Below are 57,671 nucleotides of genomic sequence, written 5' to 3' on the forward strand. Positions count from 1 at the left end.
CCAAAAAGCTTGTCCTGCAACTGGTGGAAGATTAGGGCAACTGGGATAGGCGTAGTATAGACCACGTCCCAGAGTCAATATATCACTAGACTGCAAAACTTTATAACTTAAATCACTATTTATACGACTTTATTTTAAATTCCATTAACTAAAAGTGCAATTATTTGTTCTAATTAAATGGAATTTATTGACATTGATTCATAAAAATGTAAGTTGTATAATTAAATAAAAAAGAGGTGATTTTATGTTGTTAGAACAACCAAAAGAGATAGTGAAAGTATCTAAGAATATGAAGTTTGGTGACTTGACAACGCAGTGGTGTTATGGATTGGCTCCCGATAGGGTTTGGAAGTGCACGTGTGGCTGTGGAAGTGTATGCTATGTAAAAGAAGCGGCACTACAACAAAATATTGTAGAAAATTGCGGGAATGCTATACATAGGAAAAAAACATCAAGTATTCAACCGGCTAAACGAAAATATATCGTATGTGGTGGAATAGAAAGACATGTGTGCTTATTATGTAATGCCGATATGCCTTACGATTCTCGAAAAGTTTATTGCGAGAAATGCAGACAATTAAAAAAGTTAAAATAAATAAAATTTCAGGCGATCTATAGTGGATCGCCTGAAAGTTATGTGAGGGCAGTATTATATATTACTCTACCGTGTACAGGGAACACCCTGGCAAAGCTGGCCAACGGTATAACCGACACCCCTGTCCTCATGGCTGCAAAAGCCCATTTGAGAAACTCCAAGCCCCTGGTTATCTCGATTTCCACCAACGACGCTTTGGGAATTAATTTTAAAAATATCGGCCAGCTTTTTAATATTAAAAACATTTATTTCGTGCCATTCGGCCAGGATAACGCGATTAAAAAGCCCAATTCCATGATTGCCAGGACGGATCAGATTGTCAGAACCCTGGAAGAAGCGCTGGAAGGAAAACAGATTCAGCCGGTTATTTTATAAAAGGATTTTCTGGATGAAGGATACGCCTGAGAGAGAGGGGGAGTGGAGGCGGGGGTAGGGGAGGAACACGCGGGCGGATGCAGGGGCGCTACAGCTCAAGTGCTCTCGGTGGGCCGGACTAAGCCAAAAGCCCCACCGGAACAGGGGTACCGCGCAAATTCCAGGGATGCCCTGAAGGTCCTCCCCTCCATGTGCACTCGACTCCGGGCCCGGAAAGCCCTCCGTCGCCCCCTGTTCCGGCGAGCCTTTTGGCTAAGTCCGTCCGAACCTCGATCAAGTCGCAGTAGTGCCCCTGCATCCGCCCGCGTGTTCCTCCCCTACCCCCGCCTCCACTCCCCCTCTCTCTCAGGCTGTGTTTTTCATTCTGTAGGGAGATAGGTTTCGTCCGCCAGGCGTCCCCCTGCCACCTCCCTGCCGTCCGTTCCGCGCTGCTCCCCTCTCCCGCTTCTTCCTCTGCCGGCGTCCCTCCCGCCAAAAAACTAACTTTGCCTAAATCCCCATTTGGCAGCGGCTGCCAGAAATAAAGGCTGAACTGTTGCGGGCCATTCCGGCTGCACCGCCATTTTTTCTATGCAAAATAAATCGGACATGCTATAATGAACGGATGAAAACAGAGGCGGGGTATGTGTCAGGAGGTAACGGGGTATGCTGAAAATTGCTGTAGTGGACGATGAAAAAGTGTATATTGACCAGATTCAGGAATATATCAGGCAGTATAGTGCGGAGAAGAAACGGGAGATTCAGACAGAGACCTTCTGCGACGGAAGTGCGCTGCTGGAGAATTACAGCACGCGCTTTGATATCATTCTGCTGGACATAGAGATGGGAAAAATGAATGGAATGGAGACGGCACGGGAAATACGAAAAAAAGATCAGGATGTAGTTCTGGTTTTTATTACCAATATGGCCCAGTATGCGATTAACGGTTACGATGTGGGAGCGCTGGATTACGTGCTGAAGCCGATTAACTATTACACTTTCTCCGTGCGTCTCGACCGCGCCGTCTCAAGGGTGAAAAAACGTCAGCCGGAGGAAATCCTCTTAAATCTTCCGGATGGGATCAAACGGCTCAAGGTGGACCGGATTCACTACGTGGAGGTGCAGAACCGTATGCTGCATTACCACACGGAGGACGGTATTTTCGTGGTGAGAGGAACGCTGCAGGGAGCGGAGGAGACGCTGAAGGAGAGCCATTTTGTGCGGTGCAACCACTGGTATCTGGTGAATCTGCAGTACGTTTCGGAGATACGCAAAAATATAGTCATCGTAGCAGGAGATGAACTGGAGATCAGCAGGAGGAATAAGACGGCGTTTCTTTCCGAGCTGACGGATTACATGGGGATGGGGACATGACAAAGATAAATATCACGATATGGACGTATGCGGAACTGGCTGTATCGCTCTGGGCGGCATGCGTGCTTTATATAATTCCGCTGAAACACCGCCCGAATTTCCGGATGAGACTGGGCCTGGCGACGGCGGGGACCTGCGCTGTGGCTGTGGCTGCAGTCTGGTGGAAGACGGCATTTTCGGCAGTGACCGTTCCGGAGGTGGTATCCATGTCGGGCGTTTTTCTGCTGAGCTGCCTGTTTATTTATATCTGCGCGGCCATGCCTCCAGGCGCGGCGGTGTACTGCGCGGCGTGGGCGATCATCAGCCAGCAGATTGCCCATGAGTCCGCATTCATTGTTCTGAGGAGTATGGGGATCGGAGGCCAGCTGTCGGCCATCGGCTACATGGTGGTGATTTACGCAGTGATCTATGGGATGGCCGGCATCACAATCGTCAGATATATGCCGGAAAACGGAGTCTATCAGGTGGGGCCTCGGCAGCTGTCTTCGGCGCTGTTTTTGCTGATTGTTTTTGAAATCCTGTTTGGCTTTTTGAGGTCAGGGGGCGGCATTCCATATCCTGATGTGCGGGTATGGAACATCCTGCTGATTCAGTGCTACTGCGTCCTGATTCTCTACCTTCAGAACACGCTGTTCAAGAAAAGTGCCATGAAACAGGAGCTGGACATCTTAAATCAGCTGTGGCATCAGCAGAAGGAGCAGTATGAGCTGTCCCAGGAGACCATAACCCTGATTAACCGCAAATGCCATGACTTGAAGCATCAGATTGCCGCCATGCGCGCCATCACCAGTCCGGAGGAACGGGACAAATATCTGCGCGAGGTGGAAGATTCCGTGCAGATCTATGACTCCATTGTGAAGACCGGCAATGAAGTGCTGGATACGGTTTTGACGGAGAAGAGCCTGTTCTGCACGGCCAGCAGCATCAAGATCAACTGCATTGCGGATGGCCGCCAGATGGATATCTTTGATCCGGTAGACCTATACACCGTGTTTGGCAATGCCATTGACAATGCGATTGAGAGCGTAAAGCAGCTGGAGAATCAGGAGATGCGGATGATAGACGTGCTGGTGTACGTCCGCAAACAGTTTTTGATCATTAATATCATGAATCCGCTCGGCAGGCGGCTGGAGTTTGACGGCGATCTGCCCGTCAGCACAAAGGCCCGGAACGGGTATCACGGATTCGGATTGAAGAGTATCCGCTATACGGTAGAAAAATATAATGGTTTCATGAAAATTGATACGGAGGAAAATATCTTTTCGTTGAAGATATTGATTCCGATCGCAGGCAAAAAAGCCGCGGACAGGACTGAGAGGAGGTAGTATATTTCCTCTCAGCCCTGATTTTTTTTTGCTGAAAACCACTTGGGTTCTAAAATCGACCACTTATACAAAAATGCTTACACTCCGAAAAAAAAATTGTTATAGTATGGAGGATTAGCACAAAGAAAAGAGAAATGGCATGAGAAAAACAAAGAATTTGAATGACAGGTGGCAGTTTACCGGTCCGGATGGAAGGACCGTGTCAGTGAATCTGCCGCATACCTGGAACAACGTGGATGGGCAGGATGGCGGTAATAATTACTGGCGCGGTTCATGCAGGTATGAACGGGAACTGGACATGCCGGAGTTTCAGAAAGGTGAGGAACGGGTCTATCTGGAATTCCGGGGAGTGAACGCCAGTGCGAGGGTATGCTTCAACGATACCCTGGTGTGCACCCATGACGGCGGCTATTCCACATTCCGTGTGGATGTGACAGATCTGCTGCGGGAGACAAACCGGCTGGCTGTGGAAGCGGACAATGGCGTCAACGACCGTGTGTACCCACAGAAAGCGGATTTCACATTCTACGGGGGAATATACCGTGACGTGAATCTGGTGGTGGTGAACCGGAGACATTTTGCTCTGGCTGACCGCGGCGGGAACGGAATCCGTATTACGCCGCAGGTAAAAGAACTGGACGGATATGTCAGAGTCCAGACCTTTACCGAGATGGATGCAGGGGGAAATAAATCCGATGCAGCGCTGCCGGACGATGATTGTGAGATCCGCATCGTTCTTCTGGATTCAGACGGCGCGGCAGCCGCCTCCGGAACCGGAGCGGACTGCACACTGGTCATCCCTTCCGTGCACTTATGGGATGGCTTGAAGGACCCGTATCTCTATACGGCGGTCGCGCGCCTGGAGTACCACGGGAAAACCGTGGATGAGATCCGCTGCCGGTTTGGCGTCCGCACCTTCCATGTGGACCCGGAAAAAGGATTTTTCTTAAACGGCCGCAGCTATCCCCTGCGCGGCGTATCCCGCCATCAGGACTGGAAGGGACTGGGCAATGCCATCACGAAGGAGCACCATCAAAAGGACATGGAGCTCATCCGTGAGATTGGGGCCAATACGGTCCGCCTCGCCCATTATCAGCACGATCAGTATTTCTACGATCTGTGCGACGAGTCCGGCCTGGTGGTCTGGGCGGAAATCCCTTATATTTCCGAACATATGGCCAATGGAAGAGCGAACACCATAAGCCAGATGAAGGAACTGATTGTCCAGAATTACAACCATCCCTGTATCGTCTGCTGGGGAGTCTCCAACGAGATTACCATCTCCACAAAGAATAAGAAGGATATGCTGGATAATCACCGGGAACTCAACGAGCTCTGTCATGAGATGGATCCGACCAGGCTGACAACGCTGGCCTGCTACGCCATGTGCGGGCCTTTTAACCGGTCTGCGCATATCACCGACCTGGTATCGTGGAATCTGTATCTGGGATGGTACGTTCCGGGGCTGTTCCTGAATGATTGGTGGATGCGGTTTTTCCATTTCCGTTATCCGAAGCGCTGTCTGGGGTATTCGGAATACGGCTGCGAGGCCATGCCGAACCTGCATTCCGGAAAGCCGCGCAGAGGGGATCACTCGGAGGAGTATCAGACCATTTACCACGAGTACATGTTAAAATGCTTTGAACGCAACCCCTATCTGTGGGCGACTCATGTGTGGAACATGTTTGATTTCGCGGCGGATGCCAGAGACCAGGGCGGAGAGGCCGGTATGAACCACAAGGGGCTGGTCACATTTGACCGGAAAATCAAAAAGGACAGCTTCTATCTCTATAAGGCTTACTGGAGTGAAGAACCGTTTGTGCACATTGCGGGACGGCGAAGGGCGGACCGGGAGGAATCTGTCACTACTGTGAAGGTATACACCAATCAGCCAAAGGCTGCGCTGTACGCGGATGGAAAGCTGATGGAGGAACAGACAGGAGACCGTGTTTTCAACTTCCGTGTGCCCTTAAACGGCACGGTAACGCTGGAGGTGAGAGCCGGTGAATGCAGGGATACCGCTGTCTTTCATAAAGTCGCGGTTCCAAACCCGGCATATAAGCTGGTCAGGAAAAAGTCCTCCAGCGCCAATTGGGTGTAATAAAATATACAGTTGAAAAGGAAGGAAAAGTTATGTTTATGAAAAAAAGAGCGCTTTGGCGCGGCTTGACAACTCTGTTTACATTTATTTTTTCACTGACAATTATTATTGGGGTTGTGGCTGAAAGCTACAAGGCGACGATCGATACTGCTCTCGGTACTTTGAGTGAGAAATTCGTCTCCGAAAATACAGAGGATGACCCTTTATATGATAAGTTTCAGCCATCGGCGGAGGTTCTCAATGAAGACGGAACCGGCAATTCCCACGCGCTGATTCAGAAAGCCATTGATTTGAACCGCCAGCAGGCTGCGGAGGGCGCGGTACTGCTTAAGAACAACAACGCAGATGGACAGGGACTTCCGCTGTCCGGCAATTCCCAGGTGACGTTATTTGGAATCCGTTCTCACGTATCGCTGCTGGGTTCCAGCTTCGGTGTCAAGGCCCAGGGACCTTATATCAGTCTGGAGCAGGCGCTTACTCAGAATAAGACTGATTTTAAGAATACCATAGCCTACACGCTGAATAATAACTTTGCCACCGGCGAGGTTACGAGAGGCGCGACGCTAGACTCCTGGAGCGGAGACGAATTTGAGTTCGAGGGCGCAGGCTTTACCGTCAATCCGGTAATGACAGCGATATATGATAAACTGAATGAAACGTATCTTCACTCCGAAAATGAGACTCCTTCCGCGGAGTACGACCCGGGCGAGCCGTCCACAGCGGAGATCAAGGCAGTCAATTCCGATTATGCGGCCAGCTTTGCCGAGTACGGCGATGCGGCGATTGTAGTCATCAGCCGTCCAAGCGCGGAGTCCAAGGACTATCTGCCGGGCGGAGTGGTTGACGGTCTGGGAGCGGAGGAACCGCTGCAGCTGACAGCCAATGAACGCGATACCATCGAGATGGCGAAGAAATGCAGCGACAACGTAATCGTGCTGCTCAACTCCGCCAATGCCGTTGAAATCGGTGACTTAAAGAATGACCCTGAAATAGATTCAATTCTCTGGATTGGATTCCCAGGCTGCTACGGTATGCTGGGGGTGTCAGATATCCTTTGCGGACGCACCAGCCCTTCCGGCGCACTTCCTGATATCTACGCAACCTATAATATGTCGGCTCCCGCCATGCAGAACATGGGTAATTTTCAGTATGAAAACGGGGCGGAAATGCTCACCCGCGGCGCTGGACAGACCGGCGGCACTACAGGCAACTACCTGATCGAGGCCGAAGGCATCTATGTTGGCTACCGCTACTATGAGACCAGATATTACGATTCGGTATTTGGAAACGGCAACGCCGGTTCTCCGGTCGGTGCTTATGCGTCTTCCACGGAGTGGGACTATGACAAAGAGGTAGCCTATGGCTTTGGATATGGTCTTTCTTATACCGATTTTACCCAGGAATTCGAGGGAGAACCGGAGTTTAACGTCTCCACAGATCCGGAAACAGGCGTCTGCGATGCAACCGCCGTATTTCATGTAAAGGTAACAAATACCGGTGACATGGCCGGAAAATCCATCGTCCAGATTTACGGACAGGCTCCTTATACAGAGGGAGGCGTTGAGAAGTCTGCGGTTCAGCTGCTTAATTTCGGGAAGACCGATACCCTGAAGCCAGGCGAATCACAGGTGGTCTCCGTCGAGGTTGATTTACAGTATATTGCCAGCTACGACAACACGTATGATAACGGTGACGGCACCGTTGGTACTTATATCCTGGATCCGGGAACGTATTACTTTGCCATGGGTAACGGCGCACATGATGCCCTGAATCATATGATGGCCCGCCAGGGAGCGGATCCGGAAAGTCTGTCAGGCGAGAGCAACAGCGCTATGGCTTACGAACATAAGATTACAGAAGATTTTATTTCCAGCACCGCTTTCTCTGTTTCGAAAACCGGAGAGAAGATTTCAAACCAGCTGGATTACGCTGACTGGAACTATTTCCAGCCGGGAGAGGTTACTTATTTAAGCCGTACCGACTGGGCCGGCACATATCCGAAGAGCTACACCGGTATGACACTGGTCAATGAAGAACTGATTAACCTGCTTAACGGAAATTATTATACCATTCAGACGGACGACGACACCTCCGGAATCACCTGGGGGAAGGACAGCAATCTGATGTTCTATGAGATGTACGGCACTGATTTTGACGATGTGAAATGGCAGGAGCTGCTTGATAAGATGACGCTCGAGGAAGCGCAGTATCTCGCTACGTTCGGCGGTCCGAGTATCCCCGGAGTCAGCTCCATCGGTACAGTGGAAACGTATATGACCGAGAACGCAGGAAATGGTGTGGCTGTAAACTTAAACGCTTCAAAGGACACGGGGGCTCCCTGGAGCATCTCCGCCAGCGATCCCAACGGAAACTGGCATCCGGAGGTATTTGCCAACGCACCACTCGTAGCTGCTTCCTTTAACCAGGATTTATATAAAGAAGTTGGCTCCTTTATTGGAGAGGAAGCGCTGTTCACAGGAATCCCGATTCTGTGGGGACCTGGTTTAAATACTCACCGCCATGCTTATAATGGCCGTAACGGCGAATACTATTCGGAAGACCCGGTTCTGTCCGGTTCCGCGGCTATGGAATTTGCCATCGGCGCACTGGATTACGGCCTGATTGCAGCACCCAAGCATTTTGCATTCAACGATCAGGAAACAAACCGAAGCGGCGTGGCGCCTTACATGCTGGAGCAGAGGGCCCGTGAGGTCGAGCTGCGTGCTTATCAGATCGCTTTCGAGGCGACCAAGTACGACACGGAGGAAGAGGACGCCGGTATGCGCGGCCTGATGGTTTCCTTCAGCAAGATCGGACCGGTGGAATGCACCGCCAGCTACGAACTGATGACAGAGATTCTGAAAGAGGAGTGGGGCTTCAAGGGATATGCCGTCACCGATATTTATGACGACACCGACATTTACGGAGCGGTACTGGCATCCGGTACGACCTGCTTCGATACCCGCGGTATTTCAGGCTTCTATGGGGCTACGACGCTGGAGAACTGTTCCACCTTTGCCACTCAGGTTGACGGCAGCAAGGTCAGCGCCCAGCTGCTTTCCGGAGATGCGAGGCTGCAGAATGCCGTAAAGGATTCCTGTCACAATATCTTATATGCGTTCAGCCAGAGCAGTCTGATGAACCGTTATAACAGCACGACTCATATCGAGCAGACCATGACATGGTGGCGTATGGCCTATATGGCAGCTATAGCAGCATTTGGAATTCTGCTGCTGGCCAGTGGAGCTCTGTACGTCGTGTCCTCCAAACGCAAAGAAAGAGAGGTATCATAAAATGACAGCTTTTATTAAAAAACAGGGTCCGGCTTTCTATTTCAATATCCTGTCCGCAGCAGCTGGCATCGCGGCGTTCATCGCCATGGTGGTCAGCAGTACCATGAACGAAGCTTATGCGCTCAATTCTTTCCCACTGTTTGTACTGGGGGCAATCGCCGGGATACTTCTGATCTTGATTGCTGTTTACGCCGCTAACCGGTGGGGAAATTACGATTTTGTCGGGACACTGTCCGGTGTGGCTGCCGTTGCTCTTTTTTCAGCAGTCATCGGCGGGATCATCTTGAACCGCGTCCTGCTGATATCCGGATTATTTTCCTGGAATTCCGGCAATACGCCCGGCTGGAACGTATTCTATGCCAGCGTGGTTTCCATTGCCTGCTTTGTGATCTCCATCGTGCTGCTGATTATCGGTTCATTCTTAAAGAGTGTTAAATAAGAAAGCAGGAGGTACCATTTATGAGCAACGAATCAACAACGGCGGCCGGCATGAACCGGGCAAAGCCTTACCAGCTCGTCCTGTTTCCATTTAATAACGGTGCAACCAATGTTTACTATATTCTGACCATCACCTACATTGCCTATTACGGCAATGGGGTGCTGGGACTGGCGCTGATGTTTGCCACGACCATGGTAACAGTTATGCGTCTGTTTGACGCGGTGACGGACCCGATCATCGGCGCTCTGATCGATAAGACCAATGGACGCTTCGGCAAATTCAGGCCTTATATGGTACTGGGAAATGTAATTATGGCGGTCAGTGCGTTTCTGCTGTATTTTGGCACCAGGCTCATCCCCGATACGATGATGTGGCTGCGCTATACGTCCTATGTGGTGATCTATGCGCTCTATGTAATCGGATATACGTTTCAGACCTCCTGCACCCGTTCCGGACAGACAGTGCTGACCAATGACCCGAAGCAGCGGCCCATGTTTACGATTTTCAACATGGTGGCCAGTATGTTGGGAATGGGAGCGATTCAGTTTCTGGCACCCATTTTCCGGGCGAAGTTCGGAGACTATACCACGGCCGCATTTTTCGACATGATGATTCCGATCTCGGTTATTATCTCTGCCTTATTGACGGTGCTTGCAGTAATCGGCATCTGGGAGAAAGACCAGCCGAAGTATTTTGGACTGGGAAGTGAGGAGAAGCAGAAGATCAGGATCTCTGAGTATGTGGCTATCATGAAAGAGAACAAACCGCTCCGGAGGCTGATGGTTGCAGGGGCCGGCTGCAAGCTGGCGCTGGCCATTGCCACCAATGGTACAGTGCTCTGTATGCTCTATGGTTCCATGATGGGCAATTATAACGGGCTGTATCTGCCGATGATGATAGCGGGCTACGTTTTCTCCGCGCCGTTCTTTGTACTGACGGTGCGCACCTCCCAGAAGCACGGGCAGAAGGCGTCCCTCACGCGTTACGTGGGGCTTGCGCTGGTAATGTATGTGGGAGTCTTTGCGCTGCTCATGTTCTGGAAACCGGGCGTGGCGGGAGTGAATCTGTCTCTCAGCAGTTTAAATATTTATACGGTCCTGTTTGTCCTGCTGTTTGGAATCGGATATGGAGCCTACTATGCGACAGCGGATATGCCGATCCCCATGGTTGCAGATTGTTCGGACTATGAGACCTACCGCTCAGGTAAGTATATCCCCGGCGTAATGGGTACACTGTTCTCTCTGGTGGATAAGCTGGTGTCCTCTTTAAGCTCTACGGTGGTGGGAATTGCTATCGCAGCCATTGGACTGTCTACGCTGCCCGGCGGTGATACGCCTTACATGGAAGGCATGAAGGGGATCGTCCTCGTGCTGTTCTGCGTGATTCCGATGATTGCCTGGGCGCTGACCCTGTGGGCCATGAAGGGCTACACACTGACCGGAGAGCGCATGAAGGAAATCCAGGCGGTCAACGCGGTCCGCAAGGAGGCGATTGCCAAAGGAATGAGTACGGAAGAGGCGCTTGCCACCTGGAAGACCATGGATCAGGTGCCGGTGGAGTTCCGGCAGGAATGATGGGGAAGCAGCAGGAATAGGTAAAACAAAGAATAAGTAAAACAAAGAATAAGTAAAACAAAGAGGATGCCCGGAAGAAATGAATTTGACTTCCAGGGCATCCTTTTAATTGGTCTTAACCTATGTACATTACCATGAAAACAACGGCGTCTTCCCATCAATGGCGATCCAGCTGATACTGTGTTTTTTCACGTGAAGAAGGCTGCAAATCAGGTCGATTTGATTATACTTTACGACACTGTTCGAGTGGGTCCCCACCCAGTAGGTCTTTCCGTCGCTTCCCGTCACTTCAACTGACCTTCTCAGATAACCGTAGCCCTCTTCCGCTCTGGCGCGGTCATCCGTGAACCAGTCTGTGCCGTTCGTCAGGATCTCCTTCTCATGGCCGGGATAGTTGTCAAGGACGTACTGTACCGTCTTCACCATGGCATGGGCGGTGCTGTTGACCCGTTCGGCCGGCCCGTTGTTTAATTTGATAAATTTGGCCTTGCCGCCGCCCGGCGCTTTCTGCGCCTGTGTGTCTGGCTCCGCGGATGGCCGCCGGTCTCCGGCAGCAGCTTCACGGTAGCTTACGAGGTCGATCTTCTCGTCATCCTCCAGGCTATTGTTTACGATCTGTGCAAACCTGCTAACGTCTGCCACGTTCCTGGTCAGTAAGTATAGCTCATCCTTTTTAAACGTATTGGAATCCAGAACCGGATAGTTTCCTGACAGCTGTGCCGCAGCGCCGCACAGTTCGGCGAAGAGTTCCATCATGTCTTTTAATTTGTCCCGAATCAGTTCAAAACAGTCTGTGAACTGGGAGTAATCGCTGCGGTATCCATTAAAGAGCTGGACCATATATGTGGTAAAATACCATTTCCCGTTTTGCAGTACAGCTGCCGCTGCCGGATTGTCCGTGATGATTTTCTTTACATTTTTTCCATAAAAATCGGCCACTCTGACTGCAAAATACACCGCGCCATAGTACTTCTCAAAAATCTCCGCTTCCTGTTCATCCTCTGCCTCCAGCCATTCGGGTACGAATATCGTTTTATCCTGAAAACTGTATTCTCCGCCGGTGTCATTTCGGGAACTCAGCAGAACATTGGTGCCCTTGCTGCGGGCGTCCCCCGGGTACCCTGCGCAGGCCTTCCGGGCTCTCGCAAAATCGACGAGGTCGACGGTGCGCCTGGCGATATTTCCTTCCCCGCGCTTCACCAGCCTGAAATACCTTTTGCCGTTCATCTGCTCCCGCTCCAGAAATGCGGCCAGCTTCACCACAAATGGTGATGCGAAGGCGATATCCTCCGCCTTAATGGGCTTCTGCCGGTTTAGGGCCACGCTGATCTCATTTACCTCCCGGGTCGAATCCGCCTCGGACTCGGCGGCCTGCGCGGAGTGTGGAATATGTATGATGCGCAGCAGTACCTTGGCGTTCTTCGACTGCCTGATCTTTTCCTCCAGCTTTGCCGCTTCCTCTGCATCCCCTTTATTTATGCATTCCTTTAAATCATATTCCATCTCATAAAGGCACTGGGCGGATGCGGTGATGGTCTGGGCGCCGTTGATAACAGAGAAATGAAGGTCGCCGTATTCAGATATGTGTTCCAGAAGCACCTCCTCCACACGATCCAGTCTAAAATCGGGCCGTTCTACCAGAATGGTAATACCGTTATTCTTAAACCAGAACTCGCCGGGATTGTTTCTTAACGTATCTTTGATCGCGCGGTCAACGCCCAGCTGTTCATTTAAACCGTACCGGACGTTGCGCTTAAACAGCTTGTCGCCGATTCTGTTATAGATATCAATCAGCTGGTGCAGGTGGACAGAAGTCACATATCCCCGGTTAGAACCTTCTGCCTCGTCCTTATTTTCCCAGTTGATATGGCATTTCATAGGAGGCATCTGGATAAATTCAAACCGGTTTACATTGGTCAGCTTGATGTCCTGCTCATTGTAGCTGTTGTCGAGAATATAGAGAAAATTTACTGTACCTTTCCAGGCTTTCATCTCTTTCCGGATATTTTTCTTCATGGCCTTACCTTCCGCCGAAAGAAAAAGTCTTTCGAGGAAAACCCGGCTTTTCATGTTGTCTACAATGCAGATGACATAGATATTCTTTTCCGCTGATTCCGGCATGTCTGCCAGGCGGCAGGCTTCCTCCTCCAGAGCCGCCAACAGGCTGCCGCTGTCCTCTGTAAATTTCAGAAACAGAAAATTCTCACTGCTGTCAATGCCCATCTGTACAGAACTGCAGATTTCCCATTTTTCTGCCCGGACCAGGAGATTCAGCGCCTTTTGAGCCTCTTCGCTGTCCCACCAGGTCTCGTCGCAGTCGATATCCCGGTTGCTCAAAATATTTCTGATGTACTCTTTATAGTTTTCGATTCTCCTGGCTCTCATCCGATTTTCGCTCATTGTCTTTTGTCCTTTCCATACTGATTAGCAGCTGGCTGCCTGAGAATTTATGAATGCCATGCTGATTTAGCTCTTTGGAAAATTCCAGAATTAACTGGTTGTAACGGTTTACGATAGTATGCAGTTCTTCTTCTGTCAGGTAGTTCTTCTGTATGGCCTCTTCCAGGTTCTGGGTAAAGTCCAGCAGGCCGATCCGGTAGCTGTTAATCATATTTTCCACGTAGACCAGAATCCCGTCTGTATCCAAATCCTTCCGGTTATCCAGGATGTAGTCAAAATAGTAATCCAGCTCCTTCTCCAGCATTCTGACGGCATACTTAAGTTCGTTGCCGCAGCAGAACTTCTCCGTGTTCAGTTTCCGGCTCTTATTGCTGATCTCATCTACCAGATTCACAATCTCCGGATAGATACTCCCGGTATGAATGCCGAAAAATTCCTTCAATTCTTTTCGGATCAGCGGTTTGGCCTCCTTCGGAATCCGGATGCCATACGTCATCCACGCGGGTAAGTCCGCAGCATCGTTGCCCTGGAACAGAATGAAGGCGCCCTGCTGTGCCACGATCCGGTTATTCAGTTTTGTGTGGTCAATAAATTTATGGTTCTTCTCAAAAATAATCTTATCCCGGTGCCACTGCCTGTCCCGGTTAATGATGGCGTCGTAATTGGCATTGGTATTCTCCGCGCTGGGACTGAAGATCTCATCGATGAAAAATACGAACACCATCCCATCCTCGTGATCCAGCGAATCAACATCCTTGCGGTAGTACGGCGTGACCGCAAAATACAGAGCTGTCAGGCAGTTATAGGACACATCCAGAAGCCGGCTGGGAAATTCTCCGTGCTGGGCGTCGATGGCGTTGTCCAGATACCGCTTCTCGCCCGTCAGCCTGTTCTGTCTCATGGCGTCAAAGAGACTCTTCTCAAAGAAAGGATTGCCATCCATGACGCCCCTCCGGAAAATGTTGGCGCGGCAGGAGGTGGTATAAATCTGGGGCTCGCCCCGGTAAACGTAACTGTAATTTTCACCTTTGCGGGATTCCATGTATTCTTTTATCTTGGAAATATAATCGGATACATTTTCAATAGGTTTTTCTGAGATTTCTTTGACTCTTTTATCTTTGGGAAGAACATAAGCGCTGTTTTCGTTCAATTGCTTTCCCTCTCTTTCGATATAGATTCCCCTGCTGGCTGGGCCAGGAAAATCATGATGGCTTTATTATAGCTTATACGGAAGAGGCATTCAACGGGGAATCGGCGTAAGTTTGGTGAAATATGGCATGAAAAAGATGAAAAAAAGCCATAGTAATAGCAGGTGCGTAAGAAAAGTAAAAGCGAAACAGAAAAAGAGGAACGAAAATGAAGAAAAGAATACTTGGTTGTCTTACAATGTTATGTGTAATCTCGGTGATACTAACCGGCTGCAGAAATCAAAGACAAGGAGCCGATGATCTACAGAACCGGGAATCCTCCTCCCTGGCTATGGCGGAGGAAAATGCCATGAACCGGGAAGTGGGGGCGCAGGATTCAGGAGACCCACAGGGGACAGGAGGTTCGCAGGATTCAGAAGACGCGGTCAGAACCGCTGGAAAGGCGGAAGCGGGCAATGTAAGGGCGGAAGATGATTATTACAATTATGTAAACCAAAAAATCCTTGCAGAAAAGCAGATCCCTGCGGATTCTGGAAACTGGAGTTATTTTTACGAATTGGGACAGAAATCTTATGATAATTTAAGTGATCTGCTTAATGATATTATCAATCAGAGAGAGCAGTTTGCCGAAGGATCGCCGGAACAAAAAATAGCCAGTCTATATCTGACGGCAATTGATATGGAAGGGAGAAGAAATGCCGGATTCGGTGCGCTGCAGCCTTACCTTGACAGCATCCGCAATGCGGCTGATATTCAGGAGTATATAGAAGCAATCGGGACTATAAACAATGAACTGGGATTCTCCAGTCTCATTGCTCCGACTTATTATGAGGATATGAAAGATTCCGGGAATTATGGATGCTATCTGGGGAGCGCCGACTTAGGGCCGGGAAAAGAGACGCTGGAAGATGGTACACAGTCGGTTATATTGGAAGCATACAGGAAATATATAAAAAATATAATGGAATCCACAGGAATCAGCGAAAAAGAGGCGGAAAGAGCTGCTTCATCCATTTATAAGTTTCAGACTGATTTAGCGTCTGCAACGCTTCCGCTGTCTGACCAGAATGACCCTGAAAAAACGTATAATCCAAAATCGCTGAAGGAGCTCAGCGCCCTATACTCCAATATTGATATAAAAGCATATTTAAAAGCGGCCGGGGCGGCCGGTTTTAATTCCTGGGTGGTAAATGATCCGGGACAGGCCAAAAAGGTGAACAGTTATCTGACAGAAGGCCATCTGCCGCTGTTAAAGAATTACTCCGTTTTCTGCCTGATTAAAGATTTCAGCCCTTGCCTGACACCGGAAATACGGGACAGCACCATAGCATGGAGTAATGCTCAAAAGGGAATTCAGGGAAAGAAAACAGATAAAAAGCTGGCAGGAGAGCTTGTTCAGAATACATTTGGATTTGAGTTCGGCAGGCTGTATGTAGAAAAGCATTTTTCGGAGGAAGATAAGAAGAATGTCGAAACGCTGGTCCATCAGATTCTGGCCGCCTATGAAGATCGTATAAACGGATTGGATTGGATGGGAGAAGCGACAAAAGAAAAAGCAATTCGAAAACTGGAGCATATGACCCTCAAAATTGGTTATCCGGATCACTGGCCGGACTACTATGAAAACGCAGTCATTCTTCCGGAAGGGCAGGGCAGTCTGGTTGACAATATGGTAAATGTATACCGATCGCTCAGATCCTACGAAAAAGAAGAAATAAAGAAACCGGTTGACCGGACCCAATGGGGAATGACACCTCAGACCGTCAACGCATATTACAATCCTCTGAATAACGAAATTGTCTTTCCTGCCGCGATTCTGCAGCCTCCGTTCTATGATCCAAATGCAGACGATGCTTCAAATTTAGGCGGGATTGGGATGGTGATTGCCCATGAGATCAGCCATGCATTTGATTCCTCCGGCGCCCGCTATGATGAGAATGGAAATTATAATATGTGGTGGACAGAGGACGATTTAAAGAAATTCCAGGACCTGACTCTTAAGGTAGCAAAGTACTATGACGGCCAGGAGGCTGTGAAAGGGCGTTATGTAAATGGCCGCCAGACGTTAAACGAGAATATTGCCGATTTAGGCGCCCTTGCCTGTGTCACCTCGATTGCCGGAGATGATACGGAAGCCCTGAATTCTCTTTTCACGCAGTATGCCCGCATCTGGGCGTCGAAATATACAGAGGAAAGCATGATCCACAGGCTTAATACGGACGTTCATTCTCCGGCAAAAGTGAGAGTAAATGCGGTCTTAAGTTCCACAGAGGCTTTCTATAAGGTCTACCCGGATTTAAAAGAAGGCGACGGCATGTATGTGGCGCCGGAAAAGAGGGTGAAGATCTGGTGATGCGGGCTGGGGAAAGCCAGCCCGTTTGTTGAGTCGTTGAGCGGAATTATCTGATTAATTTGTTGGGGATGCTGGACGACTAGAGCGACTGAAAACGCGGTGGTGAACGAGAGAGCAATTGTTTAGGAATAGGGGGAACGTAAACAATTTGTGTAAAGTAAACAGTTCGTGTAAAGTAAACAATTCGTGTAAAGTAAGCAATTCGTGTAAAGTAAATAATTCGCGTAAAGTAAACAATTTGTATAAAGTAAACGATTAGTTGACAAAACAGACTTATTAAAGACTGAATTTTAAAAGCAGCAGCTATTGAGTGATAAGATGGCCTTTACAATGGCAGCAAAATATGTAGTATAGTATTAATGTATAAAGAAACAGCAACCTCATTTGGAACGGCTTGCTTTTACCCTGTTTTTGTGCTATAGTAGGAAAGCTGATTTTCCCCTGAAAACAGGCAGAAACGGCAAATATATGGTGTGTTCGAGACCTTCCACACCTAAAACAAAACTAAAGGAGAAATGAATATGTTACAAAAATCTTCAAGCAGAACCTATTTTATGGTTTATGCGGCGGCGATTGCTGCCATCTACACCGCACTTACGATGGTATTTGCACCGATCAGTTTCGGTCCTATCCAATTCCGAATTTCGGAAGCGCTCTGTATCCTGCCATTTTTTACACCGGCCGCAGTCCCGGGGCTGTTTATCGGATGCCTGTTGTCCAATTTATTGTGTGGCGCCTCAGCATTGGATATCATTTTTGGGAGTCTGGCTACGCTGGTAGGGGCATTGGGTTCCTGGATGCTCCGCAAAAACAAGTGGGCAGTCTGCCTTCCGCCGATCCTGGCAAACACAATTGTTATTCCATGGGTGTTACGTTTTGCGTATGGCTCGGAAGATATGATTTTGTATGCAATGGTAACTGTAGGTATTGGTGAGATTCTGGCGATCGGTGTTCTGGGAAATCTTTTAATGGGAGTTCTTTATAAATACAGACAGATTATGTTTGGCAAGAAAAACCTTGCGTAATAAATTCTGAAATAGGCCTAAAGATCGAACAAAGAAAAATATTTTGAATTTTCAGAGAATACAAGAGAAAAGCAAGTTAGAAAATAGAATTTAAGAACTTAAATTATGAAATACAGCATACTGGTGGAATACCCTTGCCTGATAAACAGATAAGAGGTAAGGGAGGAAACCAGTAGGCTGTATTTTTAATTAGTTTCTTCTATATAATTGGTATTATAAGAACTGAGTCTCTAAAGTTAAATAATATTTGGATAAGTGTCAAAAAAATGGTGCAGCAAACGCCTGAAAGTTTTAAATAATCGTAATGCGAAAGGCATGGAACAATAATTTCGCTTCTTTAGCGTTCATCACAAGCCTTCATAAATAATTTTAACAGATCCAATGCGTATCTTTTTTTCTTGATGCTGCAATTTCCCAGAATTTCGATGACTGCCTGCTGTTCTACATCCAGGTCTGTGAATTCGCTGGTATCCTCATTATTTCCGTAGATTAAGTAGTCCAGCGAAATATTGAGACAGGATGCAATGCTAAGCATTGTGTCAATGGACATACCGCAGGTCCCGCGTTCAATATCCTGGCAGTATTTATAAGCACGACCGATTTTTTCCGCAAGCTCCTCCTGTGTCAATCCCATAATCATCCGTCTGTTTCTGATTCGTTCCCCTGCTGCAATTCGATTATATCCCGCCAATTCATAAGCCTCACTTTCCAGAAATTACCGTACATAAAATTATTATATGGTTCATTAAGGTTGACAACACCTGTTTTGAGGGTATAATAATAGTAAGTTTTAAACGTATATTATGCACCTGTTTCTAACGCGAACAGATGATGAAGTGCCAAAAATCGACATGCTGTCGGGAAATGATCATACGGCACTAAAAAAGGGTGAGGATGAAAAATGTATAAAAAGGCTAACCTCGGCTGGCTGAAACACTGGGATTTCATGATTCTGGATTTAGTTTGTCTGCAAGTGGCATTTATAAGCGCTTATTTTATTCGTCATGGGGTTCATTTGGCATATGAGAATAAATTGTATCGAAATATGGCCTTTGTACTCTTCTTAATTCAAGTCTGCGTCACTTTCTTTGGCGAGAGCTTCAAAAATGTTTTGAAGAGGGGATATTATAAGGAGTTTACAGCTACATTTAAGCACGTATGCCAAATAATTCTAATTGCGGTATTTTATTTGTTTGCAACGCAAACCGGTGAAGGATATTCCAGAATTACGCTGGTCCTGACCGGCATTATTTATATGGTCATCAGCTACATAGCCAGGATTCTTTGGAAAAAATATTTAAAAACTAAGGGTGTTGTAGGAAAAGGAAATCGATCGTTATTAATTATAACATCAGAAGATATGATGGATATAGTGATTGATAACATTCGTAATAATAATTATGAAGGTTTTCAGATTATAGGAATCAGTCTTCTTGATGCAGAACGGGTTGGTGAGACGATCAATGATGTACCGGTAGTAGCAACTATGGACAATGTTGAAGAGTATGTCTGCAGAGAATGGGTAGATGAGGTATTTCTTAATCTGCCAAAAGAAATTCCATTGCCAAGAGACCTGATTAATCATTTCATCGAGATGGGGATCACGGTTCACTTGAAACTGATCGAGATGGCGAAGCTGGAAGGCGAAGTACAGCGGGTAGAGCGGTTAGGAAGCTATACCGTTTTAACGAGCAGTATTAATATGGCTTCATGGAAACAGGCATTTTATAAACGGGCTATGGATATTGTCGGCGGCCTGATCGGATGTATTATCACTGGAATTTTGTATTTGATTGTGGCACCATGCATTTACATAAAATCACCGGGACCTATCTTTTTTTCACAAGTCAGGGTAGGTAAAAACGGTAAGAGATTTAAGCTTTACAAATTCCGCAGCATGTATATGGACGCGGAGAAACGTAAGAAAGAACTGATGGCACAGAATCGTGTGAAAGATGGAATGATGTTCAAGCTGGACCACGATCCCAGAATTATTGGTGGTGACAAAGGGATTGGAGGATTTATCAGAAAGTATTCGATCGATGAGTTCCCTCAGTTCTGGAATGTACTGAAAGGCGATATGAGCCTGGTAGGTACGAGGCCGCCGACCATCGACGAATGGGACAAGTATGAACTGCACCACCGCGTAAGGCTGGCCATAAAGCCCGGAATAACCGGAATGTGGCAGGTGAGCGGGAGAAGTGATATTACGGACTTTGAAGAGGTTGTGAGGTTGGATAAGGAGTATATCACAAAGTGGAGTTTGGGGTTGGATGTGAAGATTGTGATGAGGACTGTGGGGGTGGTGTTTGGGAAGAGTGGGGCGATGTAGGGGTTAGATAGATAAAAGTAATGGGGGTTAGGATGTGAACTGTAAATAATAACAATTATTTTGTATAGGAGAGAATTTACGTTTATCATGAATATGTTTTAAACTCTCTTTTGTAATTTTAAATTAAACTATGTTTATTTATATATAGAATAGCAGCTAAAACGAAAAAGTACTTAGCCAAATTTTACTTAGTAGGATACATGAAAATTAAAACTATTTAATACAAGTATGGAGATGGGGGACAAATTAAATCGAATGGTATTTTATTATATTAACAAATATATGGGGATAGTTTTTTTGTATTATGATGTTGTACTGTTTTGTTGTAGTTAAAATTTGTTCTTAATTATTATTAAAAGGATTAATGTAAATATACAAGAAGTTTAACAAACAATAACAGCAATTATATAAGTTTTTTAATGTATAAAAAGATTGAGGAAATCATCAATGAGTAAAATTTAACCGGTAACCTGTTTGACATAGTCAGTTTAATAGTCGTAAAACTTTTAACTGGCATAAAACAAACGCAAAGCCCTCTCAAATTGATTTTATATAGCACTTTTTAAAGAGATGAGGAATAGACATTATAATAAAAGATTACAAAATGGCCGTAGCCGGAATGGGATATGTAGGATTATCGATTGCTACATTACTTTCCCAACACCATAAAGTAACCGCTGTTGATATTATTCTGGAAATATGGCGATGATAAACAATCGTATATCTCCAATTCAAGACGAATATATAGAAAAATTTAAATAAGAAAGAACTGAATCTGATAGCAACTTTGGATGCAAAGGAGGTTTTTATAGTAATGTTGATTTTGTAATAATCACTGCTCCTACAAACTACGATGCTACAAATCAGTACTTTGATACATCTGTAGTAGAGGCAGTGATTAAATCGATTATGAAGTATAACCCAGATGCCATAATGGTTATCAAGTCCACAATTCCTGAGGGTCAGACCAAGAGTATCCGTGAAAAATTTTGGTGATGATGATACAAAAAAATCAGCAGAGATTTTTGCTAAATTGCTTCAGGAAGGTGCGATAAAGGAAGATTTCAATATGTATGTGGCATAATAGGAACACAAACATCTAGTCAGGAGATGGATAGGTGATGAGTTCATATATTCTTATCCGGAAAGGTGAACAAAAAGTCTGTGAAAATAGCGTAAATACAAGGAAAATCGCAGGCTTTCAGGCCGCCAAAGAAGGAAAGAGTTATGCCGCAGTGGACGGATATTTCCACCCGCTGTTTGTCGTGGCCAAGAATGAAAAAGTTTCAAAACAGGAGTTTAATTGCTTTGTGAAGATAGATATAAAGCCGAGTAGGCAGATGTAAAAGAGGAGCAGTAATAAGATGAAAGTTTGTTTAGTAGGGTCCAGTGGAGGACACTTGACACATTTATATATGTTAAAACCGTTTTGGCAGAATAAGGAACGTTTCTGGGTAACCTTTGACAAAGCTGATGCGCAGTCCCTTCTTGAAGGTGAGAAGATGTATTCTTGCCATTACCCAACCAATCGAAATATAAAAAATCTAATTAAAAATACGATTGTTGCTTGGAAAGTTCTTAGAAAGGAAAGACCGGATCTGATTATCTCGTCAGGTGCAGCAGTAGCCGTACCATTCTTTTATTTAGGAAAACTCTACGGAGCAAAAACAATTTATATAGAAGTCTTTGACCGCATTGATGCTTCTACTGTAACTGGAAAGTTGGTATACCCAATCACCGATAAGTTTATAGTCGAATGGGAGGAGATGCGTCGTGTATATCCCAAGGCGATTAACTTGGGCAGCATTTTCTAAGGAGCATAAGGTAGATGATATTCGTTACAGTAGGGACGCACGAGCAGCAATTTAATCGTTTGGTGCAAAAGATAGATGAATTAAAAAGAGACGGTGTAATTGAGGAAAAAGTTCTGATTCAAACCGGCTATTCTACATATGAACCAGAGTATTGTGAATGGAGTCAGTGGATTCCATACCCGAAGATGCTTGAAAATGTAAATAAAGCAAGAATCGTCGTCACCCACGGTGGCCCATCCAGCTTTATCATGCCACTTCAGGTTGGAAAAACTCCGATTGTGGTGCCAAGACAAGCGAAGTTTGATGAGCATGTAAATGATCATCAAGTGAAGTTCTGCAATGCAGTTGCAGAACGGTACGGTTCTATCTTCGTGGTAGAGAACATTTTAAAACTTGGCGAAGCTATCATGGGATATGAATATCTCTTCAAAGCAATGCCGGGAAAGCAGGAAAGCAATAATACCAAGTTCAATGAGGAACTTGAGAAGATTGTAGAGGAAATGCTGTGATACCCATTAAGGAGAAACTTAGGGAATTAAAGAATCCACCGGGGAAAATAGATGTAAATGAAATATATGACAGGCTTGTACCCTATAAATATGTTTCCTTTGATATTTTCGATACGCTAATAAAGAGAAAAGTAAATACTCCAGTGGACATTTTCAAAATCATGGAATTGTCTGTTGGAGATAATTTTGTATATAAGAGGATAGAGGCTGAGCGTAAAGCGAGAGAAAATTCTGCTCATGAGGAAGTAACTCTACAAGAAATTTACGATCATTATCCTGAGAAAAACAGCGGTTATGCTAAAAAAGAGTTGGAAATTGAACTGGATACAATAGTGCCAAATATTCCAATGCTTGAAGTTTATCGCAGATGTGTTGCTGATGGAAAGAAAATCTTCATCACGACAGACATGTATTGGCCAATAGCGTCAATAAAAAATCTTTTAAAGCAGGTTTGCGTTGATAAATACGAGAAGCTTTACCTTTCAAGTGAGGAACAGAAAACAAAGAAAACAGGATCCCTATTTAAGGAGATTCTTAAAGAACAGAATATTCGCCCAGAAGAACTCATTCATATTGGTGATCATCCTCAAAGCGATTATAAAGTTCCAAGGAATATCGGAATTGCTGCTATTCAGATTCCAAGAAGAACAAAAGAAATACAGTTCAGGGAAAAGTTGGAAGGGTTACAGAATAATTATCTTAATTCATTGATAAAAAACACCTACACGGGTGATCAGGATGCCTATTACGAATTTGGGTATGCACAATTTGGAAAACTGCTCTGGGGTTATTCTAGGTGGATTCATCAGAAAACGGTAGAAAAAGGAATAAGCGAATTATTCTTCTTTGCTAGAGATGGTTGGATCATGAAGCAAGCCTATGACATCTGTTTTGCTGATCCGACAATTCATACTCATTATTTAGAGGTGTCACGTCGTAGCCTAAGAGGACCAAACCTATGGATGGACTTCCATTACGATAAAGTGCTTGACATGGTTGTAAATGCGAAGCTCATATCTATAAGATCTATATTTGATGGGTTAGGATTGGAAATTGATAACTATAAAGAGCAATTATCAGATTTGGGAATTACTAAAGATACTGTCTACGACAGAAGCACTATCCGAGATGATGAGAAACTGAAATACCTTATTCTATCATTAGAGAAAGAGATTGTAAGTAACTCCAAGATAGAATACGATGCCTTGAATGAATACTTAAAAACCAATGGGATATCCGGAAAATTTGGAATAATTGATATTGGATATGCTGGTAGTATGCAACGTTATCTGCAACAGACTTTGAATCAACTGGGAATTGCCTACGAGATCTCAGGCTTTTATTTAGCAGTTGCTGATTACTATACAAAGAATGATTCGGTGGATAATCCGCTTGATTTAAATGGATATCTGTTCGATTTCAAACATGATCCGTCTGCTGTAGATACAAGAAGCTCTTATGTTGGACTTTTTGAAACCTTGTTCCTTGAACAGGACGGATCTGTGAAGCGATATATTCAGGTGGACGAAGGCGTTAAAGCTGAGCGTTATCCATATGAATACTATCGGGAAGGAAAACCTACACAGGATTTCTTAAAGATCAAGTCATTGCAACAGGGTGCAATGGATTTTGTAAAGGCAGCGGCTGCAGACAAGAATTTGGAGCGTTTTGATTACTCCGTTGATGATTTATTTTACGGAATTTATGAAAGTGGAGTAAATCCAGATAAGCATGATTTAGAGTTGTTTAGCGAAATTGAGTTTTATGATGAAGGTATTACGGCAAAACTCGCAGCGCCAAAGAGTTTAATGTTTTATCTTGGTCATGTGAACCAACTAAAACGTGACTTTTTATCTTGTAGATGGAAGATTGGCTTTATGAAAAAGCTATTTAAGATCAATCTTCCATATCAAAAGATGTATCAAAAATTGAAGAGAGTTGAAAGCGAGTAATTATGGAAAAGCAGCCAAAACACATACTCATTATTGGATTGACAGAGAGAATGGGTGGCGTAGAGACATTTATTTATAATACGACAACACATTCTGATAAAGCCAAATATAAATACGATTATCTCGTTCATGGTACAGATCACTGCGTATTTGAAGATGAGATAAACAAATATTATGACGATGGTGAGAAGCATATTTTCTTCGTAAAGAAATATAAAGAAGATCCATTGGGCTGCATCAGAGACTTGAAGAAATTTTACGTAGAAAATGGTCACAAATATGATTACGTCCATTTCCAATCGGGTTCGACAGCGGAAATTCTTTATGTTTATCCCTTCTGTAAAAAATACGACTTTAAAGTAATATCTCATAGTCATAACGGAAATGGATATTCGCCTGTTATAAACAGTATTTTTCGCAGAATAGTCAATAAGATAACATCCAAAAGACTATCCTGTTCTGCAGAAGCAACGAGATGGTTCTTCGGTGACGAGTATCTGAATAGTACGCAGATTATTGTCAATGGAGTCGATACAGATCGCTTCACATATAATGAGTCTGCACGTCAGAAAATCCGTAAACATTACGGTTTTTCGGATGAACTTGTTGTAGGACATATTGGAAGATTCTCCGAACAGAAAAACCATAAATTGATCCTTGGAATTTTCAAAGCCGTACTCGAAAAACAGTCAGATGCTAAGCTGCTGTTGGTCGGTGTAGGAGAATTGCAGGACAGCATAAAAGAATTGAGTAAATCTCTTGGGATTGACAGGTCAATTATATTTGCTGGAAAGCAGATGAGGACTGAGGATTATTACAGTGCATTCGATGTTTTTCTTATGCCCTCGTTATATGAAGGCCTTCCAATTGTTGGAGTGGAAGCGCAGTGTGAAGGATTGGAATGTCTATTCTCTGATCAGATTGATAAGCAAATTCTTATTACTGACAGAGCGAAGATGTTAGGATTGAATAATGCTCCAGAGGTGTGGAGTGATGCTATAGTTTCAGCGAGCGTTAGTGACAGAACAAAATATTCAGATGAAATAAAAGCTTCTGGATATTCGTTGGCGGATACGGTGAAAACCTTAGAAAAGGTATATAAAGTATAAGAATTGTATGAGGGATAAAATGAAGAGAGTATTAACAGTAATATTGAAGATACTTAACCTTCCACGAATAATAATAGCATATTTGCTGGTTAACTTAGCACGTGTTTCATCTCTCGTTGAAGGGGATATGAAAAGGTTAAATTATAGGTATGATGTGGTAGTTGGCAACATACATGTTGGTATAATGTGAAGATTGGGGCTTGCACCGTGGTGACAAAAGATGTACCGGAAAATAGTATTGTTTATTCTTCTATCCCATATATAAAATCCAACTGAAAGGTTGTAAAAGAATGAAAAAGGTAAGTATAATTGCTCCTGTATACAATGTTGAAAAATATATAAAACGTTGTATTGATAGCATTTTAGAACAAACATACTCTGATATTGAAGTAATACTTGTGGATGATGGATCAAAGGACTCGACCGGGAAAATTTGTGATGAGTATGCGGTATCAGATCAAAGGATCAAAGTAGTCCATAAAGAAAATGGAGGACTTGGATTTGCTCGTAATTCGGGGCTTGAGGTGGCAACAGGAGATTTTGTCACATTTATTGACGGTGATGACAGCATTACGAATGACCATATTAAAAAGATGGTAAAAGCATTGGAGAAGGATGATGCAGATACATGTCTCGCTGGTCATACCAAGATTTATGCAGATAGCAGGGTTGAGCATATTAATGTTTGTGCAGGAAAAATATTCAAAGGTGAAGAAGTAAAAAATGAAATATTAACCAGAATGGTGGGAAGTAATCCAGACGGGAGTGACTATATTGAGATGTCAGTTTGTATGGTGCTTCTATCTAAGAAGATTATTGATGAGTTTGGCCTTAGATTTCATTCAGAGAGAGACTTCATCAGCGAAGATTTGATCTTTGACTTTGATTATTATCCGAGATCAAAAAAGGCTGTTGTTATAGACGATGTAGGATACTATTACTATGATAACGAAGGATCTTTGACTACTAAATACAATCCAAAGAGATTTGAAAAGCAAAAGGAGATGACGAGAGAGGTCATCGAGAGAGCTAAGTATATAGGAATCTATGAGAAGTGTGAGCAAAGGATTTTGAATACATTTGTCAGCATTTCTCGATACTGTATTAAGTTGGAGCAGAAGTTTTCTAACAACTCATATAAGACATATAAGACAAACGCAACAAAGATTTTAAAGGATGCTTTCTTACAGAAAGCCTTAACTGATATTGACAACGGAAATATCCCAATTAAATCGAGAATTGTTAATATAATGATGAATAGACAGTGGCGATTTTTATTGTGGCTCACTATGAGTTTTAAGAATCGTTATGGAATATAGAAGGAGTAGTTTTATGAAGATCAAGATAAATACAATAATCATACTCTTAAGTTGTTTGTTATTTGCATCTTCGCCATATTTAAGTCAGACAATTAACAATGTAGTGTTTTTGGTGGTTAGCTTAGTGCTGCTCATTTCAATGATTCAAAAGCAAATTTACCGGATCACTATGAAAGAGTGTATACCAATTATTGTTTTTTGTTGTATTACTGTTGTTTGTACAGTATTGAATCATGGAATGACAAGCAGAACCATTAATGCGATTGTAACAGGATTGAGATATGTGATGCTTTTTATGGTTTATTGTCAACTAAGCATAGAAACTTCAGCTCAGAAAGTTGCAGATACAGTTTTCAAGATTCTTTTTGTCGCAACAACAATAGAAGATTTGTGTGTGCTAATTACAAAGGGGTATGGAATAGTTAATGATGGAACTTTGGCATACTATTTGTTTGGAAACAAATTTGGAGTTTCATATTTGCATATGCTTACGTTATCACTTTTTCTGTTTCATATTTTTACTACACGAGGTTTTTTGATCAAGAAAAATGCATTTTGGATATACTTGGCATTCAGTATTGCAATATGTATGATTGCTGATTGTAATACTGGGGTGATTGGCTGTGTTGTAATAGGAGGAATGACTTTTATTGCGGGGAAAAAAGATAGGTTTATAAAGATAATTGATAGTCCAATAATTTACTTAGTAATCTTTATTAGCTTGACATTTTTATTAGTAGGAACGGACGTTATTTTGAATAATAGATTTTTAGCTACGTTGCTACAAAAGTATTCTCATACTAATAAGATACTAACTGGTAGAGTAGATATGTACAAAATTGCGCTTTACACAATAGTTCAAAAGCCTGTTTGGGGTTATGGAATAAATAATACCATAGTATCAGACACATTGTCATGGGGAAACGCGCAAAATGGATTATTAAAAATGCTTTTGGATTATGGCCTAATTGGCACTGCAGCTTTTCTGAATGTTTGTTGGCGATCAATTTATCAGAGAGTGAGAGGAAATGTCAATGATATGGTATTCCCAATTTTGACATTTTTATATTCGATGGCTGTATGCTCAATGGTTGAGATCAATCTTTCAGGATATTATTTTGCGGGCCTGGCATTGGTCAATGCAGTACAAGCAACAAAGTATTATAACGCAAAGAATCTAGTAGGAAATTGATATGGAAAACAATTTAAACGAGCAAACAACAAATGAGAAAATATCGGTCATTGTACCTGTCTATAATGTTGAAGCGTTCTTAGAGAGATGCATAGAGAGCTTAATTAAACAGACTTATAGAAATATAGAAATTATTTTGGTTGATGATGGTTCTACAGATGGTAGCGGAGAAATCTGCCAAAAATATGCGTTGAGATATGAAAATGTATTCTACTATTTCAAAGAAAATGGTGGCTTGTCTGATGCGAGAAATTACGGAATAGTTCAAGCAACAGGACAGTATCTTGCTTTTGTTGATAGTGACGATTATGTTGACACACATATGTATCAATGTTTGCAGGCGGATATTGAGAAGTATAATGCAGACATTTCCACATGTGCTTTTCAAGAATTTACCGATGAGCCATTTGGGGATGATATAGGAATTGCTTCAAATGTTGAAGTTTTAAATAAAGAAGATGGAATTCGCTATTTGCTATTATCTGACAAATATTGTAATTACGCATGGAATAAGCTATATAAGAAAGATCTATTTGAAAAGATTAAATACCCAATAGGAATGAAAATGGAGGATTTGGGAACAACCTATCTGTTGTTTAATAAATGTAATGTAATTACATATAGGCCATTTAAGGCGTACTACTATTTCCAAAGGGAAAACAGCATAATTCACCGTGCTGATATACAGTTTTATATTGATAAGCTAAAGCTTAGCATGGAGCGATTCTATTTTATTAAAAAGATTTATCCTAGTATGATAGAAAACTATAATTTTATTCTTCGTACTATTTTTATAGATTATAAGTATCTTTGTGAGAATAGAGAAACCATGCTTAAAATCAAAAAACTAATAGATAATGATGTCCCAATTGAAATGACAAAAGGGTTATCAAAATTGCAAAGAATTAAATTTCTGATGTTAAAATATATACCACACTGTTATAGGCGGTTATTTGGAGTAGTTTAGCACAATGAAGGATTATATCAAGCAATTAGTTAAAATTAAACAGACCAGGATACATGATTTAGTTGAAAGCTTTTTTTGCAAAGACGTGGTGAAGTTTGCAAAGAGTGAGAAGTATGCGTTTGTCTTTTTTGCGGCAGATTACAATAATCTTGGAGATATAGCTATAACTACTGCGCAGGTTCGCTTTTTGCAGCAAATCTTTCCTACTTATAAAATAGTATGTGTCAAGCCTTCAGATACAATTAGATACTGTAAAAGTATAAAGAAGCTTTCAACTAATAATGTACTTGTGACCATTATCGGTGGCGGTAATAATGGATCATTATATGAATTTTTAGAAAGACCGAGAAGGTTCATCTTGAATGAACTAAAAGGATATAGGATAGTGTCGTTTCCACAGACAGTTTTTTATGGAACGAGTGAAAGAGATATTCCATATAAATATGCGTTTATTAAGGCTGCAAATAAATGTAGTCACTTAACTGTATTCGCAAGAGAAAGATATTCATTGAATAAGTACAGAGAACTGAAACTTGAAAAAGCAAAGGTAGATCTTGTTCCAGATATAGTCTTTTCCCTTGTCCCACCGAGATTAAATGATCATAGCGGAGATGGGATAGCATTAATGCTGAGAAATGATATAGAAAAAAATGTGGACGTGAAGCATCAAAAACAGATTATAGATTATTTAACTCTGACAAAGGATGAAAAAATCGAAAAAATGGATACATGGGGAGATAGTACAAAACTTTTTGATGATAAAACACTTATGAATTATTTGGAGAAGCTTTCACATAAGAAAATTGCCATAACGGATAGATTACATGGTATGATTTTTTGTTTTATTACACATACGCCATGTATTGTAATTGATTCAACGAATCCTAAAATCCTGTCTACATATGAAACGTGGCTAAGGAAGCAAAACTTTATAAAGATTATTAATACGAACGCTTCTATCCAGGAATTTATTTCGGCATATGAAAGTTTGGTGAAAAATATCAAGCCGGATGCTCAAATGCAAGGATTTAACTATTTGCCACTGATAGAAGCCTGTAAGGGAGAATAAAATGGAGCAGATAAAAAGATTTTTTGAATGCTTAATACCAGTAACGGTGTGTAATCTAAAATGTAGTTATTGCTATGTTATTCAACGTGATTATAGAAATATGAAACTGGCAACTATGAAGTATTCACCAGAACAGATAACACAAGGGCTTACCAAGGAGCGACTTGGTGGAGTATGCTACTTCTCTATATGTGGCGCAGGTGAAACTCTAGCACAACCGGAAACATTTAAAATAGCGAAATTATTGCTTCGGGAAGGGCATATTGTAAACATTACTACAAATGGAACTCTTACAAATAGATTCCATGAAATCGTCAATATAGACGAATGTGATAGAAAAAGACTACACTTTTCATTTTCATTACACTATTTGGAGTTGCAGCGTCTGCGCTTGTTAGATAGATTTTTTGAAAATATTAAGCTTGTACATGAATATGGATGTTCATACATGGTTCAGCTAAATTTGTGTGATGAATATATTCCATTTCTTGATGAGATAAAGCAGGTATGTTTGAAAAATGTAGGTGCATATCCACAAATTGCAGTAACTAGAAAAGAAGGCCCAGGGATTAGAAAGATTCAACTTCATACAGAATTGAGTGAGGATGAATATAGAAAAATCGGAAATTCTTTTAATTCTGAGTTGTTCAAATACACCATGGAGAATTTCAATGTTAAAAGAAAAGAATTTTGCTATGCAGGAGAGCGGTCAGGTACATTAAATCTTGGGACTGGGATACTAACGAAGTGCTATGCAGATCCTAAAGGAATCGATATTTTTGAAAATATAAGCAAACCCATTAAATTGGATGTGATGGGGCATAATTGCGGCTGTGCATACTGCCTGAATTCTTCTCACTTCATGTCGCTAGGGGTAATAGATAATGACGATAAACGGACTTATGTATCAATAAGAGATAGAAGTGATGCACAGTGGTTTAATGATACCTTAAAATCCGCTCTTAGTCAGAAATTATGGGATAGTAATGAGAAATATTCTAGCAAAAAAATGATCATATCAAATTTGAAGCAAAAAATTAAAATGGCATATTATAGGACACGCCATAAAGTAGTAATTTTAGTGAAGTGGGGTATAAGAAAATAACATTATGAGTAAGGCAAATGGATTGGTTAAGAATACTTTTATAATAAGTATTGGCAAAATCAGCACGCAGATCATTAGCTTTTTATTATTACCTTTGTATACTGCTAAAATCAGCACTGAAGATTATGGAAATGCTGATTTTATCATATCAATTGCTGCCTTTGTTGTTCCTTTTTTGACACTTTTATTAGAAGAGTCTATGTTCCGATTTCTGATAGACGCAAGGGATGATGGGGATAAAGAGAAAATTATTTCTCATACCTTTATTATATGTGCAGTAAATACGATGTTAATTTCAATAATATTTGGAATTATAATGTGCATTTCCCAATATAATCTTGGTTTTTCAATTTGGATGTATTGTATTGCATCAGTATTTATTGCTCTTAGTAATGCACTTGCAAGGGGGAAGGGGGAGATTTTAACTTACTCAGTATCAAATTTTATAGCAAGTGTAATGACCATTGCTCTAAATCTAGTTTTTATTCTTGGCCTTCACTGGGGATTTCGAGCATTGATTCTTTCGGGAGTAATCGCAAATACGGTAGCTGCTTTATTTGTGTATTTTAGGTCTGATATTTTAAGGTATTTGAAATTTAGTAATATTGACTTGGGGTTAGTAAAAAAAATGCTGAAATATTCCATACCCCTAGTACCTAATACAATTAGTTGGGGAATTATTAATGTTTCGGATCGACTGGTATTAATGGGGATACTTGGTGCAAGTATTAACGGCTTATATTCTGTTGCTTACAAATTTCCCAATTTAATAAATACGTTTTATAGTTTTTTTGTGATTGCATGGAAAGAAACATCAGCAAAGATGGCAAAAGATAACGACTTTAGTGAGATGAAAAAAATCACGGAGGCGGTAAATCTGATGTTGTTCTCGGTTACAATTCTAATGATTACAGGCATTAGATTTGTTTATCCACTATTTGTTAATAAGAATTATTGGGATGGTGTAATGGTCGTGCCACTATTATCGATAAGTGTATTCTATTCATCATTAGCTGGCTACATTGGAGGAATTTTTACTGCATTTAAAGATACAAAAATTCTTGGAACAACATCATTCGTTGCTGCAATTATCAATTTGCTTATAGATTTATGTTTAGTTAGACACTTTGGAATATTTGCTGCAGCAATTTCTACGCTAATTGCTTCAGTTTTTTTGTATTTTTACAGAGGATTACAGGTTCGAAAATATACACATTTTTTGAGTATAAAAGATATCGTATATATTTTATGTTTTATATGCCTGACATGCATCTTCTATGTAAATAAATCATCAGTAAATATTATCATTTTTGTGGTTTCAATTGTGATATCTGTTTTACTTAATTATAGAATGGGATGTAAAATGTTTATTAAAACAAAAAATAAATTCTTAAAAAATCGCAGGTGAATTTAATGGGAAATGGAAATAAATTTCAAAAGCATGCATACTTGGTAATTGCATATGACAATTTTAAACAATTGGAGAAATTGATAAAAACCTTGGATGATGAGCGAAATGAAATATTTGTTCATGTTGATAAGAAGACGAAGGTTTTTACAGAAACTGTTAAAAAAAAACTTATAGGCGGGGTGACTAAAGGAAGAATAGAAATCTACAATGAGATTGCAGTGTATTGGAGCCATTACAGCATAGTGGATTGTGAACTTTTCTTGCTTGAAAAAGCAGCAAAAAAACATAAATTTGAGTATTATCACCTTCTGAGTGGCCAATGCTATCCGATAAAAAGTCAAGAATATATTCATGACTTTTTTAAAGAGCACAAAGGTAAAGAATTTGTGGATTATCAGCAAAAGTTTTTTGAAAATCATTCGGATGTTATTTTAAAAAGAATAAAGTATTATCATCCATTCAGAAAATATTGTAGATTTTTCAAATATAAATGGATGAATGATTTTTTTCGAGGGCTAAATTTAGCTTTCGTAACTTTTCAAGAGTTTGTTTGTGTAGACCACTGTAAGAAAAATGATTTGGACATTTGTTACGGGTCTCAATGGTTTAGCATAACTGACAAATTCGCCCAATACATATTAGAACGAAGAAATTATATAAAAGCAGATTTCAAGTATTCAAATGCCCCTGACGAATTGTTTATGCAAACTATATTAAAGAGTTCTCCATTTCTCAAAAACTTATATAGAGAGACGAGCAATACATTCTATGGAAATATGAGATTGATTGATTTTCATAGAGGGAATCCATATACATATAGAAGTACGGACATTGAGGAGATTAAGAGATCTGATTATCTATTTGTTAGAAAGGTAGATGAGAGAATTGAACCAGGCATATTAGAACTAATTGCTAAAGAATGCAATCTTGAATGGAGTGAATCATAAAGGAGATAAGTCATGTTGTATAGAGTATTTCTCAATACCAATATATATGATGAGCAGCCTATTCGTTTGACAATTCTGCATTTTAGAAGATGCAAGCATTTGCTTCGCAAGGGGAACTTGTACCTGTCACATATTCTGTTGTGGATGGCGAGATATTCTTCTCCCAGACGGATCATCCAGTTTGCCATACACTGACGATTGACAGCAAGACCATAACGTGTGAATTCCTGTTCCAGCTGGTAAAGCGGAACGGCATTTACATACTTGCCATTCATAATGGCAGCACCAAGTGAGACTGAAACCAGACTTCCATGCAGTAATGGCCTGGGATGAGGTGCTTTTATCATATGTCCGTCCGTCTTGCTGGAATATACGCTGATATGATGTTCACTCACTTCAACTTTTGCTGGAACAAAGCGATACTGTCTGCTGATCGCGTCTGGAAGCTGTTTCCAGCCGTTTTCTCCAAATTCGGCTATAAGTTCTTCCTCAGTAATGTAATGAGGGATCACATGTATGGTAAGCCTGGAAATATCCTTATCCTTTTTGCCTGCCTGCTTTTTAGACTTGGAAGGTTTGGTCTCAAGGTCATCCGGTTCAGCTGCTTCAAGATCGCAGACAGCTTCTGCTTCATTAAAGAAAACAATTTTTCCATCTACTTCCATGAAGCGGATCTGATAGCGGTCATCCACCTTTTCAGATGATCTTCCAAAACGATCCTGTTTCCCGAGGATGAGCTGTTCCATCATGAGCTGCATATTCTCATTAAGAGAATGCACTTCTTTTGTCATCTGTTGTGTTTGTTCCTGCTGACTTAAGAGTAGCTGAATTTGCACTACTTCCTGTGGCCTGCCGGCAGACTTTACAGGTTCAGGTATGCAGCAGGCTTTTTTCGAAGCCTCCTGATTTAGTAATAGAAGGTACTAAGTGTGATGCGATGTTCCCGGCACCGGATACGATCAGAATTACCACTGGACCGGCAGTCATTAATAATGGCCAGCAACTCGTCGTCTGTATGAAGAAGATATTTGTTTTCCATGCAGATTCACTTCCTAAGCCGAAAATTGGGAGCGAAAGTTGCACTAGTTCATACCGATTTGAAGTAAATAGATCCGAATACAAAAGCTGTAATACAGAAGAGATACCACTCCTTGGAATGGTTATCTCATAACAATTAGGCGGAGGATAGCCGGTGGATTATACCACGCTTACAAGAATTTTATGTAGTTATATTAGAAGTACGCATAAAATAGCAGGTTATCATTACAAAACAATTTATTCCTATTTTCCGCTCCAGCAAAACGGCATCGTAAAAACAGATTTACCTGTTAATATGTTTTTACGATCTATTACGTCAAGTACTCCCGAGTTAACAATATAATGTTGTGCAACAATAACCAACATAGAAAGTATTCGTAGCAGTTCTATACCAGAATCTCGTTTTGTCCCCCGATTTATGGTAACTCTATCTTACAATCTTCAGTTTCCTCTTGATCCTTTTTTTACAACTCAAAATAATCTCACAAATTCTATCTACATCATCCAATGACATATCAGCATACAATGGCAATGTAAGAACTCTCTTACTCAAATGCAGTGCGACAGGTGTATCATTTACATCATACTGTCCATGGAAACACCCAAAGCTATTAGTGATAGGATAGAAATATTTTCTTGCGCCAATCCCCTGTTCTGCAAGTGCCTCAAAAACCTCATTACGACTTGAACCAAATTCCTTCTCATCAAAAACTGCTGGAAAATAGGCATAGTTCGGAGTTACCCCATCCTGCACAGGATTAAGCTGAATTCCATCAATGCCGTCCAGATGAGTACGATACCTTTCCACTATTTTCTTGCGCTTCGCTATTTCTTCATCAACATGACGCAGATTACAAAGCCCCATAGCTGCACAGAATTCGTTCATCTTGGCATTTGCACCTACTGCTTCAACTCTCTCTGGTCCGTGAATACCAAAGTTCTTCAGATTGTACAATGCTTCTCCGAATTCCTTATCGTGGAAACATACTGCACCTCCTTCAATACTATTAAACACCTTCGTTGCATGAAAACTAAAGCAGGAAACATCACCAAAATCACCAATGCCTTTCCCCTTATAGCGAACTCCAAAAGTATGTGCAGCATCATAGATTACCTTCAAGCTGTACTTCTTTGCAATTCGTTCAATTTCCTCGATGTTACAGATATTTCCATATACATGAACAGAAACAATCGCACATGTCTTATCAGTAATCAGTTCCTCGATTTTTGTCACATCCATAGTAAAATCTACAGGATTGACATCACAAAATACCGGTGTCAGACCATTACGGACGATTGCATGGGTAGTAGATGCAAAAGTATATGGTGTCGTAATAACTTCTCCCTGTAAATTAAGAGCCTGCATAGAAAGTTCCAGAGCCATATGTCCATTTGTTAATAAATCAATATGTTCGACTCCAAGATACTCTTCCAATTTTTCCTGTAATCCTCTATGCTTGGGTCCCATGTTTGTCAGCCAATGGCTGTCCCACATTTCCTTAATTTCTTCTATGTACTCTTCTATTGGAGGCATAGAAGAACGTGTTACTAAAATTTTGCTATCCATTTTTAATTCTCCTTCAATTCTTTCCACATATAATAGGAATCTTTTGTCGCTTCTTCAATCACTTCATAGCCCATATACTTATAAAATGCAATTCCGTTAATATTAGACTTTCTCACTTCCAACTTGAAATTTCTCATTCCGTTTTCTAATGCCAGTTTTTCTGCCTGCTTCATCATTGCTTTTCCAACATGAAGACCACGGAAATTAGGATCCACTGACAAAAAGCTTAAATATGCTGTATAAGCATCTTTGTCATTCATATACATACCCAACAATCCCATTGGATTCTCGATGTCGTTTTTACAGAAAAGAATTACTCCATGCGAACATATTTTTTTTGCGTAAGATTTAATATCAATTCCTCGTTCCAATAATGTAGGACTAAGAAATTTTTCAAAATACAGAAACTGCCTCTCTGCTTCCTCCGCATATGATATCTCACCAATATTCATCTGTGGCTCTATCTGTAAACGAACCATCTGAATATCTTTTTGTCCCATAATATTAACTCGCTCTGTTAATACACTTTTTTCCACAGATTCATTATTCAGCCATTTCACGATAGCCAACGGCAGATTCACTCCCGCCATATGGCTAAACGGATAACCGCCACCAAATCGGGCATTCATTTCAAGAACATAACATTTATCTTCTACAACAAACACATCCACGTCCAAGTTAGCTCTATGGTGCATCACACAACTCAGTTTTTCACCCAATTGCTTTAATTCCGGTTTATCAACCGTCACAGCACAATCTGTTTCACCTGAACGCATCGCATATTTCATTTTTGCAATTGTAGTAACATAGTTACAATTCAAATCGTCAATGACATCCAATCCGTATTCCTGTCCTTTTAGTTTTTCCTGAATCAAGATACTTTTTTCAATATCAACCGCCGACTCATATTTCAAATATGTATTCTGTATATTTCTCTTAGTCTTGGCATAGAAAATGCGAAGCTCTTCCTCATTTTCTGCTTCAAATACAGCAATTGAGCCCATTCCCCAACGTGGCTTTACCATAACAGGGTAGGATACACACCCACTGTGTAAACTGCTGATTGCATCATCTAAAGAAATAAATGTTACTGGAACATCAAATCCATTCTCTTTTAAATAACAAAAAGTCTTCCACTTATCGTTGCAGATTTCGATTGTTTCATAATCAGACACAACAACCGTTGTTCCAATTTCTTCAAACCGCTCCTTGTTTTTTGCAAGAATCGGAAGATCAATATCAAATAGAGAAATCACTGCGTCTATATGATTGCTTTTACAGTATTCAAGCAAAAAAGAAATATATTCCGAATCATAAATCAGTGGAGTAACTACCGGTTTATCAGCAACAAGAAACGCTGGAGAAACTGATGAACTATTAGCCACATGAACTTCTCCGCTATCCCCCAAAGTCTCCTTAAAATATTGAACCAAGTAACTTCTTCTTCCTACCGATGTAAATAAAATATTCATATTACTTTTGTCTCCTTTTTATTTGCCTTGTTCCAGTAAATGGATATTATCAAAAAAGAGTGGTGTTCCTCCAGTATGAATAAAAAGAATATTTGCATTTTTAATTCCATCTAAATATTTTCCATACCCACCAGACAAATAATCATCCTCCACACAGATCTCAGGATATTCTTCAATCAATATCTGATTTTCCAGGGAAAATGTATCCAAATAGTTTTTATCACTTCTATTTCATGCTCTCTTTTTCTAGATACAGAAATACCAATTATATATGATTGCTTCTTCATGCAATCAACGTCCCTGCCAACAAACCAGACTGTTTCATTCCGGTTCCTGTCGGAAGAAAAATGTAATCGAAACGAATCCCCATTTGCTCTTCCTGTTCCCAAATCTCGAGTTATATTTTTTCATAAGCACGTACTGGGACAGCTTCATTACCATGTCCAAATTTATCTCCATAAATATAGTATGGCTTCATTCCATTCAACTCACATCCCAGTATTACACTTTCCACAGCCTCTGCAACTTTTTCTTTTTCTCATTCATGAAAATGTGCACCACACGCATGTACCATATAACTATTGTTCGTTACAATCCGACTTCCATCAACAACTGCCGGAGATATGATATGGCATACCCCACCCCGATAAGAATTGACGTTTGCCAGTGCTCTGCTCAAATTTGATCTTGCATTTCCATAACCAATCATGCAATTTTTACCTTTGATATCCATATCAGAATAAAACTCCTGTGCAATGCGAACTTTATAGCCGCCAAATAAAAACGGAAGCAGATCATCTCTTTTCACTTATATGTCCAGATTATCTAAATCTGTTTTGCATATTACAATCGGTGTCCTTTCCATTTTCATTGCTCTTCCCAAGAGTTATTTAGCCTTAATATCAAATGAACATCTTTAGGACGAAGCTCATTTGAGACAACATATCTTTCAAATCCCACTTTTTCATATATACGAATTGCAACCTCATTTCGAGAATCCGAATACAAATGAACTGCAGTCAGCCCTTCTGAGAATGCAATCTCCGAAAATTCCCGTACAAGTCTGACTGCCATACCACGCCCTTGGTACTCCTGTCTCGTTGCTACTACAGAAATATATGCCATATCGTTAACTACATTATTTGTATATCCAATAACCATAGAACAAATTTCGTTGTTTTCTATTTTGGCACATATTGTTGCCTTTTCAACAAACTTTTCTGTTAAATCTTCCAAATCCTGCTTATGCGAAAGCGGTACCGGAAAAGATTCATCTACCTCTTTCAAAAATGATAGCATCGCCTCTCGGCTCATTTCTTTTATATACAACAGCCACGCCCCCTTCTCTCTAAGTTTATATTATTTTTTCACTATTTTTCTGATCAATCCTAAGCACTCATCAAAGACATCTATACGAAATACCTTTGATTCCACAATATAAATAATGCCTCCACAGAGCACCTGCAAAGCAATAATCGTAATCTTTGGTAAAACTAAGTATTGAATCGGCCAAATTATTGCCCCCATCAAACCGGACATCAAGAAAAACGGAAGTATATCTGCAATCTGCTCTTTGAATGAATAATTCAATAGCTTCTTGTTTGGGAAGGCATTTACTGCTGCACTGAGCGGACCTGTAGCCATATATCCCAATGCAATTGCGAATACACCAAACGGCAAAGTAACAACAATAGAAATAACACCCATTATTTTTTTGATAATCTCTAATTTCAAGAGCATATCACTTCTACCCATCGCCTTAATTGCATTTAGATTAGCTGTATGAATTGGCCACAATGCATATGTAAAACAGAAGATTCGTAAATATGGCACACAAGGTAACCATTTATCTGTCAAAATCAGTGAAACAAGCGGTTCTGCAACGATTGCCAATCCAAACATCAATGGCCACATAATATAGCTACTTGTACGGATTGCCTTCCTAGTCATTGCCTTAACTTTCAAACGATTATCCTGTTCCTGAGACATTGATGGTAACAACACGCTATCAATAGAGGAATTGATATTTATTACTATCAGATTCGGAAATTGTTTTCCTTTATTATAAAAAGCCAAATCTGATGCAGAATAAAATTTACCAATAATTAAACTACGGATATTATTATAAACTGTATCCAACAAAGACGACGCTAGTATTTTCCAGCCAAATGAAAGTAACCCTTTTAACCTTTCCCATGAAAATACCTTTTTCGGACGCCACTTAACCGTCAGCCATAGAATCAATGTATCAATAGTAGTGTTGGATAACTGTTGAGCCACAATAGCCCATACACCAAAACCAGCATACGCTAAAGCTACGCCGAGAAATGCCGAAAAAATCGTGCCGCCTAGTGTTGCATAAAAGAATCTTTTGAATAGCATATTTTTTGACACATATGATTGTTGTATACCTTTAACACCTGAAATCACAATTGTCAAACTGATAACACGAATAATCGGTGTAAGAGAATCGTCATAATAGAATCCTGCAATTAACGGTGCTGTAATAAACATTACCGCATAGAGTATTAGACAAACAACAAAATTGAAATAAAATACCGACGAAAAGTCCAAATCATCAGCATCCTTTTTTTGAATCAGTGCTGTACCCAAACCACTATCTACAAATACTTGCAGGATTGTCATAAAGACTGTGATAAGAGCAATCTGACCGTAATCTTCTGGCGCAAGAATACGCGCCAGAACAATGGAAACAACAAATGTTACCAGCTGTGCACCACAACGTTCCGCAAAGCGCCATATAAAATTTGAAACCGTTTTACGTGCTCTTTTATCATTCATTCTTTTTCCCTTTTTTTCTCAGAATATATTTTGCTATTTGGGGTGATAGAGTTCCTATAAAAATAATAGCTTTTCTTTTATTGCTCTGCTGTTTAAAAAACTGTCTATGCTCAAATTTCAAAAGCCTTTTATATTCTCCTTGTAAATATAAAATCTCAAAAGTATAATTTTGAATTGCATATTGAAAATCAGCATGATATTGGTAATCTGTAAATTTATCAAAATTCTCGTGTCCCGCTATCATTTTTTTTAAATGGCTAATTTTTCTTGTTACATCCTGTAGATTTGTCATTACACCTCCACTATTTGTACGGTAGCAAGACATGCTTTTAGGTATATAATAGCAGTTCCCTTTATGAAGAGAAAATAATACAAGCGGCAAATCCCCTACAGGATACACATTGTTATACTCTTGAACATACTTCTTGATAACCTCTGTTCTTATAAAGTAGCTACTTGTTTGAAACAGCCACCCAATAGAACATAACTCCATTTTAATATACTCTTGCGCAGTAATCACCCCACCTTTTATATTAACTGGTGGAAATGATCTATTTATTCTTTCGCCTGTATTAGATACACATTGCGTGTTATGAACACAAATCGCGCAATCCGTATGTTTTTGGAGAGCCTCATACTGAAGTTGAAGTTTGTTAGAGTCTGACCAATAATCGTCTCCCTCACAGAATGCAACATATTTTCCTATCACTCGTGGATAGTTAAACATGATATTGGGGTTATTCCCTTTGCTAAACTGATTTTCTGTTTGTAAAATCGGCTTTATTGTCTCAGGATACTTTTTTTGATACTTTCTGATAATATCTTGTGTTTTATCCTTTGACGCATCATCATGTATTAAAATCTCATAGTTAAATGTTGTTTTTTGTGCCAACAAACTTTCTAACATTTTTGCAATATACTTCTCTTGATTGTATGCAATACAAACAACGGAAACTTCTATATCTTTTTGCTTTACTTTCATTTCTTTTCTCCTGTATATTACCTTGTTTCTAAAAAAATACCACCTAGCTTTTTTCACTGGAAATAAAAAAGATATGGCACAATTTCCGCTCTTCCCATTAAAACCATGTCATAGTAAAACCAGAAGGTATAATAAACCAAAAAGAAAATACCCCAAATAAGCCTTTGTCTTTTTTGCTGACTCCGAACTATATTGCTAAATAAAATCAGTTCATACACAGAAAAAAAATATCCCAATCTAGAGGATTGATTTGTTATTCCTCCAAGCTGAGACGTAACCAAATCCAGCATAAACATTCCATATAGAAAAGGAGTTGCCGGCTCTTTCCACTTTAATCTTTTCCAACTGTAAAACAGAATAGCTAACACTGGTACACGTCTTACTATTTGCATCGGCATAATTTTTACAGTACCACTAATATATAGGCGCACATACCGTGCAAAAACATTGTTAATCGCACCTAAAATTCTTGCAAATGCTTCAAGTCCAATCAAAAGCAATATTGCCATTCCAAAAACGAAAACAACTCTTCGAATTCCAATATCGACAACTTTCTCTCCGATTGTAATGTTCACATTTTTGCTCTCATTCTCAAGATAGACATATAAAAGAAGTATCACCGCTCCGACAATTCCGCTATTATGAAATAGCGTAGCAAAAACTACTGTAAGAATATATTTATTTATGTCTTTCTTTTGTAAAAAATGAAAACCATAAAACAAAATGGAGATTGCCATCCACTGTCTCATCAAATTCAGTGATGTTCCGTAAAACAGTAAATAGAAAAGAAGCATCGAAAAAGAAATCGAAAAATCGCCCTCTATTTTTTTTAGTCCTTTATAGACAAAGCCAATAATCAAGGCGTGCGTCAAAAAGAAAACTCCTTGAATAGATCCTGTCAGCTTCGTTGAAAAGTAAACTACTAAATTGTATCCGATTTCCCACTTTGTAACTGCTTTGTATTGAAAATTTGAATAAACCGACTTCCCTAAATAATCAAAAAAGCTCTGTGCGTTTTGAGCTGCATCGTATAACATAAAAGTGTATACTTTTGTATCCGTACCAACGCCAATTTTGCGCATACTTGCTAAAAGAATGGGCATCAGCAATCCCAAAAAGACTAAAACATGCTTTGTAATTTTTTTACTTTTTCCCATTTCAGCCAGCATCAGCAAAAAAGTGGAGAAAGAAAATGTTATCAAATAAATTGCCATCTTTTTTTCCTTCTTTTTTCAATTAATGAAGATATCATCATTACTAATTTAATTCTAAAAATTTCCCCAAAGGAACTTCTTGCATATCCTGATTTACACAACAATTTAATATACTTTTCTATAAACATATAATTTTTATTAGCTTTCATTTCTCGAATTTCATCAATTTGAGAAAAATATTTTGCTATCTCATCCGTTTTGTGGCTTTTTAATTCCAAGTCAATACTGATATCTTCTGGACTCACATTACTCATTGAATTAATATTCTCTCGTAAATATCTAGAAACAACCTTTTGCTTCAATTTATTACTTTGAGAAATTCCAGAATTATTGATTCTATACTTTAGCCCAATTACTGGACAACACGCCATTCGAAATTTCTTTGATGCTCTCAATAGAAAATCATAGTCTTCAGCACAATTAAAATCTCTATATCCTCCAAGCTCATTAAAAACTTCTTTTCTTACAATCCAGGTCGGATGAATCAATGAGCTACGCGCCTTTAAGTAGTTTTTACATCCGGTGTTCCACACTGGGTATTTTTTTATACACCCACACGGATTTCCCATCATATCTATAGGCTGAATATATGTTCCAACAATATCCAAATCATTATAAAACATATACCTTAGTTCACTTTCTATTCGATTCTTATCAGATATATCATCTGCATCCATTCTTGCAATTATTGATCCATTACAATATTGCAGTCCTCGATTCAACGATTTTGTTAAGCCGATATTTTTTTTGTTTTTAATTAGTACTATTTTCCCCTTTTCGTTTAATCCCTCTAGAAAATCTGTAAGATCTTTTCTCAACGGATTATCATTTACAACAACAATTTCTATATTCTTATACGTCTGTTTCTCAATTGAATTTATCGCAGTAGATATAAAATCAATTGGCTCATTATATGTACTCATCAGCACACTTACCAGCATATCCATCATGTCTGAATAATCTCCAATTCTTTCCTAAATTTAGCTTACTCCCTATACAACTTAAACTTTATACCTGCAGTTGCATATAGATTATCTACGGCTCTAACCTTCGTTGGAATATTGATTTTTTTCAGGTGGGGAACAGCCAGAAAATAGCATTCAAGACTCATGCAATGCACTTATAAAATCCAATTTCACAAACGTAAATAATACTGTCCACCTTGATTTAAAAAAGCCACTTAAACATCATATCCTATACAATCTTTTAGAGCTTTCTTCATCTCTTGTTTTTCTTCTATCGTTTTATTTGCCCAGTATGTAGTAAATACAGGATGCTTCTCCATACCTTTCTGGTTTTTCTCTATAAAGTTATCTGTCGTTCTGATTACCCGTCCAGGATTTCCCACAACGATACTATTATCTGGAATATCTCTCGTCACAACAGCACCTGCGCCAATTACTACATTATTACCGATTGTGACCCCTGGAAGAATAATAGCATCTGCACCGATAAAAACATCACTTCCTATAACTACTCGTCCCACTCTGCTATAGCCTATAAATCTCTTTGTACTGGCATCATGTAAAAGAATTCTGGCATCGCTAATAGTAACTCGATTGCCTATTTCTAGCAAAAAAGCATGTCCTTTATCGATTTTATCCGTCCAGAGTTCCACATCATCGCCTATTGTGGCACCAAGCTTCCGGAGTTCTTCGACTGTGCATCCCCCGCGGAGTATTTTTTTTATTTTCAGCTTAATTTTTCTAATCATTATTTATACAAACCCCGATATACTTTCTCAACAGCTTGAAAGAATACATCCTCAGAAAATTTTACCTCACAGATTTTTCTTGAGGCATTCGATTCATTTTTCCATAAATCCGAATTATTAGTAAGCTGAACCATTGCATGTGTTAACGCGTTAACATCTCCTGGTTTAATTAAAAAGCCATTTTCGTTCTCTTTCACTGCTTCAGAAATGCTGCCAACATCTGTACTTATAATAGGCAAGCTATAAGACATGGCCTCCAATATAGCAATTGGTAGTCCTTCATTATAAGACGGCAATACAAGTACATCAGATTTTTTCAACAATTCTGGCTTTTGTTCTTTTGTAATCCAGCCTAAAAACTCAACGCAGTCTTGTAATCCGTTAGTCTGTGCATATTCTTTTAGTCGTTGCTCATCGGTTCCAGAACCAGCAATTAATAGACGAAAATCCGAAACACCTTTACTTTTCATCTTGTTTACAGCCTCTAATAAGTCAACAACACCTTTACGCCGGATAAGTGCTCCCAGAAATAAAAACGTTCTTATCTTACTGACTTCCTTCTCTTCAAAGACAGGAAGAAAAACAGCATTATTGATAACAATAACAAAGGCTTTTGGTGCGATTTCCAAAATAAAGTTTTTCCAGTCTTCTCCCAGAACAATGCTAGCATCTGCAATAGAAAACAGCTCCTGAATCTGTTTTTTCCGTTTTTTATTTGCACTATAATAAAAATCTTTAAATTCAGATCCATGCAAGTGGACTATAACCCGTTTATTGTATCTCTTACACAGTTTAGTTACATAATACTTTCTATAAAAGCTCCCCTTATAAGACATATGAATATGTATTATATCAAAGGTATTCCGTTTTATGAGTTTCTTTAACTTTCTATAGGCATTAACAAAGAAAATTGCCTTCCTTATCGGATTTCCTGTTACATGTGTAGCTAAATATGAAAATTGAAAGTCATCCCCCCAATCATGATCCATTAACTGATCAATAACACTGTTCATGCCACCCTTTTCTTTTCGATCCGAGCTACACATTAAGATTCTAGTTTTTTTATTATTTTCAGTATTTCCACATATCATCGCATCGATAGAATCAATAATGGTTTGCGTATTTGATACATACGGTTTGACTTCTTTGTATTTTGCCTCTTCGATAACCTTACCAATCTCATTACTATCATAACAAGCAGTGACCATTCCGAGTTTTTCATATGCCTGCACCAACTGAAGCTGATGATCATCAACAGCCTCTAGATATTTTGCCAACCGAGGAACTGCGACTACACGTTTACCCATTTTTACAGCATTCACGATTACTCCTGTGCCGCCATGAGTCAACACGATATCGCAGTTTTTCATTATTTCATTGAATTCGCCACGATTCACAAATTCTTTGTATTTATAATTTCTTATCAAATAGTTGCTGGAACCAATTTGAGCAAAAACCTCATCGGTAATTGCTCCATTCTCTATAGCTTTATCTACAGCCTCTAACAATCTGTTAAACTGGAAACTTCTTGATCCTGTCGTGATAAATATCATCAATAAACTCCCCCTTTACAAATTGCATTCGGATAGAATTTTTTCATACTTTCCCACTGTACATAAAACTGGTCTGCAAACTTATACGCAATCTTTCCAGAAAGATTAGGCGAATAAATTTTTGCAAACGATTCAATATATATCACCTTACCACCAAAAATTTTCGTCCATGCCATTAATGGTACTGCGGCTAAAGCACCAGTGGAAATGATATAATCCGGTCTATCTGATAAAACGATAAAAAACGATTTTATAATGTTTGCAAAAAACTTTAAAAAGAACGTTTTATCTGTTCGATTAATTGGCAAAACATATTTCACCGGTATATCTCCAACCCTAACATCATAGCCTATTTTTTCTGTTACAATATAGCCGCTATATTTTTCAATTAAAGGCTTAAGCATCATCAACTGCTCAAAATGTCCTCCCGATGATGACGCCAAGCATATCTTTACTTTCTTTTCTTTCATAAATTACAGTCTCCAGAAGCGCATACCAGATGCTTTAAGATCAGATACTTTATAAAGTCCCTTAACATCAATCAGAACTTTTTCGTTTTCGTTGCTTGCCTTGAACATTTTATTGATATCATCCAAACTCAACGCCTTAAACTTATCATGTGCAACAGCAACAATCACGCAGTCTGCATCTTTTGCATCTTCCAACTTAGTTAGAGTAACACCATACTCATGCATCGCATCTCTTTCACTTGTCCAAGGATCAACAACTACCGGTTTAATACCATATGTATTCAGCTGCTTGATAATATCGTTAACTTTACTATTTCTAGTATCCGGGCAGTTCTCTTTAAATGTAAGGCCCAGAATAACTACTTTTGATTTTTTAGGTGCCTGTCCAGCTACAATCATCTGTTTTACTGCACTATCAGCAACATATTTTCCCATACTGTCATTAATAATACGTCCATTCAGAATAATCTGACTATGATATCCAAGTTTTTCTGCTTGATATGTGAAATAATATGGGTCAACTCCTATACAATGACCACCAACTAAACCTGGTCGGAAACCAAGGGCATTCCACTTAGTATTCATACCCTCTACAACTTCATTGGTGTCAATATCCATCCGATCAAACACCATAGCAAGCTCATTCATAAACGCTATATTAATATCACGTTGACTATTTTCTACAACTTTAACAGCTTCAGCTGTTCTCATATTGGAAACCGGATGTGTTCCAACCTCAATTACGATATCGTATACATTTTTAATCTCTTCAAGAGACTCTGCATCGCAACCAGATACAATTTTATGAATATTCTCTAAACGATGTACTTTATCACCTGGATTGATACGCTCTGGGCTATACCCAATTTTAAAGTCCACACCACACTTTAATCCTGATTCTTTCTCAAGAATAGGAATACATACATCCTCAGTACACCCCGGATAAACAGTAGATTCATAAACCACGATAGTGCCCTTGGTAAGGTTACGACCAACAATTTCAGATGCACCAATAATAGGGGTTAAATCCGGTGTATGATCAGTATTTACTGGAGTTGGAACTGCAATAATCAAAAATTTTGCAGATTGTAATAATTTCTCATCAGCAGTGAAACAAACTGTTGTACTTTTAATAATTTCATCGCCAACTTCTTTTGTAGGATCAATACCTTCTCTATATAGATTTATTTTTGCTTCATTGAGATCAAACCCAACAACATCTAAGCCTTTTTTTGCGAAAGCAACAGCTATTGGCATACCAACGTAACCTAACCCAACCAACGCAAGTTTTTCTTTACCATGAATTAATTTCTCATACAATGACATTTTTTAACCTCCAAATTTAACGCTTAAATTGACATATATGAACCTATTCCACCGTAACGCTTTTTGCCAAATTTCTCGGCTTATCAACATCAAGTTCCAATACAACGCTCACGTAATATCCCAACAACTGTAATGGTATTGCAGCCAGTGAAGCCATAAATTTCTCCTCCACTTTCAGTACATAAGTAACAAAATCAGCTGTTTCTTCAATCTCTTAATTTCCATATAAAGTTACTGCACACAAATTCGCTCCACGGCTTTTGCTCTACCATATTGCTCACTGTTTTCTCATACAGTTAACCTTAGTGTAAGAACTCCAATAACAAGAGTCCCATCTTCAGTCAAACTAATCGTGCCATGTTTCAATTCTCCAGCGACGTATGCCTCAGAATGGATGTAACTGATTTCTTTTAGCTTCAAGCTTCCTTCTAGGCATACGGCGTGATCAATCCCTCTTCCAACAAAGAACACCTCCTTCTTGTTTTGCACACTTACTTGCGAACCACTGCAGTCTTTCCTTGTCATCCATAATCTTCTCAATCTAAGCTAGAATGGATCGAAGTTCCTCGGTGAGGCGACTGTACTCTTGTTGCTCAAGTTCTCCTCTAACCTTCGCGAATTGAAGTGCAATGCAGTAATTCTCCATCACTGATTTCGCAGGGTAGATATTGGTTGATGGCGTAATAACAACAAAACCCGCAATATTGAACATTGTTTTAATGTCCAACGTTGCGGTCAAACCCTGTTCTTTTTTACCAGGTATTTCTCGCTGTCATTAATCCTGGGGAGTTTTTAGTTATTAATCTGCTCATTTTTTCAGAAATGTTATCCACAACAAACTCTTTTTAAATGAAGTGGGGCATCATAAAAGGTAAATATAGTCTTTATTGGCAACCGAGATATATGTTTCGCCTGTAATATTTTGTTTCCTCAAGATTGGTTTCATTTATTTTTATATTTTCTAAGCGAGTAGGCGGTCATATATGTTTTTTGCCATTCGATTATGTAGGAAACCACTTGTATCATAGGGGCAGATATTTCTTTAATTATTAAGAAAATAATCAGATAATGAAAGTAATACTAATATCTACCAAAAATCTTCTATCTCCAAATAATTGTTATTATTTGAATCAGACACTTTATCGTCCTATTTATTTATGCAATAATCTAGGTGTACAAAACATAGCTATTTATATTTGCATTATTTTTAGAAGGGAGAGGTATGCTAGCAAATTGTAGAGGACCAGGAGTAAATGTAGAAAGCCATTAAAACTTCAACAATTAGATTGAAAATATGTAGTATGTTCAATAATGAGGGGGTACCAAACGATGAAATACATATACGAACAACAAAAAACATATCTTATAGATTTTATAAATTCATTATCACTTGAAAGAAACCTATCAGAGAAAACTCTTCATGCTTATAAAAGTGATCTGGTATGTTTGCTTACTTGGTTAAATGAAAATAGATATGATTCATTAAATACACAGTCAATCTCAGATTATTTTCTTTATTTGCAAAAAGATAAGAAATTATCTCCGCGATCTATTCGCAGAAAGTATGTCTCCATTAAACAGTTTTTTTACTACATAAATACAGAAAAAGGAATCAACGAGATATTTATGAAGTTCTCCTCTAGAAAGTTTCAGCTGCCAAAGTCCCTGCCACGTACTTTATCAAAAGCGGAGATAAATCAATTGATTTCTACTGTATCAAGAGAATATTGGTCAGCTCCAAGTGATTTCTATCGGAGACTCTATTTGAGAGATATGTGTATAATTGAAGTGTTGTTTTGTTTAGGCTTGAGAATTGGAGAGGTTGCAGCGCTAAATATAGGGGATTACGATTCTGTTGAGGCATCATTTTTAATTCATGGTAAGGGAAACAAAGAACGATTACTTTTTATATCCTCAATAGCAGTAAATCAGAAACTTCAGAAATGGATCAGAACGAGAAAAGAATTTAATATTCAGGACGATGCACTGTTTGTTAATAAATACGGAAAACGATTAAGCATCTACAGCATAGAAAATCTCTTTTATAAGTACCGGGAATTGGCACATATAAATTCTGATGCAACCCCTCATTATTTAAGACATAGTTTTGCAACCCAATTACTAAACAACGGAGCTGATATAAGAGCGGTTCAAGAGATTTTGGGACATAGCAGTATTGTTACAACACAAATTTATACTGAAGTATCATTAAAAAGAAAGAGGGAAGTGTTATTAAACTATAATGGAAGAAATTTTATTAATTTACCAGAAGATAGTATGGGTGAAGAGTGGTTGTAATAGGTTTTAGTAAGTATAATTATTGGATAAAACTTAACAATCAAATATGACAAGGAAATTTTATTACAAAAATTAATGTGGTCCATTTAGTTAATAAAGCATTTTTAAATAACATCATATGTAAAAGTTAAAAACTTTAACATTAATAATTTAGAATATAATTAATGTAAAGAATATATATTTATGTTATAGTAGTTGATAAAATATGTAGACAAATAATTTGAAATACTTTCTTGGTTTATAATAACAAAGATAAAAATATTTCGATACAATATCATTTTGCAACAAATATTAAGTACCAATATTATAACCCAATATAAAAGTAGGCATAAGAAATTTGTTAGCTATTTAATAAAACATGTGTACTAGTTCTTGAAAGGTAACCAACATGATAGATTTACTTGATAAAACTATGTGGAACTATATAATAAAGGACATTGGAAAAGAACTGGAATATCTTCCATATGCTATACTACTGGGCTTAATAGTGTTTTTTATTACAAAAATTATCTTATTTAAAAGGAATAAGAGCTCCCATTATTTCTATAAATTTATATTTCTAATCTATCTATTAGCATTAGTCCATATCACTTTATTCGAGCGCGAACCAGGCTCACGGACAGCGATCAGCCTTACCTTATTTGAAACATTAGGCGGTTCCAGAAATAATGCATATGTTATAGAAAATGTACTCTTATTTATTCCTTTTGGTTTTTTGCCAGCTACTCTTTTTAGGCCTATGCGCAATTTAGTACTTAGCCTTATGGTCGGGGCCTTCTGCAGCCTAATGATCGAAACGACTCAACTGATCACCCAAAGGGGATATTTTCAGGTAGATGATATTCTTATGAATAGTATCGGAACAGTGATTGGCTGTAGTTGTTTCTGTCTGCTAACAGGAATCTATAGGATTTGCAGATATACCATCACAAAGTGTTTTGGTTCTGTAAAAATTTGATTTGTTGCTCATCATCAGATAGTTTGTCATAAGCTGTCGAAACGCGGATCATGCAATAAACGAGTAATACCAATGTAAAGAGGCAACAGACTACAAAACAAATAGAACTATATAATAGAAGAGAAATAAGTGACATATATTTTGCTCCTTCTAATCACCATATTTGTGTAGATGATGGTTTTTTATATAATATAGGTTCCATATTATCAGTTTATACAAGATTTAATAAACCTGAAAAAATAAATGCTAGTGCAAAACTAAATGTCTATGAGCTATAATAAATTAATAGACAAGGTAATTATCTATAATATTGGTGTAAAACAGCAGGATCGCTAAAAGTTAGTGATCCTGTCTTTTTATAAATACAATCCAATAATATTGTTCGTAAAATACGTTGAAAACAGATTGTATAGACATGTTTTAGGCCAAAAAAGCTTGCAAAATATGGAAAGGTGAGTTAATATAGTCTCAACGGGTTACATATTCCGGAAAAATAATTTTAGGAAAAGGATTTTGAAAGGAGAATGCAATTATGAGAATGAAGAAGCTTGCTGTTATGGCATTAGCAACAGCTCTCTCCGTAGGTTCAGTCATGACAGCGTCTGCTGCATGGTTACAGGAGGGAAGCAACTGGAGATACCAGAATGATAATGGTACATTCCAGACAGGAACATGGTTTAGAGACGCGGATGGAAGATGGTATCATTTCGACAACAACGGAATTATGCAGAAGGGCTGGTTCCAGGATGCTGACGGAAAATGGTATTTCCTGGCATACAATGGCGTTATGCAGGTTGGCCTGATCAAGGTTGACAATCAGGTTTACTACATGGGGACAAGCGGTGACTTATTTATCGGTGATATGAAGATCGGTAATACGACTTATAACTTTGGCCTTTATGGAACTACTAATGGACAGCCTAGCGTACCAGCATCAGCTACATTTGGCGGAAATGGTAACCAGTCACTGAATGGTGGCGGTGGCGGAAGCAGCTCTAATGGCGGCGGTGGAAGTACAACCACTCCGGTTGATGATGCAAAAGATGCTGTTGATAAAGTTGCTGATGTAGCAGATACAATTAAAGAGAGTTCCGGCGGAGTAGTTGATGCTAAAGTAGAGCCAGCTGTAGAAGATGGAGAGAATGCAGTAAAGGTTGAGGTTTCAGTAAAAGCTGCTAAAGATTTAGTTTTAACTCCGGACAGTGAAGATAAAAAGGCTGTAGTTTCTGCGGTAACTGAGGTAGTTAGCACAGTTGTATCTGAGGCTGAAGGTAATGCGACAGTAAAGATTGATGGTGTGAAATTACCTACTAATACCTATCCGGTAGATATGTTAGACGAAGACAAGATTGAAGAATTAGCAAATAAATACGTAACCCCAGAGAACTATAAAGCAGCATCAAAAGCTACAATTACCGTGACGGTAAATGGCGTAGCTGTTACTTATCATATTTCTTTAAAATAATCAATTTCCAACCATTTATAGGGTGGCTCCCAAAGGAACCGCCCTATTTTTCAGTGTACCTTACAAAATAATATAAACAACCATTTTTCAACCCAGGCAACAAAACTAATGTGGAGCAAATTATGAAAAATAGAACAAGGACTGCAAAGCGCTGCAGCCTGTTATCACTGCTGTTCCCTACATTTCTAATGGTCATGTTTTTCTGTACGCCTGCCTATGCCGGAAGTATCAACGGCAATGAGCAGTCGATCGTTTCTGTTATCAACGGCCAGTTCGAGCAGGACGGTGTTATCTACAAAGTTCGTCAGGAATATATAAATTCTGCCATAAGTTATTTGCAGCAGGATGATGTGGATCTGACAGCGGAGCAGGCACAGTCCGTGATATCTGAGATATATTCCAATGTACAGACTGGTGTCGACAGCGGATATTTAGAGCAGATCGGGCAGACCGCGCCTCCAGAGACGGCACCGGCCGAAAGTCCGAAGGGCGGAGAAACAGGAAATAACGGAAGTAAGAATCCGGATGGTCAGGCAACAGACGGAAATGCAGAGGCTGGAAATCAGCCGGGAGAGAGTACGGAAAGCGGAGAACCATCCGGAGAAACTGTCGGTGATGGGCAGAATGGTGGGGACGGAACGGATAATCCGGACGGTTCAGGCTCTGAGGAGCCGCAGGAGGTAATTCCGCCAACCCCGGAGGTAATCTCGATTCTGGAGCTTGTGGACAAGGCGCCGCCTCAGTCTTACGAGTATTTATCAAAGGATACTGACGCCTTGATGGCGCGCATCCATATTCCTTATCAAATACTATGGTACATCATTATCATATTGGCTGTGGTCATAGCGATTATTACAGTCATTTCATTCTTAAAAAAGCTTTTTGTACACCATCATAACAGAAAGCTGAGGAAATTTTTTAGATTTATATTGGCAGCGGAAATAGGTGTGCTGTCCGCCGTTTGCTTTTCGGCAGTAAGCGTCTGGATCGGGGCGTTTCAGGACAGTGCTGTTTTGAATAAACTTGCGGATACGGGATATTACCGCACGATCTTTGAGGAACTGCGGCGTGATACTTCTATCTCGTTTGCACTTCTGGACATCCCGGATAACGTTATGGATGGCGCGATTACGTATGAGCGCGTTGTACTGGCAGCAAGGCAGCAGGTGGAGAGTGATCTGAGCCAGGGCGCCTATCAGGCGGATACTTCCGTGCTGACAGACCAGCTGGAGGCAGATATCAGATCATACCTGGAAGGCAGATCGGTTACAATGACGGAGCAGGCCCAGACTGGGCTGGATGAATTGATGAATCGTCTGGATCAGAAGTACTCCTCTCTGCTTAAATGGCCATTTGCAGCATGGTGGATAGATATGAAAACGGAATTTTTTGCTTTTGCAAAAATAGCACTGCCGCTTTCACTGCTGCTTGCCATTCTTTCACAGGCCCTTATCATCGGCCTGAACCATTATAAACACCGTGGTGTTATACTGGGCGGGAAAGGCCTTATGGGCGGCGGACTGATAACTGCGGCGGCCTTTGGTGCCGGCATGGTCATAATCGGTCAGAACCTGCCCAAGGTGACCCCGGATTACATGGAACTGTTTTTCAAAATATACGGTAACGGGTTGTGCAGAACCGGAATGATTACGGGAGTGATAGGAGTCCTTCTCGGAGTCATTGTCCTGGTCGCGGTCCATACCTGGAAAGACAGCAAATGACAAAGTCAACAAATAGTAAAGACAGTAAATAACAAGACAACAAATAAAACACTAAGCAACCATTAATGATCACACAAAGAGAAAGGGAACGGTAAGAAGGATGGATTTATACGACATTCACTGCCATTTAATTCCCGGAGTGGACGATGGGTCACAGACGATGGAAGAGAGCCTGGAGGCCATGAAGCTGGAATATGAGGAGGGCGTGCGCCATATCATATGCACCTCCCATTTTTCTGCAGACTGCGAGGCCGGATACGCCTCTAAACTGCAGGAGGGCTTCGAACAGCTGAAAGTGCGCTTAAAGGAGACCCCGTACGGGGCCGAAATGAGGCTGCATCTCGGTAATGAGCTGATGTATTCCGAAAGCCTTCTGGAGTGCCTTGACGAAGGCCGCGCTTGGACTATGGCGGGCGGGCATTACATTCTGGTGGAGTTTTTACCGTCCGTTCGTTATGAAGAGCTGTACAAGGGACTGCGAAGGCTGGCATCCGGCGGCTATACGCCGATCCTGGCTCACATGGAGCGTTACCGCTGCCTGTATAAGCAGACGGACCGGCTCGATGAATTAAGGGATCTGGGCATTTGCCTTCAGGTAAATGGAGCCAGCCTGTTTGGCGGAGTGTTTGATTCTGCCAGCGCGGTGGTTCGAAAGCTCTGCAAGTCGGGGCGGATCCATTTTCTGGGAACAGATTCCCACGGCACTCATTATCGAAAACCGCAGATAAAAAAGGCAGCGGCGTGGATTCATGATAACTGTCCGGGGCCTGTTGCTGAAGGGATTTTATGCGGAAATCCGATGGCGGTACTGGAGGATAAATTATTTTGATTTAGGAGAAAATTATGGGAACCAATCAGGATGACGAGATTGAAATTGATTTGAAGGAACTATTTTACGTAATCAAACGGAAACTGTGGATTATCCTTCTGACCGGCATTGTGGGTGCCGTCGGTTTCGGACTTTTTACCGCGATGGTAATGAAGCCCGTCTATACGTCCTCTACGATGCTCTATATCGTGAATAAGACGACTACGCTGACATCCCTCACGGATTTACAGCTGGGAACCCAGCTGACTAAGGATTACAAGGTCCTGGTGACCAGCCGGCCCGTTACGGGGCAGGTTATTACCAACCTGGACTTAAATTTAAGCCATGAGCAGTTAGTGAAAAAAATTAAGGTGGATAACCCTACCGATACCCGTATCCTCACTATCTCGGTGGAGGACACAGATCCCTACATGGCCAAATCCATTGCCGATGAGTTTGCATCGGTAGCATCTGCCCGTATGGCTGAAATTATGGATTCCGCGCCGCCGAACATTGTAGAGGAGGCGTATCTGCCAACACAGAAGACAAAACCAAGCATTACGAAGAATACCATGATCGGTGGTCTGGCAGGCGTGTTCCTGGCAGGCGCGATTATACTCGTGCTGTTTGTGATGAATGATGCGATTAAGACGCCTGAGGATGTAGAGAAGTACTTAGGACTCAATACACTGGCTACGATCCCGGTATTTGAGGGTGAGACAGGCGCGAAAAAGAAGAAATCCAAACGGAAGAAGAGCGGGAGGTAAACAGGATGCAGAAGGTTTTATTGCGTAAACACGATAAGCTGGATTTCAGGGCAAACGAGGCGTTTAAAACGCTGCGTACCAACATCCTGTTCTCCGGTCATGACACTAGAGTTATCACGCTGACCAGCTCCACACCCAACGAAGGAAAATCATCTCTTTCGTTCCAGCTGGCGGTTTCTTTCGCGGAAGCGGACAACCGCGTCCTGTTTATCGACGCTGACATTCGTAAATCCGTGCTTGTGGGCCGTTATAAGGCGGAGGGCAATAAGTTCGGCCTGACCCATTATTTATCTGGACAGAAGACCATTGACGATGTAATCTGCAACACGGATATTAACAACATGGATATGATCTTTGCCGGTCCGGTTTCACCGAATCCGACAGAGCTTTTAAGCGGCGATTTATTTGCAGATCTGATCGGGATGGCGCGGGAGGAGTACGACTACGTAATCATCGATGCTCCGCCGCTGGGCAGCGTTATTGACGCGGCTCTGATCGCCAGACACGTGGACGGTACCATTATCGTCGTAGAGAGCGGCGCAATCAGCTATAAGATGGTTCAGCACGTAAAGGAACAGCTGGAAAAGGGCGAATGCCGCATTCTCGGTGTTGTCTTAAACAAGGTGGACTTAGACCGCGATTCCTACTATGGAAACTACTACGGTAAGTATTATGGCAAGTACTATGGGAATTACGGAGAGGAAACGAAAAAGTAGGACAGTACATAACCTGAATATATTCTTAAAAATACCCGCAGACAACAGAAACTGCGGGTATTTTTTCGTTTATCCCCCGAAAACGTAGCTTTTCTGCCGCTTTTTCGATATAATAAGAAGAAAGAGTTGACTTTACCACAGAAAAGCAGTAAAAGTAAGTGGAATAAAATTAAAAACATAGTAAGGATGGAAGAAACGATGTATCAGATTGATTTTCATAAACCGGAGAATATACATTTTATAGGGATTGGCGGCATCAGCATGAGCGGTCTGGCCGAAATACTGATTGATGAGGGATTTACTGTTTCGGGGTCCGACTCTCATGAATCGGAGCTTACGGATCATTTAGCTGCAAAGGGCGCCAGAATTGCTTGTGGACAGAGAGCGGATAATATTGTTGACGGGATCGACGTAGTCGTCTACACGGCGGCTGTTCATCCAGACAATCCGGAATTTGCCGCAGCCAGAGATAAAGGACTTCCCATGCTGAGCCGCGCGGAGCTGCTGGGTCAGATGATGAAAAATTACGAGAATGCGGTTGCTGTTTCCGGAACTCACGGGAAGACTACGACCACATCCATGATCACAGAGATTCTTCTGGCTGCTGATGCGGATCCCACGATCTCCGTAGGCGGCATCTTAAATTCCATTGGAGGCAACATCCGGGTGGGCGGACCGGAGCTTTTCGTGACGGAAGCCTGCGAATATACCAACAGCTTCCTGTCCTTTTTCCCGACCATCGAGGTGATTTTAAACGTGGAGGCAGACCATCTCGATTTCTTCAAGGATTTGGACGATATCCGCCATTCCTTCCGCCTGTTTGCCGAGAAGCTTCCGGAGGACGGCATTCTGGTCATCAACAGCGATATAACGGATTATAGAAAGATTACGGAGGGGTTATCCTGCCGTGTCATTACATTTGGAAAAGAAGAGGGCAGTAAGTACCGCGCAGAGCATATTCGTTTCGACGAACTGGCGAGGCCGGTCTTTGATCTGAGTGTGGACGGGGAAATTGTGGATACCGTGGCCTTGGGTGTTCCCGGTGAGCATAATGTGTATAACTCCCTGGCCGCCGTGGCTGTGTGTACGGAAC

At 40.7% G+C, this 57,671-nt stretch carries 48 protein-coding genes and 4 pseudogenes (1 of these 52 running past the window's edge); 33 read left to right on the top strand and 19 right to left on the bottom strand.

Annotated elements, in window-relative coordinates:
• Nucleotides 1-244 precede the first annotated feature (244 nt).
• From H8S75_RS21550 to H8S75_RS21585, 8 genes and pseudogenes are all read left to right on the top strand, one after another.
• On the top strand, nt 245-595 hold the full coding sequence (locus tag H8S75_RS21550; protein WP_187023316.1) for a hypothetical protein: 351 nt from the start codon (nt 245-247) through the stop codon (nt 593-595).
• A gap of 63 nt (nt 596-658) precedes the next feature.
• Nucleotides 659-970, top strand: a pseudogene (locus H8S75_RS21555) (dipicolinate synthase subunit B); the annotation flags it as partial.
• A gap of 645 nt (nt 971-1,615) precedes the next feature.
• Nucleotides 1,616-2,323 carry a LytR/AlgR family response regulator transcription factor gene (locus H8S75_RS21560; RefSeq protein ID WP_187023317.1) on the top strand — a complete coding sequence of 236 codons (708 nt, stop codon included), beginning with the start codon at nt 1,616-1,618 and terminating at the stop codon, nt 2,321-2,323.
• Nucleotides 2,320-3,648, top strand: coding sequence for an ATP-binding protein (locus H8S75_RS21565; RefSeq protein ID WP_187023318.1), 1,329 nt, complete (start codon nt 2,320-2,322; stop codon nt 3,646-3,648). Before H8S75_RS21560 ends, H8S75_RS21565 begins: the two co-directional genes overlap by 4 nt.
• A 139-nt stretch (nt 3,649-3,787) precedes the next feature.
• Nucleotides 3,788-5,749 (top strand): glycoside hydrolase family 2 protein, encoded by a 1,962-nt coding sequence (locus H8S75_RS21570; protein ID WP_187023319.1) that lies wholly within the window; start codon nt 3,788-3,790, stop codon nt 5,747-5,749.
• 32 nt (nt 5,750-5,781) lie between these two features.
• Nucleotides 5,782-9,042: a glycoside hydrolase family 3 C-terminal domain-containing protein gene (locus H8S75_RS21575; protein WP_187023320.1), complete on the top strand. Its 3,261-nt coding sequence runs from the start codon at nt 5,782-5,784 to the stop codon at nt 9,040-9,042.
• Nucleotide 9,043: 1 nt separating this feature from the next.
• On the top strand, nt 9,044-9,481 hold the full coding sequence (locus tag H8S75_RS21580; protein ID WP_187023321.1) for a hypothetical protein: 438 nt from the start codon (nt 9,044-9,046) through the stop codon (nt 9,479-9,481).
• Nucleotides 9,482-9,501: 20 nt separating this feature from the next.
• Nucleotides 9,502-11,055 carry an MFS transporter gene (locus H8S75_RS21585; protein WP_187023322.1) on the top strand — a complete coding sequence of 518 codons (1,554 nt, stop codon included), beginning with the start codon at nt 9,502-9,504 and terminating at the stop codon, nt 11,053-11,055.
• Between the two features lie 129 nt (nt 11,056-11,184).
• Here H8S75_RS21585 and H8S75_RS21590 read toward each other — a convergent pair whose 3' ends face one another.
• Nucleotides 11,185-13,455 carry an AIPR family protein gene (locus H8S75_RS21590; protein WP_187023323.1) on the bottom strand — a complete coding sequence of 757 codons (2,271 nt, stop codon included), beginning with the start codon at nt 13,453-13,455 and terminating at the stop codon, nt 11,185-11,187.
• Entirely contained in the window at nt 13,412-14,605 is a 1,194-nt protein-coding gene (locus tag H8S75_RS21595) for an FRG domain-containing protein (RefSeq protein WP_207729193.1), read from the bottom strand. The genes H8S75_RS21590 and H8S75_RS21595 overlap by 44 nt, the downstream gene beginning before the upstream one ends.
• Nucleotides 14,606-14,811: 206 nt before the next feature.
• Between H8S75_RS21595 and H8S75_RS21600 the strand changes: the two genes are divergently transcribed.
• Together H8S75_RS21600 and H8S75_RS21605 are read left to right on the top strand one after the other, a co-directional pair.
• Complete coding sequence (locus tag H8S75_RS21600) at nt 14,812-16,956, top strand: M13 family metallopeptidase (protein WP_187023324.1); 2,145 nt, start codon at nt 14,812-14,814, stop codon at nt 16,954-16,956.
• A 521-nt stretch (nt 16,957-17,477) separates the two neighbouring features.
• Nucleotides 17,478-17,981: a QueT transporter family protein gene (locus H8S75_RS21605; protein WP_187023325.1), complete on the top strand. Its 504-nt coding sequence runs from the start codon at nt 17,478-17,480 to the stop codon at nt 17,979-17,981.
• A 337-nt stretch (nt 17,982-18,318) separates the two neighbouring features.
• Here H8S75_RS21605 and H8S75_RS21610 read toward each other — a convergent pair whose 3' ends face one another.
• A complete protein-coding gene (locus H8S75_RS21610; protein ID WP_002605575.1) occupies nt 18,319-18,672 on the bottom strand; it encodes a helix-turn-helix domain-containing protein in 354 nt (117 codons plus the stop codon).
• 210 nt (nt 18,673-18,882) lie between these two features.
• Here H8S75_RS21610 and H8S75_RS21615 point away from each other — a divergent pair, with 210 nt between their 5' ends.
• From H8S75_RS21615 to H8S75_RS21685, 15 genes and pseudogenes are all read left to right on the top strand, one after another.
• Nucleotides 18,883-20,313, top strand: coding sequence for a sugar transferase (locus H8S75_RS21615; RefSeq protein WP_187023326.1), 1,431 nt, complete (start codon nt 18,883-18,885; stop codon nt 20,311-20,313).
• Nucleotides 20,314-20,917: 604 nt separating this feature from the next.
• Nucleotides 20,918-21,391: pseudogene (locus H8S75_RS33645) on the top strand (UDP-glucose 6-dehydrogenase family protein); the annotation flags it as partial.
• A 43-nt stretch (nt 21,392-21,434) separates the two neighbouring features.
• Entirely contained in the window at nt 21,435-21,659 is a 225-nt protein-coding gene (locus H8S75_RS21625; protein WP_187023327.1) for a hypothetical protein, read from the top strand.
• An 18-nt stretch (nt 21,660-21,677) separates the two neighbouring features.
• The gene (gene pssD / locus H8S75_RS21630) at nt 21,678-22,127 is read left to right on the top strand and encodes a PssD/Cps14F family polysaccharide biosynthesis glycosyltransferase (RefSeq protein WP_187023328.1); all 450 of its coding nucleotides are present in this window, start codon (nt 21,678-21,680) and stop codon (nt 22,125-22,127) included.
• Nucleotides 22,128-22,141: 14 nt separating this feature from the next.
• A complete protein-coding gene (locus H8S75_RS21635; RefSeq protein ID WP_187023329.1) occupies nt 22,142-22,636 on the top strand; it encodes a glycosyltransferase in 495 nt (164 codons plus the stop codon).
• Nucleotides 22,633-24,588, top strand: coding sequence for a glycosyltransferase (locus H8S75_RS21640; RefSeq protein WP_187023330.1), 1,956 nt, complete (start codon nt 22,633-22,635; stop codon nt 24,586-24,588). Before H8S75_RS21635 ends, H8S75_RS21640 begins: the two co-directional genes overlap by 4 nt.
• A 2-nt stretch (nt 24,589-24,590) precedes the next feature.
• Nucleotides 24,591-25,697 carry a glycosyltransferase gene (locus tag H8S75_RS21645; RefSeq protein WP_187023331.1) on the top strand — a complete coding sequence of 369 codons (1,107 nt, stop codon included), beginning with the start codon at nt 24,591-24,593 and terminating at the stop codon, nt 25,695-25,697.
• A gap of 19 nt (nt 25,698-25,716) precedes the next feature.
• Complete coding sequence (locus H8S75_RS21650) at nt 25,717-25,887, top strand: hypothetical protein (protein WP_187023332.1); 171 nt, start codon at nt 25,717-25,719, stop codon at nt 25,885-25,887.
• A 100-nt stretch (nt 25,888-25,987) separates the two neighbouring features.
• Nucleotides 25,988-27,016, top strand: coding sequence for a glycosyltransferase family 2 protein (locus H8S75_RS21655; protein WP_187023333.1), 1,029 nt, complete (start codon nt 25,988-25,990; stop codon nt 27,014-27,016).
• A gap of 13 nt (nt 27,017-27,029) precedes the next feature.
• Nucleotides 27,030-28,208, top strand: a complete 1,179-nt coding sequence (locus H8S75_RS21660) for an O-antigen ligase family protein (protein WP_187023334.1) — start codon at nt 27,030-27,032, stop codon at nt 28,206-28,208.
• A gap of 1 nt (nt 28,209) precedes the next feature.
• Nucleotides 28,210-29,175 (top strand): glycosyltransferase, encoded by a 966-nt coding sequence (locus H8S75_RS21665; protein ID WP_110323638.1) that lies wholly within the window; start codon nt 28,210-28,212, stop codon nt 29,173-29,175.
• Between the two features lie 4 nt (nt 29,176-29,179).
• Entirely contained in the window at nt 29,180-30,244 is a 1,065-nt protein-coding gene (locus H8S75_RS21670) for a polysaccharide pyruvyl transferase family protein (RefSeq protein ID WP_187023335.1), read from the top strand.
• A 1-nt stretch (nt 30,245) separates the two neighbouring features.
• Nucleotides 30,246-31,349: a radical SAM protein gene (locus H8S75_RS21675; RefSeq protein WP_187023336.1), complete on the top strand. Its 1,104-nt coding sequence runs from the start codon at nt 30,246-30,248 to the stop codon at nt 31,347-31,349.
• A 4-nt stretch (nt 31,350-31,353) separates the two neighbouring features.
• Nucleotides 31,354-32,757 (top strand): lipopolysaccharide biosynthesis protein, encoded by a 1,404-nt coding sequence (locus tag H8S75_RS21680; RefSeq protein ID WP_187023337.1) that lies wholly within the window; start codon nt 31,354-31,356, stop codon nt 32,755-32,757.
• Nucleotides 32,758-32,762: 5 nt separating this feature from the next.
• Nucleotides 32,763-33,707, top strand: coding sequence for a beta-1,6-N-acetylglucosaminyltransferase (locus tag H8S75_RS21685; RefSeq protein WP_187023338.1), 945 nt, complete (start codon nt 32,763-32,765; stop codon nt 33,705-33,707).
• A 143-nt stretch (nt 33,708-33,850) separates the two neighbouring features.
• On the opposite strand, the pseudogene H8S75_RS21690 reads toward H8S75_RS21685, so the two are convergent.
• The 16 genes and pseudogenes from H8S75_RS21690 to H8S75_RS21760 form a co-directional block, all read right to left on the bottom strand.
• Nucleotides 33,851-34,543, bottom strand: a pseudogene (locus H8S75_RS21690) (IS66 family transposase); the annotation flags it as partial.
• Nucleotides 34,544-34,614: 71 nt separating this feature from the next.
• Nucleotides 34,615-34,746 carry a hypothetical protein gene (locus H8S75_RS33130; protein WP_279288699.1) on the bottom strand — a complete coding sequence of 44 codons (132 nt, stop codon included), beginning with the start codon at nt 34,744-34,746 and terminating at the stop codon, nt 34,615-34,617.
• Between the two features lie 426 nt (nt 34,747-35,172).
• Nucleotides 35,173-36,330, bottom strand: a complete 1,158-nt coding sequence (locus H8S75_RS21695; protein ID WP_432764201.1) for a DegT/DnrJ/EryC1/StrS family aminotransferase — start codon at nt 36,328-36,330, stop codon at nt 35,173-35,175.
• Complete coding sequence (locus H8S75_RS32805; protein WP_187023340.1) at nt 36,315-37,784, bottom strand: GNAT family N-acetyltransferase; 1,470 nt, start codon at nt 37,782-37,784, stop codon at nt 36,315-36,317. The genes H8S75_RS21695 and H8S75_RS32805 overlap by 16 nt, the downstream gene beginning before the upstream one ends.
• Before the next feature lie 18 nt (nt 37,785-37,802).
• The gene (locus tag H8S75_RS21705) at nt 37,803-37,964 is read right to left on the bottom strand and encodes a hypothetical protein (RefSeq protein ID WP_187023341.1); all 162 of its coding nucleotides are present in this window, start codon (nt 37,962-37,964) and stop codon (nt 37,803-37,805) included.
• A gap of 358 nt (nt 37,965-38,322) precedes the next feature.
• A complete protein-coding gene (locus H8S75_RS21710; protein WP_187023342.1) occupies nt 38,323-38,592 on the bottom strand; it encodes a hypothetical protein in 270 nt (89 codons plus the stop codon).
• Between the two features lie 59 nt (nt 38,593-38,651).
• On the bottom strand, nt 38,652-39,113 hold the full coding sequence (locus H8S75_RS21715; RefSeq protein WP_187023343.1) for a GNAT family N-acetyltransferase: 462 nt from the start codon (nt 39,111-39,113) through the stop codon (nt 38,652-38,654).
• A 30-nt stretch (nt 39,114-39,143) separates the two neighbouring features.
• Nucleotides 39,144-40,586 carry a lipopolysaccharide biosynthesis protein gene (locus H8S75_RS21720; RefSeq protein ID WP_187023344.1) on the bottom strand — a complete coding sequence of 481 codons (1,443 nt, stop codon included), beginning with the start codon at nt 40,584-40,586 and terminating at the stop codon, nt 39,144-39,146.
• Nucleotides 40,579-41,568 (bottom strand): glycosyltransferase family 2 protein, encoded by a 990-nt coding sequence (locus H8S75_RS21725; protein WP_187023345.1) that lies wholly within the window; start codon nt 41,566-41,568, stop codon nt 40,579-40,581. The genes H8S75_RS21720 and H8S75_RS21725 overlap by 8 nt, the downstream gene beginning before the upstream one ends.
• A 53-nt stretch (nt 41,569-41,621) precedes the next feature.
• The gene (locus H8S75_RS21730) at nt 41,622-42,782 is read right to left on the bottom strand and encodes an EpsG family protein (RefSeq protein WP_187023346.1); all 1,161 of its coding nucleotides are present in this window, start codon (nt 42,780-42,782) and stop codon (nt 41,622-41,624) included.
• Entirely contained in the window at nt 42,767-43,732 is a 966-nt protein-coding gene (locus H8S75_RS21735; protein WP_187023347.1) for a glycosyltransferase, read from the bottom strand. Before H8S75_RS21735 ends, H8S75_RS21730 begins: the two co-directional genes overlap by 16 nt.
• Nucleotides 43,733-43,962: 230 nt before the next feature.
• Entirely contained in the window at nt 43,963-44,496 is a 534-nt protein-coding gene (locus H8S75_RS33135; protein ID WP_187023348.1) for an acyltransferase, read from the bottom strand.
• Nucleotides 44,496-46,049, bottom strand: a complete 1,554-nt coding sequence (pssE, locus tag H8S75_RS21745) for a PssE/Cps14G family polysaccharide biosynthesis glycosyltransferase (RefSeq protein WP_187023349.1) — start codon at nt 46,047-46,049, stop codon at nt 44,496-44,498. The genes H8S75_RS33135 and pssE overlap by 1 nt, the downstream gene beginning before the upstream one ends.
• Nucleotides 46,049-46,519 carry a PssD/Cps14F family polysaccharide biosynthesis glycosyltransferase gene (gene pssD, locus H8S75_RS21750; RefSeq protein ID WP_187023350.1) on the bottom strand — a complete coding sequence of 157 codons (471 nt, stop codon included), beginning with the start codon at nt 46,517-46,519 and terminating at the stop codon, nt 46,049-46,051. Before pssD (H8S75_RS21750) ends, pssE begins: the two co-directional genes overlap by 1 nt.
• 3 nt (nt 46,520-46,522) lie before the next feature.
• Entirely contained in the window at nt 46,523-47,845 is a 1,323-nt protein-coding gene (locus H8S75_RS21755) for a nucleotide sugar dehydrogenase (protein WP_187023351.1), read from the bottom strand.
• A gap of 43 nt (nt 47,846-47,888) precedes the next feature.
• Nucleotides 47,889-48,557, bottom strand: a pseudogene (locus H8S75_RS21760) (SIS domain-containing protein); the annotation flags it as partial.
• Nucleotides 48,558-49,174: 617 nt separating this feature from the next.
• On the opposite strand from H8S75_RS21760, the gene H8S75_RS21765 reads away from it, so the two are divergent.
• The 8 genes from H8S75_RS21765 to murC form a co-directional block, all read left to right on the top strand.
• Nucleotides 49,175-50,143 carry a tyrosine-type recombinase/integrase gene (locus H8S75_RS21765; RefSeq protein WP_187023352.1) on the top strand — a complete coding sequence of 323 codons (969 nt, stop codon included), beginning with the start codon at nt 49,175-49,177 and terminating at the stop codon, nt 50,141-50,143.
• 412 nt (nt 50,144-50,555) lie between these two features.
• A complete protein-coding gene (locus H8S75_RS21770) occupies nt 50,556-51,101 on the top strand; it encodes a VanZ family protein (protein ID WP_243270393.1) in 546 nt (181 codons plus the stop codon).
• A 532-nt stretch (nt 51,102-51,633) separates the two neighbouring features.
• The gene (locus H8S75_RS21775; RefSeq protein ID WP_187023354.1) at nt 51,634-52,566 is read left to right on the top strand and encodes an N-acetylmuramoyl-L-alanine amidase family protein; all 933 of its coding nucleotides are present in this window, start codon (nt 51,634-51,636) and stop codon (nt 52,564-52,566) included.
• A 122-nt stretch (nt 52,567-52,688) separates the two neighbouring features.
• Nucleotides 52,689-54,287 (top strand): hypothetical protein, encoded by a 1,599-nt coding sequence (locus tag H8S75_RS21780; protein ID WP_187023355.1) that lies wholly within the window; start codon nt 52,689-52,691, stop codon nt 54,285-54,287.
• Between the two features lie 100 nt (nt 54,288-54,387).
• On the top strand, nt 54,388-55,116 hold the full coding sequence (locus H8S75_RS21785) for a CpsB/CapC family capsule biosynthesis tyrosine phosphatase (protein ID WP_187023356.1): 729 nt from the start codon (nt 54,388-54,390) through the stop codon (nt 55,114-55,116).
• A 14-nt stretch (nt 55,117-55,130) separates the two neighbouring features.
• Nucleotides 55,131-55,862 (top strand): YveK family protein, encoded by a 732-nt coding sequence (locus tag H8S75_RS21790; RefSeq protein ID WP_002605602.1) that lies wholly within the window; start codon nt 55,131-55,133, stop codon nt 55,860-55,862.
• A gap of 5 nt (nt 55,863-55,867) precedes the next feature.
• Nucleotides 55,868-56,578: a CpsD/CapB family tyrosine-protein kinase gene (locus H8S75_RS21795; protein ID WP_002605603.1), complete on the top strand. Its 711-nt coding sequence runs from the start codon at nt 55,868-55,870 to the stop codon at nt 56,576-56,578.
• 198 nt (nt 56,579-56,776) lie between these two features.
• On the top strand, nt 56,777-57,671 hold the 5' portion of the coding sequence (murC, locus tag H8S75_RS21800) for a UDP-N-acetylmuramate--L-alanine ligase (protein ID WP_187023357.1). 485 nt of this gene lie beyond the right edge of the window; the window shows 895 of its 1,380 coding nt (coding positions 1-895); the start codon lies at nt 56,777-56,779; the stop codon falls past the right edge of the window.

This window comes from Hungatella hominis (assembly GCF_014288005.1).
Taxonomy (GTDB): domain Bacteria; phylum Bacillota; class Clostridia; order Lachnospirales; family Lachnospiraceae; genus Hungatella; species Hungatella effluvii.

What these genes read in the sequence shown, in the direction of transcription:
- pssD (WP_187023350.1), bottom strand. Translation starts at nt 46,519, where the DNA reads ATGAAAGAAAAGAAAGTAAAGATATGCTTGGCGTCATCATCGGGAGGA.
- H8S75_RS33130 (WP_279288699.1), bottom strand. Translation starts at nt 34,746, where the DNA reads ATGGAAAACAAATATCTTCTTCATACAGACGACGAGTTGCTGGCCATT.
- H8S75_RS21675 (WP_187023336.1), top strand. Translation starts at nt 30,246, where the DNA reads ATGGAGCAGATAAAAAGATTTTTTGAATGCTTAATACCAGTAACGGTG.
- H8S75_RS21655 (WP_187023333.1), top strand. Translation starts at nt 25,988, where the DNA reads ATGAAAAAGGTAAGTATAATTGCTCCTGTATACAATGTTGAAAAATAT.
- H8S75_RS21730 (WP_187023346.1), bottom strand. Translation starts at nt 42,782, where the DNA reads ATGGCAATTTATTTGATAACATTTTCTTTCTCCACTTTTTTGCTGATG.
- H8S75_RS21590 (WP_187023323.1), bottom strand. Translation starts at nt 13,455, where the DNA reads ATGAGCGAAAATCGGATGAGAGCCAGGAGAATCGAAAACTATAAAGAG.
- H8S75_RS21585 (WP_187023322.1), top strand. Translation starts at nt 9,502, where the DNA reads ATGAGCAACGAATCAACAACGGCGGCCGGCATGAACCGGGCAAAGCCT.
- H8S75_RS33135 (WP_187023348.1), bottom strand. Translation starts at nt 44,496, where the DNA reads ATGATTAGAAAAATTAAGCTGAAAATAAAAAAAATACTCCGCGGGGGA.
- H8S75_RS21600 (WP_187023324.1), top strand. Translation starts at nt 14,812, where the DNA reads ATGAAGAAAAGAATACTTGGTTGTCTTACAATGTTATGTGTAATCTCG.
- H8S75_RS21765 (WP_187023352.1), top strand. Translation starts at nt 49,175, where the DNA reads ATGAAATACATATACGAACAACAAAAAACATATCTTATAGATTTTATA.
- H8S75_RS21575 (WP_187023320.1), top strand. Translation starts at nt 5,782, where the DNA reads ATGTTTATGAAAAAAAGAGCGCTTTGGCGCGGCTTGACAACTCTGTTT.
- H8S75_RS21670 (WP_187023335.1), top strand. Translation starts at nt 29,180, where the DNA reads ATGAAGGATTATATCAAGCAATTAGTTAAAATTAAACAGACCAGGATA.
- H8S75_RS21780 (WP_187023355.1), top strand. Translation starts at nt 52,689, where the DNA reads ATGAAAAATAGAACAAGGACTGCAAAGCGCTGCAGCCTGTTATCACTG.
- H8S75_RS21565 (WP_187023318.1), top strand. Translation starts at nt 2,320, where the DNA reads ATGACAAAGATAAATATCACGATATGGACGTATGCGGAACTGGCTGTA.
- H8S75_RS21685 (WP_187023338.1), top strand. Translation starts at nt 32,763, where the DNA reads ATGGGAAATGGAAATAAATTTCAAAAGCATGCATACTTGGTAATTGCA.
- H8S75_RS21645 (WP_187023331.1), top strand. Translation starts at nt 24,591, where the DNA reads ATGGAAAAGCAGCCAAAACACATACTCATTATTGGATTGACAGAGAGA.
- H8S75_RS21775 (WP_187023354.1), top strand. Translation starts at nt 51,634, where the DNA reads ATGAGAATGAAGAAGCTTGCTGTTATGGCATTAGCAACAGCTCTCTCC.
- H8S75_RS21660 (WP_187023334.1), top strand. Translation starts at nt 27,030, where the DNA reads ATGAAGATCAAGATAAATACAATAATCATACTCTTAAGTTGTTTGTTA.
- H8S75_RS21550 (WP_187023316.1), top strand. Translation starts at nt 245, where the DNA reads ATGTTGTTAGAACAACCAAAAGAGATAGTGAAAGTATCTAAGAATATG.
- H8S75_RS21650 (WP_187023332.1), top strand. Translation starts at nt 25,717, where the DNA reads ATGAAGAGAGTATTAACAGTAATATTGAAGATACTTAACCTTCCACGA.
- H8S75_RS21605 (WP_187023325.1), top strand. Translation starts at nt 17,478, where the DNA reads ATGTTACAAAAATCTTCAAGCAGAACCTATTTTATGGTTTATGCGGCG.
- H8S75_RS21755 (WP_187023351.1), bottom strand. Translation starts at nt 47,845, where the DNA reads ATGTCATTGTATGAGAAATTAATTCATGGTAAAGAAAAACTTGCGTTG.
- H8S75_RS21635 (WP_187023329.1), top strand. Translation starts at nt 22,142, where the DNA reads ATGATATTCGTTACAGTAGGGACGCACGAGCAGCAATTTAATCGTTTG.
- H8S75_RS21720 (WP_187023344.1), bottom strand. Translation starts at nt 40,586, where the DNA reads ATGAATGATAAAAGAGCACGTAAAACGGTTTCAAATTTTATATGGCGC.
- H8S75_RS21735 (WP_187023347.1), bottom strand. Translation starts at nt 43,732, where the DNA reads ATGATGGATATGCTGGTAAGTGTGCTGATGAGTACATATAATGAGCCA.
- pssE (WP_187023349.1), bottom strand. Translation starts at nt 46,049, where the DNA reads ATGATATTTATCACGACAGGATCAAGAAGTTTCCAGTTTAACAGATTG.
- H8S75_RS21790 (WP_002605602.1), top strand. Translation starts at nt 55,131, where the DNA reads ATGGGAACCAATCAGGATGACGAGATTGAAATTGATTTGAAGGAACTA.
- H8S75_RS21570 (WP_187023319.1), top strand. Translation starts at nt 3,788, where the DNA reads ATGAGAAAAACAAAGAATTTGAATGACAGGTGGCAGTTTACCGGTCCG.
- H8S75_RS32805 (WP_187023340.1), bottom strand. Translation starts at nt 37,784, where the DNA reads ATGAATATTTTATTTACATCGGTAGGAAGAAGAAGTTACTTGGTTCAA.
- H8S75_RS21625 (WP_187023327.1), top strand. Translation starts at nt 21,435, where the DNA reads ATGAGTTCATATATTCTTATCCGGAAAGGTGAACAAAAAGTCTGTGAA.
- H8S75_RS21725 (WP_187023345.1), bottom strand. Translation starts at nt 41,568, where the DNA reads ATGAAAGTAAAGCAAAAAGATATAGAAGTTTCCGTTGTTTGTATTGCA.
- H8S75_RS21615 (WP_187023326.1), top strand. Translation starts at nt 18,883, where the DNA reads ATGTATAAAAAGGCTAACCTCGGCTGGCTGAAACACTGGGATTTCATG.
- H8S75_RS21680 (WP_187023337.1), top strand. Translation starts at nt 31,354, where the DNA reads ATGAGTAAGGCAAATGGATTGGTTAAGAATACTTTTATAATAAGTATT.
- H8S75_RS21785 (WP_187023356.1), top strand. Translation starts at nt 54,388, where the DNA reads ATGGATTTATACGACATTCACTGCCATTTAATTCCCGGAGTGGACGAT.
- H8S75_RS21665 (WP_110323638.1), top strand. Translation starts at nt 28,210, where the DNA reads ATGGAAAACAATTTAAACGAGCAAACAACAAATGAGAAAATATCGGTC.
- pssD (WP_187023328.1), top strand. Translation starts at nt 21,678, where the DNA reads ATGAAAGTTTGTTTAGTAGGGTCCAGTGGAGGACACTTGACACATTTA.
- H8S75_RS21560 (WP_187023317.1), top strand. Translation starts at nt 1,616, where the DNA reads ATGCTGAAAATTGCTGTAGTGGACGATGAAAAAGTGTATATTGACCAG.
- H8S75_RS21770 (WP_243270393.1), top strand. Translation starts at nt 50,556, where the DNA reads ATGTGGAACTATATAATAAAGGACATTGGAAAAGAACTGGAATATCTT.
- H8S75_RS21795 (WP_002605603.1), top strand. Translation starts at nt 55,868, where the DNA reads ATGCAGAAGGTTTTATTGCGTAAACACGATAAGCTGGATTTCAGGGCA.
- H8S75_RS21580 (WP_187023321.1), top strand. Translation starts at nt 9,044, where the DNA reads ATGACAGCTTTTATTAAAAAACAGGGTCCGGCTTTCTATTTCAATATC.